40 protein-coding genes (2 of these 40 running past the window's edge) are annotated in these 57,671 nt (G+C 63.7%); 15 read left to right on the top strand and 25 right to left on the bottom strand.

Going from position 1 to position 57,671, the window contains the following annotated elements; genetic code table 11:
- Both scpA and mutA read right to left on the bottom strand, forming a co-directional pair.
- On the bottom strand, nt 1-1,844 hold the 5' portion of the coding sequence (gene scpA, locus AC1Q6C_RS15520) for a methylmalonyl-CoA mutase (protein WP_042449118.1). The gene continues 409 nt to the left of window position 1, outside the view; only the first 1,844 of its 2,253 coding nucleotides appear in the window; its start codon is at nt 1,842-1,844; the stop codon falls past the left edge of the window.
- Nucleotides 1,841-3,736, bottom strand: coding sequence for a methylmalonyl-CoA mutase small subunit (gene mutA, locus AC1Q6C_RS15515; protein WP_050656504.1), 1,896 nt, complete (start codon nt 3,734-3,736; stop codon nt 1,841-1,843). The genes scpA and mutA overlap by 4 nt, the downstream gene beginning before the upstream one ends.
- Before the next feature lie 423 nt (nt 3,737-4,159).
- Here mutA and AC1Q6C_RS15510 point away from each other — a divergent pair, with 423 nt between their 5' ends.
- The 3 genes from AC1Q6C_RS15510 to AC1Q6C_RS15500 are packed head-to-tail and all read left to right on the top strand — an operon-like array spanning nt 4,160 to nt 6,084.
- A complete protein-coding gene (locus AC1Q6C_RS15510) occupies nt 4,160-4,867 on the top strand; it encodes a TVP38/TMEM64 family protein (RefSeq protein WP_058038785.1) in 708 nt (235 codons plus the stop codon).
- Nucleotides 4,868-4,898: 31 nt separating this feature from the next.
- Nucleotides 4,899-5,495 carry a hypothetical protein gene (locus AC1Q6C_RS15505; RefSeq protein WP_151098057.1) on the top strand — a complete coding sequence of 199 codons (597 nt, stop codon included), beginning with the start codon at nt 4,899-4,901 and terminating at the stop codon, nt 5,493-5,495.
- A 55-nt stretch (nt 5,496-5,550) separates the two neighbouring features.
- Entirely contained in the window at nt 5,551-6,084 is a 534-nt protein-coding gene (locus tag AC1Q6C_RS15500; RefSeq protein WP_492666685.1) for a hypothetical protein, read from the top strand.
- Nucleotides 6,085-6,127: 43 nt separating this feature from the next.
- Here AC1Q6C_RS15500 and AC1Q6C_RS15495 read toward each other — a convergent pair whose 3' ends face one another.
- Genes AC1Q6C_RS15495 through AC1Q6C_RS15485 form a run of 3 tightly spaced genes read right to left on the bottom strand, consistent with a single transcriptional unit; the run spans nt 6,128 to nt 8,712 of the window.
- A complete protein-coding gene (locus tag AC1Q6C_RS15495; RefSeq protein ID WP_030536387.1) occupies nt 6,128-7,411 on the bottom strand; it encodes an SPFH domain-containing protein in 1,284 nt (427 codons plus the stop codon).
- Nucleotides 7,411-7,842: an NfeD family protein gene (locus tag AC1Q6C_RS15490; RefSeq protein ID WP_003944877.1), complete on the bottom strand. Its 432-nt coding sequence runs from the start codon at nt 7,840-7,842 to the stop codon at nt 7,411-7,413. Before AC1Q6C_RS15490 ends, AC1Q6C_RS15495 begins: the two co-directional genes overlap by 1 nt.
- 42 nt (nt 7,843-7,884) lie before the next feature.
- Entirely contained in the window at nt 7,885-8,712 is an 828-nt protein-coding gene (locus tag AC1Q6C_RS15485) for a DUF3097 domain-containing protein (RefSeq protein ID WP_065455737.1), read from the bottom strand.
- A gap of 67 nt (nt 8,713-8,779) precedes the next feature.
- On the opposite strand from AC1Q6C_RS15485, the gene AC1Q6C_RS15480 reads away from it, so the two are divergent.
- Nucleotides 8,780-9,571, top strand: coding sequence for an Rv1486c family protein (locus AC1Q6C_RS15480; protein ID WP_058038783.1), 792 nt, complete (start codon nt 8,780-8,782; stop codon nt 9,569-9,571).
- On the opposite strand, the gene AC1Q6C_RS15475 is transcribed toward AC1Q6C_RS15480, so the two are convergent.
- On the bottom strand, nt 9,561-11,354 hold the full coding sequence (locus AC1Q6C_RS15475) for an enoyl-CoA hydratase-related protein (RefSeq protein WP_230359868.1): 1,794 nt from the start codon (nt 11,352-11,354) through the stop codon (nt 9,561-9,563). The genes AC1Q6C_RS15480 and AC1Q6C_RS15475 overlap by 11 nt on opposite strands.
- A 155-nt stretch (nt 11,355-11,509) precedes the next feature.
- Nucleotides 11,510-12,001 (bottom strand): hypothetical protein, encoded by a 492-nt coding sequence (locus AC1Q6C_RS15470; protein WP_230359867.1) that lies wholly within the window; start codon nt 11,999-12,001, stop codon nt 11,510-11,512.
- 77 nt (nt 12,002-12,078) lie between these two features.
- Between AC1Q6C_RS15470 and AC1Q6C_RS15465 the strand changes: the two genes are divergently transcribed.
- Both AC1Q6C_RS15465 and AC1Q6C_RS15460 read left to right on the top strand, forming a co-directional pair.
- Complete coding sequence (locus tag AC1Q6C_RS15465; protein WP_003944783.1) at nt 12,079-12,420, top strand: metallopeptidase family protein; 342 nt, start codon at nt 12,079-12,081, stop codon at nt 12,418-12,420.
- Nucleotides 12,421-12,526: 106 nt separating this feature from the next.
- Nucleotides 12,527-13,135, top strand: a complete 609-nt coding sequence (locus tag AC1Q6C_RS15460) for a transcriptional regulator (protein ID WP_007727873.1) — start codon at nt 12,527-12,529, stop codon at nt 13,133-13,135.
- A gap of 11 nt (nt 13,136-13,146) precedes the next feature.
- Here the strand turns inward: AC1Q6C_RS15460 and AC1Q6C_RS15455 are convergent, their stop codons facing one another.
- The 8 genes from AC1Q6C_RS15455 to AC1Q6C_RS15420 form a co-directional block, all read right to left on the bottom strand.
- The gene (locus tag AC1Q6C_RS15455; RefSeq protein WP_007727874.1) at nt 13,147-14,199 is read right to left on the bottom strand and encodes a ferrochelatase; all 1,053 of its coding nucleotides are present in this window, start codon (nt 14,197-14,199) and stop codon (nt 13,147-13,149) included.
- A gap of 84 nt (nt 14,200-14,283) precedes the next feature.
- Nucleotides 14,284-15,081 (bottom strand): NADH-dependent enoyl-ACP reductase InhA, encoded by a 798-nt coding sequence (inhA, locus tag AC1Q6C_RS15450; protein ID WP_003944803.1) that lies wholly within the window; start codon nt 15,079-15,081, stop codon nt 14,284-14,286.
- A 54-nt stretch (nt 15,082-15,135) separates the two neighbouring features.
- Nucleotides 15,136-15,885, bottom strand: coding sequence for a 3-oxoacyl-ACP reductase FabG1 (gene fabG1 / locus AC1Q6C_RS15445; protein WP_007727875.1), 750 nt, complete (start codon nt 15,883-15,885; stop codon nt 15,136-15,138).
- Between the two features lie 70 nt (nt 15,886-15,955).
- Nucleotides 15,956-16,936, bottom strand: a complete 981-nt coding sequence (locus tag AC1Q6C_RS15440) for a VWA domain-containing protein (protein WP_003944878.1) — start codon at nt 16,934-16,936, stop codon at nt 15,956-15,958.
- Nucleotides 16,933-17,925 (bottom strand): DUF58 domain-containing protein, encoded by a 993-nt coding sequence (locus AC1Q6C_RS15435; protein ID WP_003944991.1) that lies wholly within the window; start codon nt 17,923-17,925, stop codon nt 16,933-16,935. Before AC1Q6C_RS15435 ends, AC1Q6C_RS15440 begins: the two co-directional genes overlap by 4 nt.
- Entirely contained in the window at nt 17,922-19,118 is a 1,197-nt protein-coding gene (locus tag AC1Q6C_RS15430; RefSeq protein ID WP_003944917.1) for an AAA family ATPase, read from the bottom strand. Before AC1Q6C_RS15430 ends, AC1Q6C_RS15435 begins: the two co-directional genes overlap by 4 nt.
- Before the next feature lie 150 nt (nt 19,119-19,268).
- Nucleotides 19,269-20,816, bottom strand: coding sequence for an NlpC/P60 family protein (locus tag AC1Q6C_RS15425; protein ID WP_007727879.1), 1,548 nt, complete (start codon nt 20,814-20,816; stop codon nt 19,269-19,271).
- Between the two features lie 451 nt (nt 20,817-21,267).
- The gene (locus AC1Q6C_RS15420) at nt 21,268-21,858 is read right to left on the bottom strand and encodes an Rv1476 family membrane protein (RefSeq protein ID WP_021332993.1); all 591 of its coding nucleotides are present in this window, start codon (nt 21,856-21,858) and stop codon (nt 21,268-21,270) included.
- A 456-nt stretch (nt 21,859-22,314) separates the two neighbouring features.
- Here AC1Q6C_RS15420 and acnA point away from each other — a divergent pair, with 456 nt between their 5' ends.
- Together acnA and AC1Q6C_RS15410 are read left to right on the top strand one after the other, a co-directional pair.
- Nucleotides 22,315-25,116 carry an aconitate hydratase AcnA gene (acnA, locus tag AC1Q6C_RS15415; RefSeq protein ID WP_007727883.1) on the top strand — a complete coding sequence of 934 codons (2,802 nt, stop codon included), beginning with the start codon at nt 22,315-22,317 and terminating at the stop codon, nt 25,114-25,116.
- A 180-nt stretch (nt 25,117-25,296) separates the two neighbouring features.
- Nucleotides 25,297-25,863 (top strand): TetR/AcrR family transcriptional regulator, encoded by a 567-nt coding sequence (locus AC1Q6C_RS15410; protein ID WP_003944970.1) that lies wholly within the window; start codon nt 25,297-25,299, stop codon nt 25,861-25,863.
- Between the two features lie 60 nt (nt 25,864-25,923).
- Here AC1Q6C_RS15410 and AC1Q6C_RS15405 read toward each other — a convergent pair whose 3' ends face one another.
- Nucleotides 25,924-27,555 (bottom strand): ABC-F family ATP-binding cassette domain-containing protein, encoded by a 1,632-nt coding sequence (locus tag AC1Q6C_RS15405; RefSeq protein WP_003944932.1) that lies wholly within the window; start codon nt 27,553-27,555, stop codon nt 25,924-25,926.
- 129 nt (nt 27,556-27,684) lie between these two features.
- Here AC1Q6C_RS15405 and AC1Q6C_RS15400 point away from each other — a divergent pair, with 129 nt between their 5' ends.
- Nucleotides 27,685-28,470, top strand: a complete 786-nt coding sequence (locus AC1Q6C_RS15400) for an SDR family oxidoreductase (protein ID WP_047270400.1) — start codon at nt 27,685-27,687, stop codon at nt 28,468-28,470.
- A 10-nt stretch (nt 28,471-28,480) separates the two neighbouring features.
- On the top strand, nt 28,481-29,611 hold the full coding sequence (locus tag AC1Q6C_RS15395; RefSeq protein WP_230359865.1) for a lycopene cyclase family protein: 1,131 nt from the start codon (nt 28,481-28,483) through the stop codon (nt 29,609-29,611).
- Nucleotides 29,612-29,625: 14 nt separating this feature from the next.
- Here the strand turns inward: AC1Q6C_RS15395 and AC1Q6C_RS15390 are convergent, their stop codons facing one another.
- Nucleotides 29,626-30,597 (bottom strand): alpha/beta hydrolase, encoded by a 972-nt coding sequence (locus AC1Q6C_RS15390; protein ID WP_230359864.1) that lies wholly within the window; start codon nt 30,595-30,597, stop codon nt 29,626-29,628.
- Between the two features lie 149 nt (nt 30,598-30,746).
- Between AC1Q6C_RS15390 and ku the strand changes: the two genes are divergently transcribed.
- Entirely contained in the window at nt 30,747-31,586 is an 840-nt protein-coding gene (ku, locus tag AC1Q6C_RS15385; RefSeq protein WP_172932851.1) for a non-homologous end joining protein Ku, read from the top strand.
- 1 nt (nt 31,587) lies between these two features.
- Here the strand turns inward: ku and AC1Q6C_RS15380 are convergent, their stop codons facing one another.
- From AC1Q6C_RS15380 to AC1Q6C_RS15345, 8 genes are all read right to left on the bottom strand, one after another.
- Nucleotides 31,588-45,888, bottom strand: coding sequence for an amino acid adenylation domain-containing protein (locus tag AC1Q6C_RS15380; protein WP_492666684.1), 14,301 nt, complete (start codon nt 45,886-45,888; stop codon nt 31,588-31,590).
- A gap of 339 nt (nt 45,889-46,227) precedes the next feature.
- Nucleotides 46,228-46,650 (bottom strand): metal-sulfur cluster assembly factor, encoded by a 423-nt coding sequence (locus AC1Q6C_RS15375; RefSeq protein ID WP_003944963.1) that lies wholly within the window; start codon nt 46,648-46,650, stop codon nt 46,228-46,230.
- Nucleotides 46,647-47,150 carry a Fe-S cluster assembly sulfur transfer protein SufU gene (gene sufU, locus AC1Q6C_RS15370; protein WP_003944894.1) on the bottom strand — a complete coding sequence of 168 codons (504 nt, stop codon included), beginning with the start codon at nt 47,148-47,150 and terminating at the stop codon, nt 46,647-46,649. The genes AC1Q6C_RS15375 and sufU overlap by 4 nt, the downstream gene beginning before the upstream one ends.
- A gap of 3 nt (nt 47,151-47,153) precedes the next feature.
- Nucleotides 47,154-48,419 carry a cysteine desulfurase gene (locus tag AC1Q6C_RS15365; RefSeq protein ID WP_230359862.1) on the bottom strand — a complete coding sequence of 422 codons (1,266 nt, stop codon included), beginning with the start codon at nt 48,417-48,419 and terminating at the stop codon, nt 47,154-47,156.
- Between the two features lie 5 nt (nt 48,420-48,424).
- Entirely contained in the window at nt 48,425-49,231 is an 807-nt protein-coding gene (sufC, locus tag AC1Q6C_RS15360; protein ID WP_003944795.1) for a Fe-S cluster assembly ATPase SufC, read from the bottom strand.
- 61 nt (nt 49,232-49,292) lie between these two features.
- Nucleotides 49,293-50,513, bottom strand: coding sequence for a Fe-S cluster assembly protein SufD (sufD, locus tag AC1Q6C_RS15355; RefSeq protein ID WP_003945011.1), 1,221 nt, complete (start codon nt 50,511-50,513; stop codon nt 49,293-49,295).
- A complete protein-coding gene (gene sufB, locus AC1Q6C_RS15350) occupies nt 50,513-51,973 on the bottom strand; it encodes a Fe-S cluster assembly protein SufB (RefSeq protein WP_003944799.1) in 1,461 nt (486 codons plus the stop codon). The genes sufD and sufB overlap by 1 nt, the downstream gene beginning before the upstream one ends.
- Before the next feature lie 155 nt (nt 51,974-52,128).
- A complete protein-coding gene (locus AC1Q6C_RS15345; protein ID WP_269455348.1) occupies nt 52,129-52,875 on the bottom strand; it encodes a helix-turn-helix transcriptional regulator in 747 nt (248 codons plus the stop codon).
- A gap of 130 nt (nt 52,876-53,005) precedes the next feature.
- Here AC1Q6C_RS15345 and mptB point away from each other — a divergent pair, with 130 nt between their 5' ends.
- The 4 genes in view from mptB to AC1Q6C_RS15325 are tightly spaced (at most 47 nt apart) and all read left to right on the top strand, a layout consistent with a single transcriptional unit that may run on beyond the window.
- Nucleotides 53,006-54,760: a polyprenol phosphomannose-dependent alpha 1,6 mannosyltransferase MptB gene (gene mptB / locus AC1Q6C_RS15340; RefSeq protein WP_003944776.1), complete on the top strand. Its 1,755-nt coding sequence runs from the start codon at nt 53,006-53,008 to the stop codon at nt 54,758-54,760.
- The gene (locus AC1Q6C_RS15335) at nt 54,757-55,698 is read left to right on the top strand and encodes an ABC transporter ATP-binding protein (RefSeq protein ID WP_007727917.1); all 942 of its coding nucleotides are present in this window, start codon (nt 54,757-54,759) and stop codon (nt 55,696-55,698) included. The genes mptB and AC1Q6C_RS15335 overlap by 4 nt, the downstream gene beginning before the upstream one ends.
- A 14-nt stretch (nt 55,699-55,712) precedes the next feature.
- Entirely contained in the window at nt 55,713-56,549 is an 837-nt protein-coding gene (locus AC1Q6C_RS15330) for an ABC transporter permease (RefSeq protein ID WP_371684328.1), read from the top strand.
- Nucleotides 56,550-56,596: 47 nt separating this feature from the next.
- On the top strand, nt 56,597-57,671 hold the 5' portion of the coding sequence (locus AC1Q6C_RS15325) for a hypothetical protein (protein ID WP_230359906.1). The gene runs 320 nt beyond the window's last position; only the first 1,075 of its 1,395 coding nucleotides appear in the window; it begins with the start codon at nt 56,597-56,599; its stop codon lies off the right edge, out of view.

Genomic DNA, 57,671 nt, shown 5'->3' with positions numbered 1-57,671 from the left:
CGTCCCTCGTCATCGGCGAACTTCTCGACCAGTTCCATCGCCTTGCTGATGTTGCTCACCGTTCCTGCCTCGTCGCGGTACACACCACTGATGGTGCGGATCTCGGCCTGGTGGCGTCCGTACACCTTTTCGAGGGCGTCGGAAATCTCGCCGACGGTAGCCATCGCGCGGGCGGCGACGACAGCGAGGGCGAGGAGGTTGTTCTCCATGCCGCCTTCGGTGGATGCGGCAGCGCGAGTGAGGTTCGCCAGTGCGGCCTCGACGGCTTCCGGATCACGTTCCGCGCGAAGGCGAACCAACTTCTCGAGCTGTTCCTTGCGGACCTTGGAGTTCTCGACCTTGAGAACTTCGATGGTGTCGACCTCGTCGGGAACGTACTTGTTGACGCCGACGAGCGGCTGCCGACCGGAGTCGATGCGTGCCTGGGTGCGGGCGGCAGCTTCCTCGATGCGCAGCTTCGGGATGCCTTCGTTGATGGCCTGAGCCATTCCGCCGGCTTCCTCGACCTCTTCGATGTGCTTACGAGCCCGGTTGGCGAGTTCGTTGGTGAGCCACTCGACGTAGTACGAGCCACCCCACGGGTCGATGGGACGCACGGTGCCGGATTCCTGCTGCAGCAGCAACTGGGTGTTACGGGCGATGCGGGCGGAGAAGTCCGTCGGCAATGCGATCGCTTCGTCGAGTGCGTTGGTGTGCAAGGACTGAGTGTGGCCCTGGGTGGCAGCCATGGCTTCGACGCAGGTACGCGGAACGTTGTTGAAGACGTCCTGCGCGGTCAGGGACCAGCCGGAGGTCTGCGAGTGGGTACGCAGCGAGAGAGACTTCGCGCTCTTGGGATCGAACTTGGCGACAAGCTCGGCCCACAGGAGGCGTCCGGCGCGGAGCTTGGCGACCTCCATGAAGAAGTTCATGCCGATGGCCCAGAAGAAGGACAGGCGAGGTGCGAACTTGTCGATGTCCATACCGGCGTCGAGGCCGGCGCGGATGTACTCGACGCCGTCGGCGAGGGTGTACGCCAGTTCCAGATCGGCCGTCGCTCCGGCTTCCTGGATGTGGTAGCCCGAGATCGAGATGGAGTTGTACTTCGGCATTTCCGCGCTGGAGTACGCGAAGATGTCCGAGATGATCCGCATCGAGGGCTTCGGCGGATAGATGTAGGTGTTACGAACCATGAACTCTTTGAGGATGTCGTTCTGGATCGTTCCGGCCAGCTTGTCCGGAGTGACACCTTGCTCGCCTGCCGCAGCGACGTACAGCGCGAGAATCGGCAGCACGGCGCCGTTCATCGTCATCGAGACCGACACCTGCGAGAGGTCGATTCCGTCGAAGAGCTGTCGCATGTCGAGGATGGAATCGATTGCGACACCGGCCATTCCGACGTCACCGGCAACGCGAGGATGATCGGAGTCGTAGCCGCGGTGTGTGGCGAGGTCGAAGGCGACCGAGAGGCCCTTCTGACCGGCCGCGAGGTTACGACGGTAGAACGCATTCGACTCCGCGGCAGTGGAGAATCCGGCGTACTGGCGAATCGTCCACGGCTGGTTCACGTACATGGTCGGGTACGGACCACGCAGGAACGGCGCTGCGCCTGGGAAGCTGTCGAGCGGGTAACCCGACTCGGCGGCGGCCGTGCGGTCCGCACCGGTGTACACCGGCTTGACGTCGATGCCTTCGGGGGTGGACCAGACAACCTGCTCGGCGGCGTAGTTGTTGGCGTTGGCGCCCTCTTCGATGAGCGCCTGGGCCTGCTCGACCGACGGCGGTGTGGGTGCCGGAGACTGCGGGTCCTCGAGTGGGACCTCGGCGAAACTGCCGATCACGTGCTTGACCTCTCGTGTCGTCACTTGGAGCTTCCCGTCTCGATGAAGTCGAGCAGTTCGGTCAGAGCCGACACTGCGTCGATGCGGGCGGTGAGGAATCCGTCCGGGCGAGAATCGCCGGTCGCGTCGGCGACTGCCTTCTCCGGTCCTGCGAGCAGCACCTTGGTGATGCCGGCGGCGCGAAGTTCGGCGACGGCCGCTGCGGCGCTCTCGCCGTAGCGCTTGTCCGTGCCGCACAGCACGGCGACGGTGGCACCGGAAGCCTTGACTGCAGCGGAGATGGCCTCGGCGCCCACCTCGAGCGGGCCGGGGTTGACTGCATCGATACCACCCGAAGCGAGCAGGTTGGACGCAAACGTGGTGCGCACGTTGTGTTCTGCAACCGAGCCCAGCGGCGCGAGAAGCGCAGTGGGACGGGCGCCGCCGGCGGCGAGGAACGCGTCCGAACGGTCACGAAGCGCTTCGAATGCAGCTGCGTAGCGGGCGACGGACTGGCCGGGCTCGACGGCTTCGGCGGACAGCGGCGTTTCGCCGAGGTTCGGGAACTCGTTGACACCGGTGACCGTGGTCTTGCGGTGTGCGATGTCGGAGTCGCGCTTGGCCTTGGTAGCGGCGATGCGACCGGAGACGATTCCCGCTTCGAGTGCCGCCAGATATCCGCCGGCTGCTTCGATTTCCTGGAAGAACTCCCACGCGGTGGCGGCGATCTGCTGTGTCAGGTCCTCGACGTACCAAGACCCGGCCGACGGATCGAGGACACGGCCCAGGTGCGACTCCTCGAGCAGGAGCAGCTGTGTGTTGCGCGCGATGCGCGAGGAGAAGGACTTGCTGACGCCGAGGGTGCCGTCGGCCAGTGCGACGTCGAACGGAAGAACTGTCACTGCATCTGCTCCGCCGACGCCGGCGCCGAATGCGGCGAGGGTCGTGCGCAGCATGTTCACCCAGGGATCACGCTGAGCCATCATCGCGGCGGAGGTGACTGCGTGCTGCGGCGCTCCACCGAAATCGGAAGCTCCGCAGACCTGGGCGATGCGTGCCCATACGAGACGTGCGGCGCGGAACTTCGCGATGGTCTGGAACTGATCGTCGGTTGCCGCGTAGCGGAAAGCCAACTGCGACAACGCAGCACCGATGGTCAGGCCGCTCTGGGCGGTGAGTGCACGGAGGTACTCGAGGCCGGCGGCGATTGCGGCTCCGAGTTCTTCGGCATCCCCGGCACCCGCGTTGTGAAAGGCCGTGCCGTCCACGGTGATCGCGTGCACGGTTTCCGCACGAGCTGCGGCGAGGGCGGCCAACTCGACTGCGCCTGCAAGTTCGACGTCGGCTGCGCCGGAGAACGAACTGGTCAGCGGCGCTGCACCGAGGTGAACTCGGATACTGCTGCGATCGCTGACACCGTCGCCGGCTTCGCCGCGAGCATCGAGGAGAGAGAAGAGTGCTCGGGCTGCATCGTTTGTCGCTGCGCCTGCATCGAGCGTGAGCGGTGCGAGGTCGAGAAGCACGCCCTCGAGCGCAGCGGCGAGGTCGGTGACCGGAACGCCGTCGGCGCCCACCTTCAACCAGAGTGCGCTGACTCCGTTTTCGAGGGCGTCCAGGATGGCGCGATTGGTCTCGGCCGCCGAGGCGGTTCCGAAAGCAGCGGAAACCAACCAACCGGCATTGACATCACGGTGAGCGTCGACGCCACGCACGTACGGAAAAGTGCCCGGCAAGCTCTGCTCGGGACGCTCGTCGCGTGGGCTGTAGAGCGGTGCGACAGTGACACCGTCGTAGGTGACGGTTTCGAGCAGTTTCTGTGGCTCGGGGCCCAGTTCTGCCGCGTCGACTCTGCGGGACTTGGCGAGCACACCGGCTACGGAGCGCTGCCACTCCGCGTACGCCTGCTCGACAGCCTCGGCTTCTGAAGCTAATGACACTGTGTCCGCTCCCTCTCATTTTTTGCGTGAGCGCTTTACCGATAATCGGATTTGTTCGTTAGTTCTGTGATGCTAACCCGCGGTTGAGCCCAGATATCGTGAGGATCACGTCATGTTCTTCACAGGGCTGTTCGTGGCCACTTTCCGACCGGCCGGGCGACGTGCGGATTCGGTCGTTCGTGCACGTGTAACCGGCCCTTACCTAGCGATTGTTCAGCATGTTTGCGGGTTACCCGCGAGTTCGTTTCACTGGCCGGGACTGCAGGTGAAGGCCGCTCCGAAAGCCTAGTGGTTTTCGTCACAGCGCCGTTTCATTGTCGCCTGGAGCACGTCGCTTTGCTGCCCCCGTGGCGATGTTCGACTCGCGATTGCGGGTCGGCAGTCGGCCTGGTTCACCGTTCGCAGGTAGCCTTGTGACCTGTGATGGGACGCCTGCTGGACCGAAGATTGATCGCAATAGTCCTGGTAGTGCTCGCTTTGTTCCTCGCAGCCCTCCTCGCCCCACATCCCACGGTGTCTCAGGTACGCGAGTGGGCGGACTCGGTTGGCCCGGCGTTTCCCCTCGTGTTCTTCCTGGTTCATTCGATAGTCACCGTCGCACCGTTCCCGCGCACCGTCTTCACGCTCAGCGCTGGGGTTCTCTTCGGCTCGGCAACCGGCATCGCCCTTACTGTGGCGGCAACGACTGTGAGCGCCGTTCTGGCCCTCTACCTTGTCCGCGCGATCGGCCGCGACGTCGTGTGGCAACGGATTTCGAGTCCGACGATCCGGCGGGTGGACGAGCGGATCGAAAAGCGGGGGTGGCTGGCCGTCGGGTCTCTGCGCTTGATCGCGTTCGTCCCGTTCTCGGTGGTGAACTACTGCTGCGGCATTTCGTCGATCCGGATCGTGCCCTACATCCTTGCCACCGTCGTCGGCATCTTGCCCGGCACTGTTGGGATTGTCGTTCTGGGCGATGCGCTCTCCGGCGAAGCCGATCCTCGTCTCCTGATTCTGTCCGGGATCTGCATTGCGATCGGCATCGCCGGTCTGGTGTTCGACGCTCGCCGTCAGCCTTCACCGGGCGAAACCATCGTTGACAACGGTCAACCTCAAGAGGTTGATTTGATTGAGTCAACCCAAAACGATTGACTATTGAAAGTCAACTATCTAGCATTGACTAATGTTCGTACTGACAGTGGATCAGCGAGGTAGCCGACGCGATGTCGACCGCGTCGGGGACATCATCGACGACATGGCCGATCGCAGGCTCCTGCGGCCGTTCGAGCGCACAGCGGGCGACGAGATTCAAGCGGTGACCGACGATCCGGCGCCACTCGTCCTCGTCGCACTCGAGCTGATTCGGCGCGAGCACTGGAGTGTCGGGATCGGGATCGGTCCCGTCGAGCAGCCTCTCCCACGGCAGACCCGGGCCGGACGCGGACCGGCATTCGAAGCTGCTCGGATCGCCGTCGAGCGAGCCAAGCGAGCTCCGGCCAGAATTGCCGTCGAACAGGCGCCGGCGGACAGCTCACGCGACGAACTCGCCGCAGATGTCGATGCCGCGTTCACCTTGCTCGGAACGATCGTCACGAGACAGACGAAGGACGGACGCGAAGCCATCGCCCTGATGGACAGCGGACTCACTCAGGTCAGCGCAGCGGCCCACCTCGGAATCACCAAACAGGCCATGTCCAAGCGACTCCTGACAGCCGGGTGGCACGCAGAACTCGCCGGGCGCAGACTCGCAGAACGACTTTTGGTCAGACTCCAGCCCTAGACTGCTCACGCTCGCACCGGTACAAACTCGTCGACACAGCAGGGGGCTCGAATACATGGTCCTTCTGGCGTTGATCGCGCTCGCCGTCGCCGCCGCGGCACCAGCAGTTGCAGCGGCACTGGGACCGCTCAGTCGTGGTCGACTGGAAGTCCCCGAATGGGCGTCGTCCGTGGTGGCTCTTCCGGCGCTGGGTGTTGCCGCACTGGCATCGACCCGAACGACCCCGGTCACCGGTTTCGCTCTCGGGGCGACGCTTGTCCTGTGCGTACTTGCCGCCGCCACGGCCGGTGCACCGTTGGTACTTGCCACCTTCAAGATCGCTCGTCGCCAACCGGACGGGAGCCCGGCACCGGACGCCGGACCTCTTCGCGGCGGACGTGTGATCGGCATCCTCGAACGGCTCGCGGTGGCGGCATCGATTCTCGCAACCTGGCCGGAAGGCATCGCGATCGTCTTGGCAGTCAAGGGGCTCGCGCGGTACCCGGAACTTCGCGAACCTCATGCGTCCGAGCAGTTCATCATGGGAACCTTCGTCAGTGTCCTCTGGGCGATCGCCGTATGCGGAACGGGACGGGCACTCATCACGTAGGTGATGAGTGCCCGTCCCGATCAACGTTCGCTACGAGAGGCGTCTACTGGCGCTGGCCACCCTCGGGCGGCTGCCCCTGGTACGGGTACTTCTGCTGGAAATCTTCACGCTCGGGCGGCAGCGGCAACTGACCCGGCCAAGGATTTTCGCCCTGCTGTGGCAACGCGGGATCTACGAATCCAGGCTGCTCGGGCGCACTCTCACGGCGGTGCCTGACCGCAGCTGCCGGGTCTTCGACCGGTGTGCGTGCAGCAACTTCAGCAGCGCGCACTGCTTCCGCGATAGCCGGATCGGATTTGGTCTCGAACCACTCCGCCACCTCGGCTGAATCGTCCTCAGGATTGGGAAGATTCTCTTCGGCGGCCGGCGGCTCGTACCGGAAAACGCCATCCTGCCCTTGCGCGCCAAGCGTTTTGGCAAATCCCTTCAGCGCGTCACCGAAGTCGCTGGGTACGAGCCACACCTTGTTCGCATCGCCTTGCGCCATCTGCGGCAACGTCTGAAGATACTGGTATGCAAGCAATTCCGGAGTCGGCTTACCGGACTTGATTGCAGCAAAAACCTTCTCGATGGCCTTGGCCTCGCCTTGAGCCTGCAAGTACTTGGCCGCGCGGTCACCTTGAGCGCGAAGGATCTGGGACTGACGCTCACCCTCGGCGTTCAGGATCGAGGCCTGCTTGTTTCCCTCGGCAGAAAGAATCTGGCTCTGCTTGGCACCCTCGGCGGTCTTGATAGCGGATTCGCGGTGACCTTCAGCCGTCAGAATCATCGCGCGCTTCTCGCGGTCCGCCTTCATCTGCTTTTCCATCGACTCCTGGATCGAGGGCGGCGGATCGATGCTCTTGAGCTCGACGCGGGCCACTCGCAGGCCCCAGCGACCAGTCGCCTCGTCGAGGACACCACGAAGCTGACCGTTGATGGAATCACGCGAGGTCAGCGTCTCTTCGAGGGTCATTCCGCCGACGACGTTTCGCAGCGTGGTGGTTGCCAACTGCTCGACGGCAGCGATGTAGTTGCTGATCTCGTACACCGCAGCTTGCGGATTGGTGACCTGGAAGTACACCACCGTGTCGATGGACAGTGTCAGGTTGTCCTGGGTGATCACCGGCTGCGGTGGGAAGGAGACCACCCGCTCACGAAGATCCACCTTGGCGCGCACACGATCGGCGAACGGGATCAAGAACGTGAGCTGCCCGGACACCGTCTTCGAATACCTACCGAGCCGCTCGATCACCGCGGCTTCTGCCTGCGGTACCAGTGCTACCGACTTCGCGACCACCAAGATCACGAATAGCACCAACACACCGAGCACTATGAGTGCTGCCATTAAGGTCCCCTCCAGACGACTGCTGTTGCGCCGTTGATTTCCATCACCGTCACCTTGGTACCCGGCGGGTACACCTCGGTGGTGTCGTACGGCCTGGCAGTCCACACCTCGCCGTCCAACTTGACCTGCCCGGAATGCTCGCCCACTTCTTCCAGAACCAGAGCGTGCTTACCTTCGAGTGCCTGTATTCCGGTCGGGGTCGGCGGCGGACTACCGAAGCGACGCAACATGATCGGTCGCACGCCCAGGACGAGGGCGGCGGAGAACACTCCGAACATGACGGCGTCGACCCACACCGGGAAGTCGGTGACAGCACTGACACCGGCAGTAGCGAGCGCCCCACCGGCGAGCATCAGCAGGAAGAAATCCCCCACCAGCGCTTCGGCCCCGGCGAGCACCAGTGCTCCGATCAGCCAAATAAGTGCAGCCACAACACCATCTAACCAGAATGTGTGACCCAGGCCGCCGCTACGTCAGTTCGGCTCGGTAACGAAATCTACAAGTTGTTCGACTGCACCGATCAAAGGAGCTTCCAGATCGCGGAAGCTCTCGACCGAGTTGTAGACCCGCCGCCAGCCCTCCTGAGGTGTCCCCCAGCCCAGTTCGCGGCAGATTCCCGTCTTCCAATCCTCGCCGCGTGGAATCTTCGGCCAGGAGGCGATTCCGACAGATTTGGGACGAACGGCCTCCCACACGTCGATGTACGGGTGCCCGGTCACCAACACGTCCGGGCCGAGGCCCTGAGTCAGTTGGGTTTCCTTGGAACCGGTGACCAGGTGGTCGACCAGGACCCCGACGCGGCGGCCGGGACCAGGCCCGAATTCGGCAAGCCGCTCCCCCAGATTGTCGAGTCCTTCGAGATGTTCGACGACAACACCTTCGACGCGAAGATCGTGACCCCACACCCGCTCGACGAGGGCAGCATCGTGTACTCCCTCCACCCAGATCCGGCTGGGCAGTGCCGTGCGGGCGCGTAAGCCTTCGACTCGCGTCGAACCCGAAGCCGACCGTGCGGGTTTGGTGGACACGGGCTTGGGGGCCGGGCGTACGAGGGTGACCGGTGAGCCGTCGATGAGGAAGGCCGCCTCGCGCATCGCGAACAACCGCGTTCGGGAACGACCGTCCTCGAGTCGCACGAAATCGCCGTCGTACGTGCGCTCGAAACCGACTACCGCACCGCAGAATCCCGTCGCCGCATCCTCGACGACAAGATCACGCTCGGCCGCCACTTCAGGCGTCACGCGCTTCTGTTTGCGGGTATGACCCGCAAAAATGTCACCGTATCCGTTGCCACCGCTCACGCCGGATCACGCTAGGTCACAACGCCGGGGCCGCGCATGTCGCCACGCCGAACTAAACTTCACGGTCATGAGTTCTCCCAGCGCAACCCTCACCGTGTGGGCAGCGTCATGGCTCGCCGGCGACGCTGCGCCGGACGACGTCATCGACGCCCTTGCCGCGTGGGCACCCATGCACCTGATCGGCGCCGCCGATGCGGAAACCGCGGTCCGCCACGATCTCGAATGGCCGGGAGTCACGGCTTCCGGTGTGCCCACCCTGCTCAGAATCGCGCGCTCGGAGGCTGCCGAGGTCCGCCTGGTCCTTCCTACGGCCGGTGATGTACGTGGTCTGCCCACCGGGACCGAGTTCGCGCGCGCTGCGATCGCAACGGGTGAAGGGTTACAGATCGGCGCCGTCGGCAAGCCGGGAGTCGGACTCGTGCCGTCGAAGGAAGGCCCGGACGTCCTGCGATGGACGGTCTTCTCCATTCCCACTGTGGCGGGCAGCGCCGAATCGATCGGACTCCGCGAAGCCGAATACGAACTGCGCCAAGCTGTTCGGGACGCAGCCGAGGTGCTCGGCGGGCTTCCGACCGTAGCCACCGGAATGCCTGGAAACGACGCTCGTACGCTGGTCGCCGAAGCCCTGCAGGCCCAGGCCGGACACCGCTGGCCGTCGACACTGTCACCTCGGCATTTACAGGTGATCGACACCGCCGACAACGTGGCAGCCATTCTCACCGTGGCTGCGTCGATATCGACCAATCAGGCCCCGAGCGTGTCCACTGCGCAGAGGCGTGACGACCTGCTGCGACGACTGTGGGACGTTGTTCGCACTGCCCGTGTCGCGTCGGCGAACAGCGTGTCGATCAGAGCTTGAGCACGAAGTTCCGGCGTTTCTCGGCAAACCCGTTGCGGTCACCGAACATGTCGATCTTCATCTCTTCGAGCTCACGCTCCTCGTAGGGCTCCACCGGATCACGTTCCAGTCGAAGACGTTTGCGCTCCAGCATCGATTCCAGCCGATCTCCTTCGAGCAAGTCGGTGGCGACCTCGCGCAACCACGCCTCGAACAGATCCGGCCGCCTGGGGCCGATCGCGTCGACAAGTCCGATCTCCAAGGCTCGACGGATGCCGATCGCACTGCACTCGGCCAGCAGACTGCGGGCCTGCTCCTCGCCGACCCGAGCCGGAAGTGTGTACGTGTGCAGTTCCGAGCCGAACAGGCCCATCGTGGCGTAATGAGGATTGAGAACCACACCGTCCCTGGCCACGACTACGTCGGCTCCAAGCGGGAGCATGACCCCGCCGGCACCGGCGTTGCCTGTGAATGCCGCCACCACAACCTGTTCCGTACAGGTGACGATCGCTTTCGCGATCTCGTTGATGGCTTTGATGTTGGCCCACGCTTCTCCGGCTTGATCCGACGCGGCCTCGATGACGTTGAGGTGGATACCGTTGCTGAATCTGTCGTAGTCACTCGTCAGGACAAGGATCTTGGTGTCCTGCGCGATCGCCCAGCGGAGCCTGGAGGCCAGTCGCGCGCATTGCTTCGTACTCATCGCACCGTTGTAGAAGCGGAACGAGATATATCCGATTTCGCCGTCGCGGTGATAGTCGGTCTCGGGGTAACGACTCTCCCAGACCTGTGGAACGAACACGTCCGGACGTACGACCGTTGTCGACGGAAGTTTGACATTGCCGGCGCCGACGAGCCGCGCATGTCCGATCCAAACGGAGCCCGCACCGGTGGCAACACGTATTGCCTGGTGGAAGTACTCGACGATGGTGCCGGGCGCTGCATCGACGTGGGTATCGAGGTGAGCGTCGTAGACGTAGACCCGGTCGAGCCCCAACTGAACGGCGACGCCGGGAAACCCGTCGGCGGCGTTGACGGCGCGGACGATGCTCGACGCGTCTTCCTCCCAGCTGAAAACGCGATCGGCCTGTTTCATGCTCGGCCGCGATCGGGTCGAAGCCACGGGCCGCGCAACTCGGTCCGATGGGATCGGCTGGAAGTCAGGAGTACGGAAATGTTCGACGACCTCTCCAATGCACTCCATCGCCGCGTCGGTGACTTCCTCGTTGTATACCGAGGATTTGGTTGCCCCGTTCCGGAGTTCGAACGTCCGCCACGCCCACACCGGCCCGGCATCGAGTTCCTCAGCGGCCTGCAATGCCGTGACACCCCAGATCGGTTCGCCATCCGTTATCGCCCAGTCCAGCGACGACGGCCCGCGATCTCCGGGCGGGCCGGGATGGATGATGATCGTTGTCCACCGCTGCCAAACAGATTCCGGGACATAGGCTTTCAAGAACGGGCAGATGACGAGGTCAAAATCTCCCGAAGAAGTCGCGGCCAGCACTGCGTCCGCGTCGGCGACGACGGCTGTACGGACTTGGTGTCCCGCCTCGCGAAGAACAAGACCGGCCCGCTGCGAGAGACCGTTGTCGGAGGAGACGAGAAGAAGCACGCTCAACGGTGGCGCGAAGGTCGTACGTGGGCGTGAGCGCCGGAACAGCGCCGCCGTCGCCGCTCGCAGACGGCCCCTGCCCGATACACCTTCACGTAGCTTAGCCGTTGCTACATCGCTGGAAATAGCCACAGAAGTCGTGAGCGCGGCCGATTTGGGCATCGGTCGTACTTCGGGGGTCGAAACCATGAATTCCTGCTCGCATGCTCGGGTATCTGCAGCGCAGACCAGACTCCCCCCCAGAGCAGGACCGACGCACCGATAGATTGATTGAGGTATTTAGGGACTTTATACCTACCGTCGGTTTGTTTCAATAGCTATTTTCAAGCAAACCGTTTGATCGATCAACCCACAGTCTTGTGATTGATCGCGATATGGCGGTCGATGCGAATATGTTCATCCAGCGTCGGGTAGCGCAAACCGGTGTCCTGGCTGTACCCCTGACGGCGCAACCAATCCAGGACGTCGCCCCAGAACCAGATCCCCCCGGCAACCGAGTTGTACGGAATCGGGAAAGGCGTAGCCGCCTGCCGGACCCCTCGCACCCACTGCCCGACAGCTTGCCGCGTCACCCCCGCACGGTCGGCAATGTCCTGACGTGACACCAGATCGGGATGTGTCCGCCGGGGACGCACGCCTGCAGCCACCAACTGGTCCACCACGGTGATAGCCGTTGTCGCCGCTCGCATACCTTCCGAGGTGAGCGTCAGCAGCTGCAGCCCGCGTCGGTCCTCGACCCTTCCGCCCAAGCTCTCTTCGATCGCCTGCTCTTGCGAGACTGTCAGCATCTGAACGATGAATGTGAATTCGTAACGGTGATAGAGGTCTTCGGCCACGCAATGAACATAGCCGTAAGCTGCACTGTTTCCACATGGACACACCCGGGTCCCGCCCCCGCACGCACAATGGGCAGATGATCGACGTGGACGACAGCCAGTTCGAGGACATGGTCAAGCGGGCGCTCGACAGCCTGCCACCGAAATTGGGTGCGGAGATGGCCAATGTCGCAGTGACCGTTCAACTCGAAGGTGGACGACCGGGGCTACTCGGGCTGTATCAGGGCATCCCACTGACCAAGAGAACCACCACGTACGCCGGCGTCCTTCCCGATCGCATCACGATCTACCGCAGGGCCATCTGTGCGATCTGCAGCACCGAAGACGAGGTGATCGAGCAAGTTCGCCGAACCGTGATCCACGAGATCGGCCACCACTTCGGGATCGGAGATCCCCGGTTGCGTGAACTCGGATGGTGACAACCGACTCATCTACAAGTCGGAAATCAGCTAGAGGTTGATAATCGGCGAATTGTCATGTCAGCTGTACCAAGCCCGCAACAATTGAACACTTACAGGAGTTCGCATGGTCAATTTGATCCAGATCGCCCCGAAGAATGCCCCGACGTTCGCGATGAGCCGACAGAAGGCCGCAGAACTGCTGGGCATCTCGGTCGACAGCGTCGCGTTTCTCCTCAAGTCTCGCTATCTCCCGGATCTGGACGCCGGTCGGTTGATCAAGATGGCCAACCAGCCTTGGTTGTACTCGGACGGCGACTTTCCCGTCCTTCAGCAGGGCGCATCCGAACTTGCCCCCAAGAAGATGCTGCCCGCACGTAAGTACATCGGCGAGAGCGCAATTCACTCCGATGCCGAATGCGTGGAGGCCAACCAGGGGCAGTGGGCGGGATTCAACGTCGACCATGTGCTCGGCGCCCGCTTCCTGCCTGTGACGCTGCGCAAGTTTCCGGTGTCGGTGCTGCAGATCCACGACGTCAACGACGACGACGAAGAACGCGTCTCGTTTGTCGCGACCCTCGCCGGGCGAGTCCGCGAACTGGGCGCGCCCGAACTCAACTACATAGATCCGTCACTGAGCCCCGAGGATCGACAGATCGTCGAGACGCTCCTCACCTCGCGCAGCACGTCCACCGTTCCCGGGCCCTGCGGAAAGCTCAAGCATCCGAACACCTGAGCGCCGGACCGTCAGCGGGGACGCTGAACGGCCGCGCAGCAATTGACCGCACACGAGAGACCGTTGGTGGTCGAGCCGAGCAGCGGCTCGACCCCCAGTCGCAGTGGCTGCTCGGCCTCGGCCAGTTCCCGAACGAGCGTGGGCACCAGCTGCGCAAAACGCTGATCGCGGCCGGGCGTTGCTGCCCGAACGAAATCCATCCCGAGTTCGGCTGCCTTGTCCTTGGCCTCGGTGTCCAGGTCCCACACCACTTCGAGGTGATCGGAGACGAAACCGACGGGGCACACGATCACGGCGCGAACATCCTTGGCGGACAACGTATCCAGGTGATCACAGATGTCGGGGTCCAGCCACGGAACCTGCGGCGGGCCTGATCGCGACTGCCACACCAGATCGAAATCCTCGACGCCGACGGCCTCGGCAACCAACTTCGCGGCCTCGGCGACCTGTCGACTGTAGAGGTTTCCGCCCTCTGCCGGCGGCCCTGCATTGCGGTCTGCGGCACTCGGTACCGAATGCGCGGTGAACACCAGGCGCGCAGTATCGCGAGTCGCTTCGGGCAACTCTGCGCGGGCCGCGCGCACACCGTCGGCGAACGCGCCTACGACCAGCGGATGGTCGTAGTACTGGCGAAGTTTTGTCAGCGTCGGTGCGCCGTCACCGACCGCCTCACGGGCACGGGCGATGTCCTCGTGGTACTGCCGACATCCGGAGTAACCACCCCACGCCGACGTGGCGAACACGGCGGCGTTGCGGACACCGTCCTCGCGCATCTTGGCAACGGTGTCTTCGACCATCGGGTGCCAGTTGCGGTTGCCGAAGTACACGGGCAAATCCACGCCGGCTGCTGCCAGCTCACCTTCGACCCGTTCGATCAGGTCTCGGTTGAGCGCGTTGATGGGCGAAACTCCACCGAAATGCATGTAGTGCTCGACAACGGCGTCGAGCCGCTCCGGTGGCACTCCCCTACCGCGCGTGACGTTTTCGAGGAACGGCCGTACGTCTTCGGGTTTTTCGGGACCGCCGAACGACAAAACGAGAAGAGCATCGAACTGCATGTCCATACTTACGGTCATGAGTTCAATCTTGCGCGATGCCGTTCGGCGGGAGTCACCCGGGTACTCACCTGCGTAGTAGAAGGGGTGTTACTAGCCGACCATCGCGTGGAAGCCGCCGTCGACGTAGATGATCGACGCGGTCGTGCCGGGCAACCAATCCGAGAGAACGGTGCAGACCGTTTTGGCGACCGGCTCGCGATCGTCGACGTCCCAGCCGATGGGCGCAGCACCGTCCCAGGCGGTGTTCAGCTTGTCCAACTCCGCGCCCGGACCGGTGCTGTCGCCGGCAATGGCCTTGGCGGCCAGGGTCTTGATCGGGCCGGAGGACACCAGGTTCGAGCGGATGCCGCGGACGCCGACCTCTTTGGCCACGTACCGATTGACGGCCTCGAGGGTTGCCTTGGAGACACCCATCCAGTTGTAGAAGGGCATTGCGCGTGCCGGATCGAAGTCCATACCGACGATGGACGCGTTGTCGTTGAGCACCGGCAGCAAGGCCTTGGCCAGTGCGCTGTACGAGTAGGCGGACACCTCGAGTGCGACCGCCACGTCTTCCCACGGCGCGTCCATGAACGGGCTTCCCAGGCAGGAGCGGGGAGCGAAGCCGATCGAGTGGACGACGCCGTCGATACCCTCGGGAGCCAGCTCGCGCACACGCTCGGCGAGAGAGGCGAGATCCTCCGAGCTCTGGACGTTGAGCGAGATTGCCGGCGGCACGGGCTGCGGCAGGCGCTGGGCGATGCGGTCGATGAGGCGCAGACGATCGAATCCGGTGATCAGTACCTTTGCGCCCTGCTCCTGCGCGACCTTGGCCACGTGGAACGCGATCGACGAATCGGTGATGATGCCGGTGACAAGAATGGTCTTACCCTCGAGCAAGCCGCCCATGAGATGTCCTCCTGATTTCAGACGTACGAGAAAGGTGTGTGTGCGAAAAGCGGGTCAGTGCCCCATGCCGAGTCCACCGTCGACGGGGATGACCGCACCCGAGACGTAGGCCGAATCGTCGGAGGCGAGGAAACTGACAACTGCTGCAACATCTTCCGGCTTTCCGGTCCGCTGCAACGGGATGAACTCGGTGGCCTTGTCCTTGACGTCGTCGCCCAGTGCTGCCGTCATGTCGGTCTCGATGAACCCGGGAGCGACGACGTTGGCGGTGATCGAACGTGAGCCGAGTTCCCTTGTCAGGGAACGAGCGATACCGACGATGCCTGCTTTGGACGCGGCGTAGTTGACCTGGCCGGCTTGTCCTGCCAGACCCACCACAGAGCCGAGGAAGATGAACCGTCCGAAACGCGCGCGCAGCATCGACCGGGTCGCACGTTTCGAGAGGCGGAACGTACCGGTGAGGTTCGCGTCGACGACGCTCGTGAACTGCTCTTCGCTCATTCGCATGATCAGTGTGTCGTCGGTGACGCCGGCATTGGCGACGATGACCTCGACCGGCCCCTGGTGCGCTTCGACCTCTTTGAACGCACGGTCGATCGACTCGGTGTCGGTGACGTCGCACACGACGCCGAACAACCCTTCGGGGACACCGGAACCGCGGTGCGTGACGGCTACCTTGTGGCCGTCTGCGGCGAGCCGCTGAGCGACGGCCAAGCCGATTCCGCGGTTACCGCCGGTGACGAGCACCGAGCGAGGTGTGGTGACGGTCCGTTCGGAAACCACTGTCGTGGGAGGGGTAGACATGGCGATCAACCTATCAATTCTCTGCGGGCCGCGTACCGGCGGTATTTGGACAATTCGGAACTGCTCTCGATCAGGGCAGACGCTGCCTGCGTACCAGGGCAATCGTCAGACCAGCGGTCGCGAACACGACGCCGAGGACCAACCACGGTCGACTCGCGTCTCCTCGTGTCGTCTCGAAACCGATCTGCTCTTCGAGCGTGTCGTACACCTGGCGCAGTTCTTCGAGGCTCGATGCCGTGAAGAAACTTCCGCCGGAAAGGTTGGCGATCTCCTTCAATGACGCGTCGTCGACCGGGACGGGGATTCGGTCTCCTTCGATCTCGACTCGCCCGTATGTCGTTCCGAAGGAAATGGTCGAGATCGGAACGCCCTTGTCCTTGGCCTGACGGGCAGCGGTGAATCCGCCCCGCGGATCGTCCGAGTTTTCGGGAACGGTCTGCTTACCGTCGGACAGCAACACGATGCGCGCCGGTGGCGCCTGATCGCTGCCGCCGAGAACAGCCGACAGCGTGTCGATCGACTGCAACGAGGTGAAGATCGCTTCGCCCGTCGCCGTTCGCTCACTGAGCTTGAGGTTGTCGATGGCGACCTTCGTCGCGTCACGATTCGTGGTGGGCGACACCAGAACCGAAGCCGTTCCGGCAAATGCGACCAACCCGAGGTTGATGCCGGGAGTCAGACCGTCGGCGAACGACTTGGCAGCTTCCTGCGCTGCTGCCAATCGCGTCGGCTCGACGTCGGTGGCCTGCATCGACAGCGACACGTCGATCACGAGGATCACCGTGGCGCGGTTTCGCGGGACCTTCTTGTCTGCCGTCGGACCGGCAAGGGCGACGGTGAAGAACACCAATGCGATGACCATCAGAATCGCCGGAATATGACGCCACCGCCCGGGCCGCGAAGGCGCGACCTTCTCCAACAGTGCGAAGTTCGTGAACCGAAGTGTGTGCTTGGCTCGCTGCTTCTGCACGAGTACGTAACCGACCACCAACGCGGCGATGACAGCGAGGAACAGCAGCCACCACGGCGCGGTGAATTGAGAAAGACTCACGAACGAACGCCCCCAGTTCCGGCGCCGGCACCATAACTGTGTCGGCGTGCCGAGATGAATCTCACGACGTCGGCGATCCAGTCCCGATCGGTGTGCAGGGACATGAGCGGTGCGCCGCAACGACGTAGAGCTTGCCTGACCTCGACGCGGTGCTCGGCGGCGACTCTGGCGAAGTCGGCGCGCAATTGCGGCGTCGTGGTGAATTCTCTGGTCCGGCCGGACTCGGGATCGTGGAGCACCACGTCGCCCACGTCGGGCAGTTCGAGGTCTCGCGGATCGACCACTTCGACACCGAGCACGTCGTGCCGTCCTGAAATGGCGCGCAGCGAGCGTTCCCAGTCGATCGGTCCGAGGAAGTCACTGATGACCACCGCCAGTCCGCGCCGACGCTGTGGGCGTCTGAGCGCTTCGATCGCGCCGACCAGATCACCGCGTACCCCGTCCGGCGCGTGCGGAGTCGTCGCGATCTTGCGGAGCATCGCCTGTGCGTGAATTCGCCCACCGCGGGCCGGAATTCGAGTTGTCTGTGCGCCGGTCGAGATGATGGCGCCGACGCGGTTACCGCCCGAACTGGTCAGGTGAGTGATCGCCGCGGCTGCGGCGACGACCAGGTCGCGCTTCTCGCATCCGGCGGTCCCGAAGTCGAGACTTGCGGACAAGTCGATGACGAGCCACGTCTCGAGCTCACGATCTGCGACCGACTGACGCACGTGTGGGTGCGTCGTCCGTGCGGTGACGGACCAGTCCATCTGCCGCACGTCGTCGCCCGGCTGATACTCGCGGGCATCTCCCGGCTCCGAACCCGGACCGGGAATCAGGCCGAGATGATCGCCGTGCAGCACACCGTCAAGGCGACGGCGAACCGTCAGCTCGAGGGTGCGCAGCGCAGCGGTGAGTTTCGGGTCGCTGAGCTCGCCGGATCGGAACGACGGCGGAGAACCGGTGGATCCGGCGGGTGTCGCCTGGCCACCGTCGCGGCCTTCGGTCACTGCGGGCGACTCATCGTCTCAGCGGTCGCGATCGGCGCGCCGTTGCCCTGCGGATTAGCTGTGCCCTGTGGGTTAGCTGTGCCCGGTGCGTTGAACTGCGGTGCCTGCGGTGCGCCCTGCTGGGGCGGACCGGGAACGGTAGGAACCGGCCGCGCGGCGATCTGCGGCAGTCCGACGGTCTGCAGCACCCGGGCGATGACGGCGTCGGGAGTCACCTCGTCGGCCATGGCGTCGTAGGAAAGAACGAGGCGGTGACGCAACACGTCCGGGATCACCTCGATGACGTCCTGCGGCACTACGTAGTCGCGCCCGCGGACGAGAGCGAGAGCTCGCGACGCGGCGATGATGCCGAGCGTCGCGCGGGGTGAGGCGCCGTACGCGATCCAGCCGGCGACGTCCTCGAGTCCGACCTCACGCGGCGTACGCGTAGCGGCGATGACCCGGACAACGTAATCGACGAGCGCGTGGTGAACGAAGACGTTGCTGGCGACGCGTTGGAGCCTGACCAACTCCTCCGGACCGAGGATCTGGTGCGGCTCCGGAGCCGCGACGCCCATCCGGTAGACGATTTCGCGTTCTTCCTCCACTGTCGGGTAATCGACGAGGATCTTGAACAGGAAGCGGTCGCGCTGCGCTTCGGGGAGCGGATAGACGCCCTCGTTCTCGATGGGGTTCTGCGTCGCCATCACCAGGAACGGATCGGGCATGTGGTACCGCTTGCCACCGATCGAGACGTGGCGTTCTGCCATCACCTCGAGGAGCGCGGACTGCACCTTGGCCGGGGCACGGTTGATCTCGTCGGCCAACACGAAGTTGGCGACGACGGGGCCGAGTTCGGTGTCGAACTCCTCGCGGCCCTGACGGTAGATGCGCGTGCCGATCAGGTCGGTGGGCACCAAGTCCGGGGTGAACTGGACGCGGGAGAACGAACCGCCGACGACCTTCGCGAAAGTCTCGACGGCCAGCGTCTTGGCGACACCGGGTACGCCTTCGAGGAGGACGTGCCCCTTGGCGAGAAGTCCGACGAGAATGCGCTCGACAAGCCGGTCCTGCCCGACGATGACTCGCTTGACCTCGTAAATCGCTCGTTCCAAGGTCTGAACGTCGGCTGCCAGGGAAGGTGCTGCTCCGTCCGCACTTCCACTCGCCTTGCTTACGTCGACCGTTCCGACCGAATCTTCACGTGAGGTCACCAAGAATCCATCGCTTTCACCTAGAAAAGTACCGACAGTAACGTGTTCCCCGTCAACTATTCCAGGTAGTTGCGCTCGATGCCGTAACACCACGTCGGGAACTTGATACTTCCCTGACAATGCGGGTGTCAGCGGCATTTCCTCTGACGGTCAGGACACAAGACGGACGGCGTACGGCGTCATTCCGCCCCACCGAACCGGTGAGACCATGACACTCGAACCGGATTGTGGTGCCTCGAGCATCTGACCGTTACCGAGGTAGAGCGCCACGTGTTGGCTGGCGTTGGGGCCGTAGAAGATCATGTCGCCGCGCTTCATCTCCGAAGACGGAACCTGCGTGCCCGCGGTGTACTGATAGCCGGTGTAGTGCGGCAGCGAGATCCCGATGCCGGCAAAGGCATAAATCATCAAGCCGGAGCAGTCGAACCCGACCTTGTTGAAGTCGCCGTAACTGTCAGCGACGCCGCCGTCACGGATGCCTCGCGTCGGACCGTTCTCGTCGCCGCCGCCCCAGGCATACTGCACGCCTAGCTGAGACATTCCGCGGTCGATGACGGATTCGATTGCAGCGCTTCCGGTGACGGAAGGCTTCGGAGTGGTGGGTTTCGGCGTCGTCGGCTTCGGGGTGGTGGGCTTGGGCGTCGTGACCGTTTCCTCGTCGGTGCCGGTCTCTTCGTCCGTGCCTGTTTCCTCGTCGGTCCCTGTTTCTTCGTCAGTCCAGGTGTCGTCGTCGTCCGGGATGACGGTCGGAGTCGGGTCTTCGACCGCGGTGTGCGGACGCTGGGCCGCTGCCAGTGCGGCAGCTCGATCCTTGGCTGCCTGGTCGGCTGCGGCACGGGCGGCGGCCTGAGCGGCCGCTTCCTTGGCAGCGGCTTCGAGAGCCTTCTGATGAGCTTCCTCGGCACGGCGCTGTTCGTCCCAGGTCGCGTATGCCTGGCGTTGACCCTGCAAGCCGGCGACGGCGTTGCGGGCGGCGTCGAGCTGAGCCTGGGCAGAGTTGCGCTCGGCTTCGATCGCGGCCTTCTTGGCTACCTGCTGATCGAGAGCGTTGCGCGCGATCTGAATCGCTTGCTCCGCCAGATCCTTCAGCTGCGCGGCGACCTCGGCGGCGGCATCGGCCTGCTGCTTGGCCTGGCGGGTCGCGGAATCCTTGTTCGCCTGCTCGGTACGTGCTCGCTGGAGACCGTCGAGCACTGCACTCTGCGTATTGGCGAGAAGCTTGAGGACCTGGGCGCGGTCGAGAACGTCGCCAGGACCCTTGGCGTCGAGGAACGACGAGATCGACGCAGTATTGGTGCCCTTGACGTAGCTCGAGCGTGCGTACTTGTCGAAGTCCGTCTGAGCGACCTCGATCTGCGTCGACGCGTCCTTCAGAGCTTGTTTCGTGACTCCGACGGCCTGCGCTGCGGAGTCTGCGGCGCCGCGAGCGTTCTGCAGATCCACGAGAGTCTTGTTGACGTCTTCACGCTTGATCGCAACTTCGTTGTCGAGTGCTGACAACTGTTCGTTTGCCGATGCGACTTGATTGATGAGCGCGCTGACGGTGCCGACGCTCGACGAGACCTGCGAATCTGCCGCGGCGATATCCGAGTCACTCGGATTCGGCGGCGGTGGCGGTACGGCCGAGGACATGGCCGGCGTCCCGACGATCAGGGATCCGACGACGCCGAATCCGATGACCAGTTGCGCCAGGCGCATCGATTTACGGGAAGGACCACGACGGGACTCGCCGCCACGTGTTACTTGCCTCACAAATAACTCTCCCTCGCGTGTAACGCCACGGCCCGCTGGGTCGCCGATCCGTGCGGGGAGGGAATGCGCAGACCAAGCACCGGTCGCCCACAGCCCGAGAGCTGCTCGTCGACCTGGACGTGCCGTACGAACGCCACCGTCGACACCTCGAGAACGAGGCAACCGACAAGTACGCGTCGAACAACATCAGCCTGTCTGCGACACTTCTTCCCCAAAAAGTGCCAGTTGTACCGTACGACACTCAAGCGTTCTTTGGAAACTTTAGCCACAAATAACACAAACGGTATTTGAGCTGGTCGAATGGCATGCAGGCACCAAAAAGGGCAGGTACTCACCGCAAACAGCAGTGAGTACCTGTTTTCGACGAGTTACTGAAAATCTCGCAAAAGGACCAAGGTCAGACGGAATCGGCCCGGTGGTCGGATGGTGCTGGTGTTTCCGAAGTCGAGGCGATATGTCTGGTTTGCGCGTTTTCTGGCTCTCGCCGCCACTTGACGGCAAAGGTAATTCCGGCAATAACCGCCACCACTGCGATGACAAGGACCGTGTAAAGCGTCCACGGCGGACCTGGCGCCACGATCTCGTGCGAGAAGCGGTCCGCGGTCACGCTTGCGCTTTCGCCGAAAGATCGGTCCTGTGCAGTTTCGAGCTGCACTCGACTGATCGAATCGCTGTAGCTACCCATCCAGTCAGGGCTCAGAACGAGAACCGTTCCGCCTTCTGTTTTGCCGACCGTCGTGGCCAGGTCTCGAAGATCGGACGGCCGGCCCGGATTTGCGTCGACTACTACGACGCTCAAGTCGACACCACGTTCACGAGCGTCGGTCACCACCGCGGTCAGCCCCGCAACATCATCCGCGGGGGCGGAGACGCCGTCCGTCGAAATGTCCGCGAGCACGTCGTCGAGATCGACGTCCGACGGAACAGCGACGTGCAACGGGGACTTCACGTGCACAGGCGCAAAAGCGTGATTTGTAGGAGCAGACATCTCTCATCCGGGTGCTGTTCGGATTCCGTCCACCGCTGAGATGCGGGGAGTTCTTCCGAGGTCGTTTTTCGGCGGCCGACCCGCGACGGGCCTGCATGCACCCTACTTCAGGTCGACTGCCACCAGGCGTCACACACAACCGCCGCGCGTGCCGCCCGAGCGGTAGCTGTGGGTGCGGTCACCCAGCCAAGCCTGCGTTGCGCAGGCCCGCAGTCTGCATGAAGATTGTTTCGGTCAACTTGCCCTGAATTCTCACAGGACAAGCGTACTGTTAGACTTGGACCAAGAGGTACCACCGGTCAGGACAGGTTCTACTGCAGCTCCGATGTTCGGACAGTTCTCACGCGAACTGTGCGATTGGCGTGAGCTACGGAGGATCTTCCCGGCCGAAGTACCTCGCTTCAGCTGCCGACACAGCCCCGTCGGTAGCGACCCTCATAGACGAGTGGAGCAGACGTGAGCACCAGTATCGATTCATTCGGAGCCAAGGGAACCCTCGAGGTCGGTGAGAACTCTTACGAGATCTTCCGCCTCTCGGCCGTCCCCGGCACCGAGAAATTGCCCTATTCCTTGAAGGTTCTCGCCGAGAACCTTCTCCGCACCGAAGACGGCGCCAACATCACCGCGGATCACATCCGCGCAATCGCAAGCTGGGATCCCTCAGCCGAGCCGAGCATCGAAATCCAGTTCACGCCTGCCCGCGTGATCATGCAGGACTTCACCGGCGTTCCTTGCATCGTCGACCTCGCCACCATGCGTGAGGCCGTCACCACCCTCGGCGGCGACCCGAACAAGGTCAACCCGCTCTCCCCCGCCGACATGGTCATCGACCACTCGGTCATCCTCGACGTCTTCGGCCAGGCCGACGCACTCGAGCGCAACGTCGACCTCGAATACGAGCGCAACGGCGAGCGTTACCAGTTCCTCCGTTGGGGCCAGGGCGCATTCGACGACTTCAAGGTCGTCCCCCCGGGAATGGGCATCGTTCACCAGGTCAACATCGAGTACCTGGCACCCACCGTCATGTCGCGTAACGGACAGGCATACCCCGACACCTGTGTCGGCACCGACTCGCACACCACGATGGTCAACGGCCTTGGCGTGCTCGGCTGGGGCGTCGGCGGCATCGAGGCCGAGGCAGCAATGCTCGGCCAGCCCGTCTCCATGCTGATCCCCCGCGTCGTCGGCTTCAAGCTCTCCGGTGAGATCAAGCCCGGCGTCACCGCAACCGACGTCGTGCTCACCGCCACCGAGATGCTCCGTAAGCACGGCGTCGTCGGCAAGTTCGTCGAGTTCTACGGCAACGGTGTTGCCGAGGTTCCGCTCGCGAACCGCGCGACGCTGGGCAACATGAGCCCCGAATTCGGTTCCACCGCAGCGATCTTCCCGATCGACGCCGAGACCATCGAATACCTGCGCCTCACCGGCCGCAGCGACGAGCAGCTCGCTCTCGTCGAGGCGTACGCCAAGGAACAGGGCCTGTGGCACAACCCCGACAAGGAACCCGTCTTCTCGGAGTACATCGAGCTGGATCTGGGAACCGTTGTTCCCTCGATCGCCGGCCCGAAGCGCCCGCAGGACCGAATCCTGTTGTCGGAGTCCAAGACTGCGTTCCGCAAGGACATCCACAACTACGTGGAAGAGAACCACCCGACCGAGCACACCCAGCTCGACGAGGCCGTCGAAGAGTCCTTCCCGGCTTCCGATCCCGCGGTTCTGTCGTTTGCCGACGACGGAGCGGTCGACGTTCTCTCTGCTGCCAACGGTGCAGAAGGCCGTCCGAGCAAGCCGGTCGTCGTCAAGTCCGACGCCGGTGAGTTCGTTCTCGACCACGGCGCCGTCGTCGTTGCAGGTATCACCTCCTGCACCAACACGTCCAACCCGTCGGTCATGCTCGGCGCTGCACTGCTCGCACGCAACGCCGTCGAAAAGGGCCTCGCCACCAAGCCGTGGGTCAAGACCAACATGGCTCCCGGTTCGCAGGTCGTCACCGACTACTACGAGAAGGCCGGCCTGTGGCCGTACCTCGAGAAGCTCGGTTACTACCTCGGTGGTTACGGCTGCACCACGTGCATCGGTAACACCGGACCGCTGCCCGAGGCAGTCTCGAAGGCGATCAACGACAACGACCTCTCGGTCACCGCGGTGCTCTCGGGTAACCGTAACTTCGAGGGACGTATCTCCCCCGACGTCAAGATGAACTACCTGGCTTCCCCGCCGCTCGTGATTGCCTACGGCCTCGCCGGAACCATGGACTTCGACTTCGAGACCGATTCGCTCGGTAACGACACCGACGGAAACCCCGTCTACCTCAAGGACATCTGGCCGTCCACGCAGGAAATCGAAGAGACCATCAAGTCCTCGATCGACCAGGACATGTTCCGCAAGTCGTACGCAACCATCTTTGCGGGCGACAGCCGCTGGCAGAACCTCGAAACCCCGAAGGGTGACACCTTCGAGTGGGACGAGAACTCCACCTACGTGCGGAAGCCACCTTACTTCGACGGCATGACGATGGATCCGGCTCCGGTCAAGGACATCAAGGGCGCTCGCGTCCTCGCACTGCTCGGCGACTCGGTCACCACCGACCACATCAGCCCGGCAGGTCCGATCAAGGTCGGCACCCCCGCTGCGCAGTACCTCGACTCCCATGGCGTCGAGCGTGCGGATTACAACTCGCTCGGCTCGCGTCGCGGTAACCACGAGGTCATGATTCGCGGAACGTTCGCGAACATCCGTCTGCGCAACCAGCTCCTCGACGACGTCTCGGGTGGTTACACCCGCGACTTCACGCAGGAAGGCGCACCGCAGGCATTCATCTACGACGCGTCGCAGAACTACCAGGCAGCCGGCATCCCGCTGGTCGTCCTGGGCGGCAAGGAGTACGGCTCCGGATCCTCGCGTGACTGGGCAGCCAAGGGCACGAGCCTGCTCGGCGTCAAGGCCGTCATCACCGAGTCGTTCGAGCGCATCCACCGCTCCAACCTGATCGGCATGGGCGTTGTCCCGCTGCAGTTCCCGGTCGGCGAGTCCGCAGGTTCGCTCAAGCTCGACGGCACCGAGACCTTCGACATCGAAGGTGTCGAGAAGCTCAACGAGGGCGTCACCCCGAAGACCATGAAGGTCACGGCGACGCGCGAGAACGGCGAGAAGGTCGTGTTCGACGCAGTCGTACGCATCGATACCCCCGGCGAAGCGGATTACTACCGCAACGGTGGCATCCTGCAGTACGTGCTTCGCAACATGATCCGGGGCTAGTAGGCACTACGTGCCTGTGAGCACTTTCGGCCCCTGACGGGTCACGAAGCGCTCACGACCACTTTCGCCGGAAGGCGAACCAGGTTTCATCGGTGGTCGTGAGCGCTTTGTGCACTGAGTCGACATTCAGCGCCTACGGCCGAAAGTGCTCACAGGCAACCCGACAAAGGAGGGATGCCCGTGCCCAAGGTCAGTGAAGACCATCTCGCGGCACGGCGCAGTCAGATCCTTGACGGCGCCCGCCGCTGCTTTGCGGAATACGGCTACGACGGCGCCACAGTTCGCCGTCTCGAAGAAGTCACCGGTTTGTCCCGCGGAGCGATCTTCCATCACTTCAAGGACAAGGACGGCCTGTTCCTCGCTCTCGCAAGCGAGGATGCGAGCCGGATGGCAGATGTCGTCGCCGAAGAGGGCCTCGTCCAGGTCATGCGGGACATGCTCGCGCAGCCCGACCAATTCGATTGGCTGGGAACGCGACTGGAGATAGCGCGTCGACTGCGCAACGACGCCGATTTCCGCGAGAAGTGGTCACAGCGCTCCGTAGAACTGACGGAAGCGACCAGTGCGCGTCTCGCCAGACAGAAATCGGCAGGCAGACTCCGTGACGACGTCCCCACCGAAATTCTGATCGGATACCTGGATCTGGTGATGGACGGCCTGGTCGCGAGAATCGCCTCCGGCCACGGCGTCGACAACCTGTCAGCGGTTCTCGATCTGGTCGAGGAATCGGTGCGGCGGAGAGATTGAGGGGCTTCGCCCCTGTGCGCCTTTTTGGTAGTTCCCACTACCAAAAAGGCGCACAGGGGGTTAGGCGAGCTGGATCAGCTCGAGGTACTCCTGCGACCAGTGGTCCTCGTTGCCGTCGGGCAGGAGGATGACTCGCTCGGGGTTGAGGGCCTCGGCAGCGCCCGGATCGTGGGTGACCAGGACGACGGCACCGGTGTAGCTGCGGAGCGCGTCGAGCACCTGCTCGCGTGAGATCGGGTCCAGGTTGTTGGTGGGCTCGTCGAGAAGCAGAACGTTGGCAGCGGACGACACCAGTCCGGCCAGAGCCAGACGCGTCTTTTCACCACCCGAGAGCGTTCCGGCCGGCTGTTCGAGCTGTGGGCCGGTGAACATGAAGGCGCCGAGCAGAGAACGCAGTTCCTGCTCCCCTGTGTCCGGCGCGGCGTGGCGGATGTTCTCCCACACGGACGCGTCGTCGTCGAGGGTGTCGTGCTCCTGAGCGAAGTAGCCGACCTTGAGTCCGTGACCGGCGATCAGCTCACCCGCGTCCGCCTTCTCCGCGCCCGCGAGGATGCGGAGCAGCGTGGTCTTACCTGCACCGTTGAGTCCGAGGATAACCACACGAGACCCACGATCGATCGCGAGATCGACACCGGTGAAGATCTCGAGCGAGCCGTACACCTTGGTGAGGTTCTTGCCCATCAGCGGAGTCTTGCCACAAGCGGCGGGTTCGGGGAAACGAATCCGCGCAACCTTGTCCGAGACACGTTCGGCATCGAGGTTCGCCATCAACTTGTCGGCTCGCTTGGCCATGTTCTGAGCCGCGACGGCCTTGGTTGCCTTTGCGCCCATCTTCGCGGCCTGAATCCGCAGCGCACCGGCCTTCTTCTCGGCATTGGCGCGCTCACGGCGACGACGCTGCTCGTCCGTGGCACGAGCGTCGAGGTACTTCTTCCAGTTCATGTTGTAGACGTCGGCCTCACCGCGGACGGCATCGAGGAACCACACGCGGTTGACGACGTCGTTGAGCAGGTCGACGTCGTGGCTGATGACCACCAGTCCACCCTCGTGGTTCTGGAGGAAGCCACGCAGCCAGGTGATGGAGTCGGCGTCGAGGTGGTTGGTGGGCTCGTCGAGCAGCAGAGTCGTGTCCGAGCGGGCACCGCTGCCGTCGGAGGCGGCGAAGAGGATGCGCGCCAATTCGACGCGACGACGCTGACCGCCGGACAGCGTGCTGAGCGGCTGCCCGAGAATGCGGTCTTCGAGACCGAGGCTGCTGGTGATGCGTGCAGCTTCACTCTCGGCTTCGTATCCGCCGAGGGCCGAGAACCGATCCTCGAGCTGACCGTACTTCTTGACCGCGCGGTCCTGCGATTCCTGATCGAGCACCTCGCCCATCAGAATCTGCTGCTTCTCCATCTCGCGGAGCATCGTGTCGAGGCCACGTGCGGAGAGAACCCGGTCCTTGGCGAGGACGCTCAGGTCGCCCTCTTTGGGGTCCTGCGGGAGGTATCCGAGTTCACCGGTACGTACGACGCTTCCCGCATATGCCTCACCTTCGCCGGCGAGGATGCGCAGTGTGGTCGTCTTTCCGGCTCCGTTACGTCCGACGAGTCCGATCCGGTCGCCCGGCTGGATGCGCAACGAAGGCCCGGGAGCCGTGAGAAGGGTGCGGACACCGGCACGAACTTCGAGGTCAGTGGCGGTAATCAAGCAAACTCCTCAGGAAAAACGACGAATACGGGTAAACAATGCCTGACTACAGACACAAGAACTATCGATTTTACCGTGACCTGACGGTCGTTCCGACCAGCAGCGTGTGAGTCCGCTAACGTTCGGGACATGACTAGCGAAAACAGCACTCGTCCTCGCGACCTCGAAGGCCGTGCCGCCATCGTCACCGGCGCAAGTCGCGGAATCGGCAAAGCTGTCGCCGCCGAACTCCTCGCTCGCGGTGCCGACGTCTTGATCACAGCCCGCAAGCCGGAGCCCCTCGAGGCCGCCGCATCCGAGCTGTCCGCTCTGGGGCACGGCGGAAAGGTCGTCGCATTCGCGGGCAACGCAGCCGATGCCGAAGCCCGCTCCGGTGCCGTCGACCGCGCCGTGTCCGAATTCGGTTCACTCGACATTCTGGTCAACAACACCGGAATCAACCCCGTCTTCGGTTCGCTCATGGAAGCGGACCTCGACGCCGTGCGCAAGATCTTCGACGTGAATGTGGTTGCCGCCCTCGGTTACGTCCAACAAGCACATCGGGCATGGATGGGCGAACACGGTGGAGCCGTCGTGAACCTGGCAAGTGTGGCCGGGATCCGGTCGACGGGCGTCATCGCGGCGTACGGCGCGTCGAAGGCTGCGCTCATCCGCCTGACGGAAGAACTGGCCTGGCAACTGGGACCGAAGATTCGTGTCAACGCCGTAGCTCCCGGGATCGTCAAGACGCAGTTCGCGGCAGCCCTGGTCGCTGCCGGCGAGGACAAGGCGTCGGCGGGCTACCCGATGAAGCGGCTCGGCACCCCCGAGGACGTTGCCGGTCTGGTCGGCTTCCTCGTCTCCGACGCGGCGGCGTGGATCACGGGCGAAACGGTCCGGGTCGACGGCGGTCTGCTCGCAACGGGATCGATGTAGTGCGCCGGTCGTGAGCACAGACAACTCTTCCGCCGACGTGGTGATCGTCGGTGGCGGCCCGGCCGGGCGGGCACTCGCCACCCGCTGTATCGCCCGGCAACTCACCGTCGTCGTTGTCGATCCGCATCCCCATCGGGTGTGGACGCCGACCTATTCGGCGTGGGCTGACGAGCTGCCGTCGTGGCTGCCCGTCGATGTGATCGCAAGCCGGATCCAACGCCCGAGCGTGTGGACCCGCAGACAGAAAACGCTTGATCGCACATATTGCGTATTGAATACATCATTACTGCAATCATTTCTCTCGGGCACATCCGTACAGTTCAGAGCCGTGCGTGCTCAAACACTGTCACCCACCGCCGTCCTGTGCGTGGACGGATCGCAGCTGAGGGGATCCGTCGTCATCGACGCCAGAGGCACCGATCTGACGGTGACAACCGCCCAGCAGACCGCCTTCGGAGTGATCGTCGACCGCGCTCTGGCCGATCCGATTCTGGGTGGTGGCGAAGCCTGGTTCATGGACTGGCGAACAGACAACGGCGCCTCCGACGCCGACACTCCGTCGTTTCTCTATGCGGTCCCACTCGATGACGAGCGAGTTCTCCTCGAGGAGACCTGCCTCGTCGGCCGGCCGGCGTTGGGGCTCCGCGAACTCGAAGCGCGTCTGCGCACCCGGCTTCGCAATCGGGGCTGCGAAGTCCCCGACGACGCACCGGTCGAGCGGGTCCGTTTTGCAGTCGAAGGCCCGAAGGAGTCGTTCCCCGACGGTGTACTCCGTTTCGGCGGGCGAGGCGGTCTGATGCATCCGGGAACCGGATACAGCGTTGCCTCGTCACTCGCCGAGGCAGACGCTGTCGCCAAAGCAATCGCCGGCGGTGGAGATCCCAACGCGGCGCTCTGGCCGCGGTCGGCCAAGGCGGTGTCTGCCCTTCGCCGCGTTGGCCTGAACGCACTTCTCACCCTCGGCTCGAGAGAGGTCGCGACATTCTTCGACACGTTCTTCGATCTACCGGTCGAGGCTCAGCGGTCCTACCTGTCCGATCGGCGGGACGCGTCCGCGACGGCGAAGGTGATGGCAACCCTGTTCCGATCGTCACCGTGGCACGTCCGAAAGACGTTGATGCGCGCGCCGTTTCTGAGGTGAGCACTCCGGACCGACTACTGCGCTCCTATCGAGCCGGCGATCATCGGCCAGGAATTGTGTAGGTCGTCCTGCCAGTAGCCCCACGAGTGGGTTCCGGTCGGCTTGAAGTCGAAGGTCGCGGGGATGCCCAGTGCGTTCAGTCGGTCCGCCAAGCCGTGCGTGCACCCGTTGACCGCGGATTCGATGATGCCGCCGACGACGATCTGATTAAGGAGGGCTCCGGGATTTCCGTTCACATCGGGTGCCTGAAGGTTGTCGTGCGGACCTGGCAGCCCGGATCCGGTGGAAACGTACAGTGCGGTCCCCCGCAACTTCTCCGCGTTCACAACCGGATCGTTCTCGCGCCATCCCGGACCGTCGAACGGTCCCCACATGTTTGTCGGATCAGCGCCACCCCGCGCGCCGACCACCAACCGCACATAGTCCTGACCCGGCTGGGTGGAAGTCTCCGCGCACCCGCTGTAGGCCCCGACACTCCGATAAAGCCCTGGTGCCGAGATCGCGAGATTGAGTACCGACGTCGCCGTCATCGAAATCGCCGCGATGGAGTTGACCCCGTTGGTACCGAACTGCGCATCGATGACGGGCGGCAGTTCGCGAGTGAGGAACGTCTGCCACTTGTTGCGCCCGAGTACGGGATCGTCTTTTTGCCAGTCGGTGTAGTAGCTGAACGCTCCTTCCAGCGGCGTCACGACGTTGACGTTCTTGTCGGCGAAGAAGTCCAGGACATCGGTCCGTCCTTCCCACGTTGCACTGTCCTCGCCACCACCGGCGCCGTTGAGCAGATACAACGTAGGCCGTGGGGCGCTCGTGTCGGCGGGGAGGACCACCTCGAGTGGAATGTCGCGGCCCATCGCATCGGAGTGGACGCTGATGGTTACGGTGCGTGCCGGATCTGCGTTCGCGGGCAAAGGCGCAAACAGCAGTGGAACCAGTGAAATCGCCAGCGCCGCGGTGACGCGTCGACGGTAGGTTCGGATTCTCATCGGAGCGTCTCCCCAGGTGTGCGAGTCGGGTTCTCGAAGCGGATACCCGCTCGATACGCCCCGAACCGACCCATCCACACGCAACGGTTCGGGATCAACCGTGATCGTTTGCCTCGCGCAAACGGCCGGCGGCGACCATCATGGGAGGCATGCGCTCGATTTGGAAAGGCTCGATAGCCTTCGGTCTGGTCAACGTCCCGGTCAAGGTGTACTCGGCGACCGAGGACCACGACATCCGATTTCACCAGGTCCATGCAAAAGACGGTGGCCGCATCAAGTACAACCGTGTGTGTTCCGAGTGCGGAAACACGGTTCAGTTCGCGGACATCGACAAGGCGTACGACTCGGAAGACGGATCGCGCGTCATCTTGAGCGACGAGGACTTCAACAAACTCCCGGCTGCGGAGAAGCACGAGATTCCGGTGCTGGAATTCGTGCCGAACGATCAGATCGATCCGATCTTGTTCGAGAAGAGTTACTTCCTCGAGCCCGATTCGGCGTCGCCGAAGGCGTACGTCCTGCTTTCGACTGTGCTCACCGAGAGTGATCGAACGGCACTGGTGCATTTCACGCTGCGACAGAAGACGCGCCTGGCCGCGATGCGCGCTCGCGATGGTGTTCTGGTGATCCAGACCTTGCTGTGGCCCGACGAAGTTCGTGCAGCAGAGTTCCCTTCCCTCGACGACGTGGAGAAGCCGAAGGCGAAGGAACTGAAGATGGCGCAGACGCTCGTCGAGAGCATGGCGGGCGATTTCGATCCGACCGAGTTCACCGACGACTATCAGCTCCAACTGAGGCAGTTGCTCGACGAGATGATCGAGAACGGCGGCAAGAAGGTCATCCCGGCCGCCGAGGTCGACCAAGAGGGCACCGACGCAGAGGTGGTGGACCTGGTTGCCGCACTGCAGCGCAGTGTGGACGAAGCGAAGTCGAACGCCTCCAAGGCCGGCTCGTCGAAGTCGACTACACCGAGGAAGAAACGAGCCTGAGTCAGCCGCGCACGTCTTGGATCTCGATCAGAGCGTCCAACTCTGCGTCGACGTCCGGGGCCGCGTGACGACCCGTTCCGACCGCAAGGTTGATCACGGGTCCGATCGCCTCCAGACCTGCCTCGGTGAACATTTCGGCGTGTGACGTGGGCACCGGACGGTCGATGATCACCCCGGAGACGAACGGTCGCCACGCCGACGCGGTTCGCAGCGGGTCGAAGGTGTCGGCGTGTGCCGAGAAGAACAGCAGATCGCCCACGAACTTGCCCGGGCGGTATCGGTGAGCCAGTTCGGCGCCTGCGGAGTATTCCTCGAACAGTCGCTCGATCCGATCGCTCGAGACCAAGGGGTGATCGCCGATGGCTTCGCGCAAGAGCGCTTCGGCGTCCTCGGGTGTCAGATCACGCTCGCCGGTGTCCGGGACCGAGATCCCCAACCCGCCGATCAGTTCGGCGAGAGAAGGCTGCGCGCCCGCCATCGTCGGGTCTTCGAGAACGAAGCTGTCGAGCAGAATCAGGTCGGCGACGCTCTCACCCGCGGCTTGCAACTGCACCGCCGCCGCGTGAGCGATCAATCCGCCGATCGACCACCCCAGCAGGTGATACGGACCGTGCGGCTGAACTCCTCGAATTTCCTCGACGTACCGCGCCGCGAAGTCCTCGATCAGCTCCGCCCGAAATTCGGAGTCCGTCAGGACCGGCGACTGCAGGCCGTAGAGCGGCCGGCTGGAGTCGACGTAGCGATCGAGCGCTCCGTAGCACCAGGCCAATCCGATGGCCGGATGGATGCAGAACAGTGGCTCGGCGCGGCCTTCCGGACGTAGTGGCAGGACTACCGCAAGTGCGGAGGTATCCGCGTCACTTGTCACAACTGTTGCCTCGAGTTCGAAGAGTCTGCGCGCCAATGCCTCCGGAGTCGGGTCGGAGAATATCCACGCGACGGGGACGGTCATGCTGGTGCGTTCTTTGATGGCAGCGACCAAACGCGTTGCCATGAGTGAGTTGCCGCCGAGTTCGAAGAAACTCGAATCGGCGTACGTGTCTACGTCGGCCAGATCGAGTACCTCTGCGAAAGCAGCGCAGATCGCGATCTCGTCGCTGCCTTCCGGACTGCGTCCACTCGGCGACTCCCAGTTGGGAGCAGGCAGAGCGCTGCGATCGAGCTTGCCCGCCGGTGTGGTCGGGACTGCGCCGATCACGACAACAGCGGACGGGATCATGTGCGCAGGCAGCGATATACCTGCGTGACGGCGCAGCGCGGCGGCGTCGAAGTCCGCATGTGCCGGGACGACGTACGCGACGATCCGAGCGTCGACGCCCTCCCCGACGACGACGCTGACAGCCGAATGCACGGATGCTTCCGCTGCCAGCACCGCGTCGATTTCTCCGAGTTCGATTCGGAACCCTCGGATCTTGACCTGGTGGTCTGCGCGTCCGAGGTAGATCAGTGCCCCTGAGCGATCTTCGCGCACAAGATCCCCTGTGCGGTACATCCGAGCGCCTTCGGGTCCATGCGGGTCGGCGACGAAGCGCGCGGCTGTGAGTGCGGGGTTGCCGAGGTACCCGCGGGCGAGACCGTCGCCGCTGACGTAGAGCTCACCGACGACCTGGCCGGGAACCGAGTGCAGTCGGGAATCGAGAATCATCGCGTCCACGCCGCGGATCGGACCGCCGATCGTCACGGGCTCCCCCGCGACCAGCGAATCACTGATGGTGACTGCGACGGTGGCCTCGGTCGGGCCGTACGCGTTGAACATTCGGCGCCCCGGTGCCCACCGAGATACGAGGTCGGCGGAACAGGCGTCGCCGCCGACGACGACGGCTTCGAGATGGTCGAGCCCGGCGGGATCGACAGTCGCCAAGGCGGCTGGAGTCACGAAAGCATGGGTGATCGTCTGCTCGTCGAGCAGTTCGTGCAATTCGACACCGCCGAGAACTGTCGGAGGCGCTATCACCATCGTTGCGCCGGCGCCGAAAGCCAGAAGGAGCTCGAGAACCGACGCGTCGAAGCTCGTCGAGGCGAAGCTCAGAGCGCGAGAGTGCGCGGTGACGCCGAAACGCTCCCGCTGTTCGTCGGCAAACGCTGCCAGTCCCGCGTGAGTGACCAACACGCCCTTGGGTTTTCCTGTCGAGCCCGAGGTGTAGATCAAGTAGGCCGGGTTGTCGAACTCGAGTGGCGCGTCCGGCAGTGTCTCGGAATGGACTGCCTCGATTTCGGTGGTGAATTCGATCGCATCCAACTCGATCCACGATGTGACGCCCGGAAGGTCGGCCGCATACTCGCCCCTGGTGATACCGAGTACCGCTCCACTGTCGGTGAGCATGTGCTCGATCCGCTCGGCGGGGTACGCCGGATCCACGGGAAGAAACACTCCGCCGGCTTTCGCTACGGCCCAGAGCGCGATCACATAGTCGGCCGACCTCGGAAGCGCCAGTGCCACCATCATTTCCGGCGCTATTCCGCGAGCGATCAACGCAAACGCCATAGCGTCGGAGCGTCGGTCGAGTTCGCCGTACGTGAGCGTGACGGATGTGGCGACGTCGACGATTGCCGGAGCGTGCGGATCGGCAGCGCCGCGAAGCAGCAACTCCGGCAAGGTCAAAGCATCGCCGGCCGGACGTCCGGGCAACGCACGCAGGCGACGTCCCGCAAGATCCACGTCACCGACGACGGCGGAGGGCTGGGCAGTCAGTGTCTCGACGATCGTTTCCAGCATCACTGCAAACGACTCCGCCGTATCGGTGTCGAAGAGATCCTTCGCGTAGGTGAGGGAGGCCTCGTAGCCGCCGCCTTCCTCCGCGGTCTGTTCGACAACGGTGAACTGCAGGTCGTACTTGGCGATGTCCGGTGTGATCTCGTGGGCACGAACGGCAAGTCCAGGCAGGTCCCACGTCGTCGGGTGGGCGCCGTGGAACGAGATCATCGTCTGGAACACCGGATGACGGTCGGTGCTCCGGGTCGGCGCCACCACGTCCACGACCTGCTCGAACGGAATGTCCGCGTGGGCGAAGGCGTCGAGATCGACGGAGCGGACAGTACGCAGAACGTCGACGAACGTCGACCCGGGATCGACCGTCGTGCGCAGTCCGACCGTGCCCACGAACATTCCCACGAGGTCGTCGAGAACTCGGTGTCCTCGCCCGGCGACCGGAGATCCGATCACGATGTCGGTGCTTCGACTCAGCCTGGACAGCAGGACGGCATAGGCAGCGTGCAGCACCATGAACGGCGTCGCCGCATTGGCTCCGGCAACCGCCTCGACCGCGATCCGGGTGTGCGCCGGAAGCGAGACCGCGGTGTGGGCACCGCTCAACGACTGGGTGAGCGGGCGCGCTCGATCGCTCGGAAGGTCGATCAATTCAGGTGCGCCCCGCAACGTCTCCCGCCAATACGACGCCTGTGCCCCGAGCACGCTCGCGGATTCGTTCACCGCGCCCAGCGCTTCCCGCTGCCAGATGGCGAAGTCCGCGTAATGCACCTCGAGCGCGGTGAACTCGGGAGCGTGTCCCGAACTTCTCGCGACGTAGGCGGTGAGCACGTCCTTCATCAACGGCGCGATCGACCATCCGTCCGCCGCGATGTGGTGGATCACGATGACAAGTGTGTGGTGCTGCGGCGTCGATTCGAGCAGGAGCGCGCGAACGGGAGCTTGGGTCGTGATGTCGAATCCGCGCGACGCGAATTCTCTGGCTAGCTCTGCCGGTTCACGGGTGTCCGCATTTCCGTACTCGAGCGAGGTGAATGCATCCTGGATCACCTGGTGTGGACCGGAGTCGGAGTCGGGGAACACCGTGCGCAGGATTTCGTGCCTTTCGATCACGTCGAGGACCGCAGCTTCGAGGGCCGGCACGTCGAGTGCACCGTCGAGGGAGATCGCAGCAGGGACGTTGTACGCGGGTGAGCCGGGATCCATCTGGTTGAGGAACCAGATGCGTGCTTGCGCGTAGGACAGCGGAATTCGCTCGGGGCGGTCTACGGCGGTGATCGGTGGAAGCGCCTTCGCCCCGGCGGATGTGTCGAGCGCGGTGGCAAGTTCCCGAATTTCGGGGTGCTCGAACAGCATTCGGACAGGCACCTGCCTGCCCAACGACTCGCCGAGTCGCTGGACAAGTCTGGTGGCGAGCAGTGAGTTGCCACCGAGTTCGAAGAAACTGTCCGACGCACCGATCTGTTCGATACCCAGCAGTTCCGCCACGACGCCGGCAACCTGGAGTTCGGTCGCGGTCGTCAGCGGCTCGACACTTCGCTCGGACGAACGCAGTGTCGGCGCCGGCAGCGCCGATCGGTCGAGCTTCCCGACGGGGGTCAGCGGTACGTGATCGATCGGGGTGATCGCCGACGGCACCATGAAGGCGGGCAGTGAGCGGCGCGCATGGCTCAGCAACTCGTCCATCTCGACCGCATCGGCACCGAGCACTACGTACGACGCCAACATCGTCTCACCGGAAGCTGCGTCGACGCCCACGGTGACCGCGAACTCGACGCCGGGGTAAGTGCTGAGGACGGAGTCGATCTCGCCCAGTTCGATGCGGAATCCGCGCACTTTCACCTGGTGATCGGAGCGTCCGACGTATTCGATCGTCCCGAGCGGCGTCCACCGAACCAAGTCACCGGTCCGGTACATGCGGGTGCCGGCCGGGCCGAACGGCGCTGCCACGAATCGCGTCGCCGTCAAGGCGGGTTGGTCGAGGTAGCCGCGGGCAAGTCCCAGGCCGGCGATGTAGAGCTCACCGGTGACCCCGACAGGTACCGGCTGAGCCGAGCCGTCGAGAATTACCGCGGACACGCCGCGGACGGGCCCGCCGATGGTCACGGTCTCCCCCACGCTCAAGGCATCACTGATGCAGACCATGACGGTGGTTTCCGTCGGCCCGTAGCCGTTGAACAATCGGCGACCCGGTGCCCACTTACGGACCAGTTCGGGTGGGCATGCCTCGCCACCGACAACGATCGACTGCAAGACGTCCAGCCCGGTGGGATCGACCGAGGCCAGCGCTGCCGGTGTGATGAACGCGTGGGTCACCTGGTGATCGGTGACCAATTCGGCGAGGTCCTGGCCGCCGTAGACGTCGGGAGAGGCGATCACCATCGTCGCGCCTTCACCGACTGCGAGCAGCAGTTCGAGGATGGATGCGTCGAAGCTCGGTGAGGAGAAGTGCAGCGTCCGCGACTGCGCCGAGATGCCGTAATGCGCCGTCTGCTCGGCCGCCAACGCGCTCAGGCCACGATGAGTGATGCTGACGCCCTTGGGCTTTCCCGTCGATCCGGAGGTGTAGATGATGTAGGCGAGGTTGTCGATTCGGATCGGCGCGGCCGGAACCGGCTGCCCGACACCGTCGCCGTGGATGTCGTCCATTGTCATCCACGGAACCGGGCGGGGCAGTGATTCGATCACCGCTTCCGTCGTCACTCCGCGAGTGGCTCCGGAGTCGGTGAGCATGTGCAGAATGCGATCGGCGGGGTATCGCGGATCGACCGGAACAAACGCGGCGCCGGTCAAGGAAACGCCCCACAAGGCGACGATCGAGTCGATCGAGCGCGGAATCGCGATCGCCACAATGTCTTCGGCACCGATCCCTTCCGTGGTCAGACGGCGGGCAAGCGCCGATGCACGGGCGAAGAGATCTCGGTAGAGCACGGTGGTGTCACCGGATCGAAGGGCCACCGAATCGCCTGAACGGGTGGCGGTCCGCGTCAATATTTCGGCCAAGGTGCGCGAACTGGTCCACGCCGGACCTCGTACCGGCATCAGCGACGCCCGCTCGAGGGTGCTGAGGAAATCTAGGTCGTCGATCGCGGCGTCCGGATCTGCGGCGACGGCGCGGGCCACCGACTGCACACGCGCGGCGATCGTTTCCGCGGTGGCAATGTCGAAGAGCGCCTCGGCGAACCTGAGCGACCCGGTGATCTCGGTCTTCTCGGAATCGCCTGCCAGCAGGGTGAACTCGAGGTCGAACTTCGCGACGGACGGTTCGAGTGCTTGCGCTTCGAGATGCGCGTCGTGGACCGTGACCTGCGGCGAGACCACATTCTGGTGGTACGACAGCATGACCTGAAACAGGGGGTGTCGCGTAGTCGACCGGTCGAGATCGAGGGCGTCGACCAGCACCTCGAAGGGCAGCTCGGGGTGCGCAAAGGCGGCAAGGTCGCGCTCACGGACGACCTCGAGCAGGGAGGTGAACGGCGCTCGGTGATCGACCGGCGTGCGAAGCGGTACCGAATTGACGAACATCCCGATCAGGGAATCCAGCTCGGGTCGCCCGCGGCCTGCCACCGGGGTGCCGACCACCACGTCGTCGGTTGCACCGAGACGCGCGAGAACAACCGCCAGGATCGCGTGTACGACCATGAACTGCGTCGAGCCACTGCGCCTCGCCAAGGCGGCGAGACGCTCCCCGGTCGCCGCGTCGATGACGATCGGCACCGATCCGACGGCGGTCGTGGAGACAGATCCGCGTGGGCGATCGACCGGTAGCAGTACCTCGTCCGGGGCACCAGCCATGGCAGTGGTCCAGAAGGTCAGTTCGCGGGCAACCAGAGACTCCTGGTCGCCGACCTGTCCGAGCGAGTCTTGCTGCCACACCGCGTAGTCGGCGTACTGCACGTCGAGCGGTGTGAAAACCGGGGCGTCTCCAACGACGCGTGCGGAGTACGCCGCGACGAAATCTGTCGCAAAGGGAGTCAGGGACCAGCCGTCGAAGGCGATGTGGTGGATGACGACGACCAGTACGTGAGCGCCGGCGTCCTCGCGCACCAGCATGGCCCGAATCGGCAGATCCGAACCGAGATCGAACCCACGCGCCGCGAACTCCGTCGTCGCCGCGTCCACACCTTCGGATCCGCAGTAGCGCTCGACGGAGAACTGCACGTCGGAGAGCGCTCGGATGACCTGGCTCGGGCCGTCGGCGCTGTCGACGTAGATCGTTCGAAGCACCTCATGGCGTGCAATGACGTCCGCAAGCGCCTCCTCGAGTGCATCGCCGTGGATGTCTCCGGTGATGCGGATCGCGAACGGAATGTTGTAGACCGCGGACTGGGGGTCGAAGCGATTGACGAACCACAGGCGCTGTTGCGCGGCGGAGAGCGGTAGGCGGTCCGGCCGAGCGCCGGCGCTCAGGGCAGGTCGATCGTCTGATTCTTCGGCGCTCGCCGCCAGACGTGCAGCGAGCGCTTCGACGGTCGGCGCTTCGAAGATCGAGCGAACGTCCACCGTGAGTCCCGTCGCTGCGCTCAACCGCGCGGACACCTGCGTCGCGACGAGCGAGTTGCCCCCGAGATCGAAGAAGCTGTCTCCGGCCCGGACCTCGGGCACGTCGAGCAGTGAAGCGAACACGTCGGCAACGGTTCGTTCGAGTCCGGCCTCGGGTTCACGGCCCGTTCCGAGGATTTCGCGCGGTATCGGCGTCGGCAACGCTCTGCGATCGAGTTTGCCGACCGGAGTCAACGGAATGGCGTCGATCGGGGTGATCGACGACGGAATCATGTACCGCGGCAGCGTGTCGGCGAGTCCCACGAACAGCGACTCGATATCAGCGTCGCCGCTCAGCAACACGTACGACGCCAGAGTGGTACCCGCGGCGGATTCGACGGGAATCGTCGTGGCGAACTGGACGAGAGGGGAATCCATCAGAGCAGCGTCGATCTCGCCGAGTTCGATGCGGAACCCGCGGATCTTGAGCTGATGATCGCTGCGGCCCACGTAGCGAAGGGTCAGGTCCTTGGTCCAGCGGACCAGGTCACCGGTTCGGTACATCCGGGCACCGGGCGTCGAGTACGGATGCGCGACAAACCGATCCGACGTCAGCGCGGGACGAAGGTGGTAACCACGTGCAAGGCCCGGCCCACCGATGTACAGCTCGCCGACGCCGCCGATCGGGACCGGTTGCAGCCGAGAGTCGAGCACCACGGCGTCGATTCCGCGGATGGGACCGCCGATGGTGATCGGCTCCCCCGGTGAGAGTGGGTCACTGATGGCAACCATGACAGTGGTTTCGGTCGGACCGTATCCGTTGTGCAGTCTGCGCCCGTTGCCCCAGCTCGAGACCAATTCCGGCGTGCACACGTCGCCGCCGACGACTACGCATTCCAGTGCCGTCACGCCCGCCGGATCGACGGTCGCCAGCGCAGCCGGAGTGATGAAGGCATGAGTGACCTCGTGACTTCGGAGGAACTCGCTCAACGCCTCCCCTCCGTAGATGTCGGGAGGGGCGATCACCATCGTCGCGCCGGTCGAACCGGCGAGCAGTAGCTCGAGTACGGCGCCGTCGAAGCTCGGTGACGCAAAATGCAGAGTTCGCGACCCGGCGGTGATCCGGTACCGATCCTGTTGTTCGCGAGCAAGATTGGCCAAACCCGCGTGAGTGACGACGGTGCCCTTCGGCACTCCGGTCGAGCCGGACGTGTAGATGACGTACGCGGCCGACGCCGCAGTGGTCGACGCTGTTCTGTCAGCGTCGTCGATGGCAGCGTCGGAGTAGGCGGCACATTCTGCAACCCTGTCCGCGTCGCCGAGGTCGATCCAGACTGCGACGTTCCCACCGGCTGCCGGACCGGCCGCAACCTCGGCGGACCGAATTCCGATCCGCACACCCGAATCCGCGAGCATGTGCGCAACTCGATCTGCGGGATAACGGGGATCGACCGGGACGAAAACGCCACCGGCTTTGGTGACCGACCAGACTGCGAGCACGGAGTCGACCGATCGGGCAACTGCCAGTGCGACCGGTGTCTCGGGGCCGACGCCCAGGTCCATGAGGTATCGAGCGATCCGATTCGATCGACGCTCCAGCTCCCCGTACGAGAGTGAGCGCTCGGAGTCTTCGAGGGCGATCGCGTCGGGATACTTCCTCGCGGTGTCTCCGAGGATCTGCGCCAGCGTCGATTCGCCCACCGAAGCCACACCGCGTCGCGGCAATATCGCGGCACTCTCCCGCGATCCGAGTACACGAAGGTCACCAACCGGTGCAGTCGGTTCCGACACTGCCGATTCCACGAGGGTCACGAAGTTTCGCGCCAACGCTTCGACGGTCGCGCTGTCGAACAGGTCGGTGGAATAGGTGAACGTGGCATCGATCCCAGCTGCAGCTCCGGCCTCGTGACGTTCGGTGACGGTGAGCTCGAGGTCGAACTTGGTCAGCCCCGTCTCGACTGCCCGCGCCGTCATCGACACCCCGGCCAGTTCGGCAGTGTGGGTGGTGGCTATCCGCGAGGTGATGGCCGCTTGAAAGACCGGGTGGTGCGCAGGCGAGCGGTCCAGTTCGAGCGCGTCCACGACGACGTCGAAAGGCACGTCCGCATTGTCGAAGGCATCCACGTCGACGGCCCTGACCTGCGACAGGTGTGCGGCGAACGTTGCGTCCCGATCGACGACGGTCCGCAAGGCCAGAGTGTTGACGAACATGCCGACGAGCAGATCGAGAGATCTGTCCCCTCGTCCGGCCACCGGTGTTCCGATGACGATGTCGTCCGTGCCGCTGTACCTGGCCAGAAGCAGGGCGAAGCACGCGTGCAGGGCGATGAACGGCGTGGCGTCGTGATCGGCGGCAAGTACAACGAGCTTCTGATGCGTGGAAGCGCCGATTCTGATGTCGACTCCGGCTCCGCGCATGGTCGGGTCGAGTGCGCGCGGACGGTCCGTCGGCAGGTGGAGCTGCTCGGGCGCTCCCGCCAGCTGCTGCTTCCAGAACGCGATCTGTGAGTGGGCAAGTGAATCGGTGGATGACGCGTCGCCGAGGTGTTCTCGGTGCCAGAGCGTGTAGTCGGCGTACTGCACCGGAAGGGGTGCCCACTGCGGGCTGTTGCCGCCGACGCGGGCGGCGTAGGCGCCGGTCAGATCAGCAGCCAACGGCGCGAGCGACCAACCGTCGGCCACCATGTGGTGCAGAACCACTACGAGGACAGCTTCCTCGTCATCGCCTTCCTTCTCGGCGGCGACAGTGATCATCAGGTAGCGCACCGGACGTTCGCGGACCAGATCGAAACCGGCCGAAGAGAATTCGAAGATCACTCTCTCGAGGCTTCCGCGTTCCACGTCGATCGACTCGAGCCCTGCGATCCCCTCGCCCAGGCCCAGAACCTTCTGCGTCGCGTTGTCCCCGATCTGAGGAAACACGGTGCGTAGTGACTCGTGACGTGTCACGACGTCCACGATCGCGGCACTGAGTGCGTCGGGATCGACGGCGCCGCGCAACGACACCGCCAGTGGAATGTTGTACGCACCTGATTCCGGTGCCACGCGGTTCAGGAACCACAGTCGCTGCTGCGCGGGAGCGAGAGGCAGTACCGCCGGCCGGGCCACGACCTGAATACCGTCGGCGTCCGGGGTCTGTGCCGCACGCTCGATCGTCGCCGCGATCCCGGACACCGTGGGATGGTCGAAGAGTGCACGCAGCGGCATTTTAACCCCGGTGGCTTCGGTCAAGCGCGCTACCGCCGTCGTCGCTACCAGCGAGTTTCCGCCCAGATGGAAGAAATTATCGTCGAGTCCGAGCGGTCCACTACTCAGGATGTCAGCCAGAACCGCCGCAACCTTGCCCTCGGTCGGGGTCGTCGGGGGTCGGAAGACCTTGGTGGAGGCCAGGATAGGCGAAGGCAGCGCACGCCGGTCCAGTTTTCCGTTGGTGGTCAACGGAATCGAATCGAGGACCATGAAGGCATCGGGAACCATGTAGGTCGGGAGGGCTTCGGCGGCGTGAGCTCGGAGGGCTTCGGCGTCCACGACGTCGGAAGCGGTCACATAGGTCACGAGAGCGCCGCCCGCCGGCGTCGGAGCCACGACGGTCACGGCATCGTCGATTCCCGGCGCGCTGAGGATGACGGAGTCGATTTCGCCGAGTTCGATCCGGAATCCGCGGATCTTGACCTGCGCGTCGCCGCGTCCGAGGTACTCGAGTTGTCCGGGCGCAATCCATCGTGCGCGGTCGCCGGACCGGTACAACCGTCGTCCGCCGGCATTGAACGGATCGGCGACGAACCGGCCCGCGGTGAGGTCTGGACGGCCCAGATAGCCACGGGCGAGTTGACCGCCCGCGACATAGATCTCCCCCGCGATCCCCACCGGGACCGGGGAGAGATGCTCGTCGAGCAGGTACACACGAAGTCCGTCGATCGCGTCACCGATCCGGCTGCCGGTCAGCGCACTCGCGCTCGCCCGGTCGAGTTCGAGATGGGTGACGTGCACCGTCGTCTCGGTGATGCCGTACATGTTGACGAGTGCAGGCGCGGATTCCGTGTGACTTTCGTACCCCGGGTGATTGTCGTACCAGCGCCCGAGTCGACGCAGGTCCAAGGCTTCGCCACCGAAGATCACGTACCGGAGCCGGGTCTCCGAATCGGCTCGAAGGTCGGCTTCGATGTACTGGTAGAAGGCCGAGGGCGTCTGATTGAGCACGGTGACGCCTTCTGCGGCGACCAGCGCCCGGAAGGCGTCAGGGTCGCGTGATACCTCGTGATCGACCAGGACCAGCGTTCCGCCGTGGAGCAGCGCGCCCCACAGTTCCCACACCGAGAAGTCGAAGGCGAACGAGTGGAACATCGTCCACACGTCGTTGCCGTCGAATCCGAATTCGACGTGCGTGTTCTCGAACAATCGCACCACGGTGGCGTGGGTGACGGAGACGCCCTTGGGTCGGCCCGTCGACCCCGAGGTGTAGATCACGTACGCCAGATTGTCGGCTCCGTGTCCGCGCGGGCGCTCATCGGTTTCCAGACTCTCACCGGAGTACTCGTCGGACTCGACCCCGACGACCACCACGTCAGAGTTCGGGAAGGCGGAGTTCGGGAAAGTGGAGTTCGGGAAAGTGGAATCGGAGATGACGCACACCGGTTGCGCATCCTCGACCACATACGCCAAACGCTCGGCGGGGTGCGCACCATCGAGTGGGAGGTATCCGCCGCCGGCCTTCACTACCGCGACAGCGGCAACGATCATGTCCACGGATTTCGGCAGCATGATTCCGACCAACGACTCGGATCGCACGCCATGATCGACGAGCTTGCGCGCCAACTGATTCGATCGTCGATCGAGTTCGCGGTACGACACGCGCTCGCTACCTGCGACAACGGCGATCGCTTCCGGGGTCGCCCGAATGCGGTCGGAAAGGATCTGGGAGAGCGTTCGGACCGGGGTAATCGGCAGAACGGGCGGCACCAGCGCCTGGCGCGCGTCCGGGCGCAGTAGATCCACTGAGCCGAGCGCCGAGTGCGGAGCACCGACCATCGCGGTCAAGATTCGTAGATAACGGTCGGCGAGGTCCTCGGCTTGCTCCTTCGTGCCGAGCCAATCCAGAACACCGGAGATCGGCTGATCGAAATCGGCATGCTCACCAGTCGGAATCGCCAGGGAGACAAACAGTTCCGGCACGGTGGCCAGATCCGATCCGATAGGCGCACCGACCATGAGCCCCGGAAATCTCGGGTGAGCATCCAGCGGCTCCTCGAAGCAGACCATCGCCCGGAACAACGGGCCCGTCTCGACCCAGCGGCCGTCACCGAGTGCGGCGGTCACCGAAGACAGAAGAATGTCTGCGTGTTCGAGAGCTTCGATTGCGACGGTGTCCACCGCACCGACCAGGTCGGTGAGCGTCATGGTGTTCGACACCGTCGAGCGAAGCACCAACTGGTTGGCGAACATCGAGACGAAATCGTCCGGATTGGAGGCGCCGTACCCTCGGACCGAGACGCCGATCGACACCTCGTCGGCCGAACCGACGCGGCGCAGCAGTCCGGCCATCGCAGACTGGAACAGCACGAACAGACTCGTGTTCATCGTCGTCGCCATCGTCTCGAGGCTCCGGCAGAGGCCTGCCTCGATCTCGAGGGGCGTGGACGTTCGACCGGTTCCGGCGACGACCGGCAAACCCAGCTCCTCGGCGGGGTTCGACAAGGTCGCAGACCAGTACTCGACGTTGCGGGCGTGTTGGACTTCGGCGATCCATTTCCCCGCGGCGTCGGGGTCGATGTCCATCAATCGAGTTCCCGATTCTGCGGCGCAGAATAATTCGAGGAATTCGAGGAAACGCCGGTGGTGACGCGAGATGTCCTCGTTGGTGTACAGGTCTGGGTTCGCGGCGAAGTCGATCTGGATCTCTTCGGCTGCGGAAGTCTGATAGACGTTGACGGAGAGGTCTTCGATCGGCCCGGTCGAGATCACGTTCAGTTCGCCGTGCGCGTCCCCGAGAGTGATTCCGGAATGGAACAGCATGAGGTTGATCAACGGCCCGTGGAAGCCTCGTCCGTCGGCGATGCTGTGATCACCGTCGTTGAGGTCGCGTCGTAGGTCCTCGTGGCGGTACTTCTGATGACGCAGTGCGCCGGTGAGTTCGATCTTCACCTCGTGCAGCAGGTCCCCGACCGCGAAATGCGGATCGACGCTCGCACGTATCGGGACGACGTTCGACATCATTCCGCCGGACCTGCGAGCAGCTTTTGTCGTCCGCCCCGAGACCGGCAGGCTGAGGACCACGTCGCGGGTCCCGGTGGCCCGGGCGAGGTAAGCCGCCAGTGCACCGATCACCACTGACGACGTCGTCACGTCGTGGGCGGCGGCCAGCCGTTCGAGGGAGCTCCGCAGTTCCGTAGGTACCGTGGCCGACCGTAGGCGTGACCATGCCTGCGACGGAGCAGTCGAGGACGCGAGCGAGGTTCCGCCCGGCTTGTCGGCCATCTTGGTGTTCCAGTAGTCGCGATCGCGTTCCCACCGGGTTGAGCCCAGATAGTCGGCCTCTGCCTTCACCAACGATTGGAGGGGGGCAGTTACCGCTGGGGGAACTGGCAGATCCCGCACCGCGGCGGTGTAGATCTCGGCTGTGCGGTTCATCATCGACATCGCGCCGAAACCGTCGAGCGCCACATGATGAATACGGCTGTACCAGTAGTAATGGTCGTCGCGAAGCACCAGGACTGCCAGCCTGACCAGACGATCGGTGAACGGATCGATGGCGGTGGTGTGCTCTCTGCGCATCCATTCCTGCGCTGCAGATTCCGGATCCGATTCGGCGCGAAGATCGACCACGTCGAGGGAGTCGTCCATGTCGAGATCGAGCCACTGACGCGCAACCCCGTCCACCTCGACCAGGCGCAGATATCCGGAGCCGATCTCACGACCGGTCTGTTTGCTGGCAGCGGTCAGCAGCTCGATGTCGAGTGGGCCGTCCACGTCCACGTACTGAGCGATGCTGACGGGAATCTCGGGTCGAAGCTGTTGTGCGACAAGCAGGGAAAGTTGCGCGGCAGAAAGAGGGAAGGTGAGTTCGTCGTCCGGACGAGCTGCGGAAACGATTCCTCGGTCGGGACTGCCATCCACACGAATCTCCCTCTTACAACTTGATCATGATGCAAACAGGTTTATGCGTCCGCTGGACGCTTCGAACTGATCGGGGCACTTCGAAAATGAGACGAATACTTTGGAAAGCTCGGGTGGAAACTGGCAAATCGCCCGCCGGAGATCACATCGTGACAATCAGCTGCGATGTTACCGATCAGTCAGCTTCCAGCAAATATTCATCAAACAACCATTTGGGACTATTGTCCTGAATATCATGGCTAAAACGGCCCTATATAACAAACCGAAGCGCCGGTACCCGACGAACGGGCACCGACGCTCCGGTGAAATGTATTCAGTTGATCGTGCCGAGGTTGCTTGTCAGACCGTGAAGCCGAGTGCGCGCAGTTGCTCGCGTCCGTCTTCGGTGATCTTGTCCGGTCCCCACGGCGGCAACCACACCCAGTTGATCTTCATGTCGGTACACAGATCGCTACGCACAAGTGCGCCGCGCGCCTGGTCCTCGATCACGTCGGTCAACGGGCACGCCGCCGACGTCAAAGTCATGTCGATCGTGACGACACCGTCGTCTTCGAAGAGTCCGTAGACCAAGCCGAGATCGACGACGTTGATTCCCAGTTCGGGATCGACGACGTCGCGCATCGCTTCTTCGAGTTCGTCGAGTCGCTCAGGCGACGGGACAGTGCCACTGCCCTGTGCGCCACCGAATTCCGCAGTGGAATCGGGATTCGGATTCACCGGAGCGCCGACCTCGGCGTCCTGCACTGGTTGTGTCTCGGTCATGATCCCTGTCCTTCAGTCGTGTCGACCAATTCACTGCTGCTGTCCGCCGTCGTCACAGCACTGCCGTCGACAATCTGGACTACAGCATCCTTGAATGCCATCCATCCGAGCAAGGCGCACTTCACGCGTGCCGGATACTTCGAGACTCCGACGAACGCGATACCGTCGCCGAGAACGTCCTCGTCCCCCTCGACGGTGCCCCGACTGCTCACCATCTCGTTGAACGCCGTCACCGTCTTCAGTGCGTCGGTGACCTGCATCCCGATGACGAGGTCGTTGAGCACCGACGTCGACGCCTGGCTGATCGAACAACCCTGACCGTCGTACGAGACGTCGGAGACCGTTCCGTCCTCGGAGATCTGGACGCGCAACGTCACCTCGTCGCCACACGTCGGGTTGACGTGGTGCACCTCGGCGCCGAACGGCTCACGGAGTCCGCGGCCGTGCGGATGTTTGTAGTGATCGAGGATCACTTCCTGATACATCTGCTCCATGCGCATGATTCAGTTCAACTCCCCTGCGACACCGAAAAATTCCTGCGCACGCTTGATCGCGGCAACGAGAACATCGATTTCCGCGGTGGTGTTGTAGAGCGCAAACGACGCACGGGCCGTCGCAGCGACACCGAACTTACGATGCAGCGGCCACGCACAATGGTGTCCGACGCGAATCGCGACGCCCTCGTCGTCGAGGATCTGTCCGAGGTCGTGGGCGTGAATACCGTCCACGACAAAGGAAATCGCTCCGCCGCGGTTCTCGGACGTCTGCGGTCCGATGATGCGCAGACCTTCGATCGCCGACAACTTTTCGAGAGCAGCCTCCACCAACACGTGCTCGTGCGCGGCGACGGCGTCCATCCCGAAGGTGTTCAGGTAATCCACGGCAGCGCCCAACCCGACCACCTGTGAGGTCATCGGTACGCCGGCTTCGAAACGCTGAGGCGGTGGCGCGTAAGTGCTGACCTCCATGGTGACCGTCTCGATCATCGAGCCACCGGTGATGAACGGAGGCATTGCTGCCAGCAGTTCACGACGGCCGTAGAGAACTCCGACCCCCGAAGGGCCGAGCATCTTGTGACCGGAGAACGCCGCGTAGTCCACTCCCAGTTCGTGGAAGTCGACCGCCATGTGAGGCACCGACTGGCACGCGTCGAGCACGACGAGCGCACCGACGGCGCGTGCTCGTCGCACCAATTCCTCGACGGGCGCGATCGCGCCGGTCACGTTGGACTGGTGGGTGAACGAAACGACCTTCACCGCGTCCGTCAGCTCCAGCGAATCGAGATCGATCCGGCCGTCGTCGGTGACGCCGTACCACTTGAGCGTCGCACCGGTTCGGCGCGCAAGTTCCTGCCAGGGAACGAGGTTGGCGTGGTGTTCGAGTTCGGTGATGACGATTTCGTCGCCAGGACCGACGTGGCGGTCGAAGCGATCGTCACCGAGAACGTAGGTCACCAGATTGAGACCCTCGGTGGCGTTCTTGGTGAACACCAACTCGTCCGATTCCGCACCCACGAAGGAAGCGATGGTGGCGCGAGCATTCTCGTACGCGTCAGTCGCCTCTTCTGCGAGCTGATGAGCACCCCGGTGTACTGCCGCGTTACACGTGGTCAGGAAGTCCCGTTCGGCATCGAGAACCTGGACCGGACGCTGTGAGGTAGCGCCGGAATCCAAGTACACCAAAGGTTTTCCGTCGCGCACGGTTCGCGCCAGGATCGGGAAGTCGGCCCGAACCGCTGTGACGTCGAGCTCGCGCACCGAGGTGGTCATCGTGATTACGCTCCCTGGGTAGCTGCGGTGTCCGCGGTGAAACGAACGTAGCCGTTGGTCTCGAGCTCGTCGGCCAGCTCCGGTCCACCGGACTCGACGATGCGGCCACCGACGAACACGTGAACGAAGTCGGGGTTGATGTAGCGCAGAATGCGCGTGTAGTGCGTGATCAGCAGAACGCCGCCGTTCTCGCGCTCCTTGTAGCGGTTGACGCCTTCGGAGACGGTGCGCAGAGCGTCGACGTCGAGGCCGGAGTCGGTCTCGTCGAGGATCGCGATCTTCGGCTTGAGCATGCCCAACTGCAGGATCTCGTGGCGCTTCTTCTCGCCACCGGAGAAACCTTCGTTGACCGAGCGCTCGATGAACGAGGGATCGATCTCGAGCTCGCTGAGGGCTTCCTTGACTTCCTTGACCCAGTGGCGCAGCTTGGGAGCCTCGCCTCGCACGGCCGTAGCGGCGGTGCGCAGGAAGTTGGACATGGAAACGCCGGGAACCTCGACGGGGTACTGCATGGCCAGGAAGAGCCCGGCACGCGCACGCTCGTCGACGCTCATTGCGAGGACGTCTTCACCGTTGAGGGTGATGGAGCCGGACGTGACCTGGTACTTGGGGTGACCGGCGATGGCGTACGACAGAGTCGACTTGCCGGAGCCGTTGGGGCCCATGATCGCGTGGGTCTCCCCCGAGCGGACCGTGAGGTCGACGCCCTTGAGGATCTGGATGGGCTCGGCGTTGGCATCGGAGTTGGCGACCTCGACGTGCAGGTCACGAACCTCGAGGACCGAGGTGGTGGTGTTGTCACTGGTAGACATGAAATTCCTTCAAGATGAGGCGGGCGAGCGTAGCGACGGGGTGGTGTCGCCGGCGGGGCGGTCAGGAGCCGACGGCTGCGAGTTCGGCTTCGACTGCGGCTTCGAGGCGATCGCGCACCTCGGGAACAGCGATCTTGTTGATGATTTCGTGGAAGAACCCACGTACGACCAGACGACGAGCCTGATCCTCCGGGATACCACGAGCACGCAGGTAGAACAGCTGCTCGTCGTCGAAACGTCCCGTTGCACTTGCGTGGCCGGCCCCGACGATCTCACCGGTTTCGATTTCGAGGTTCGGAACCGAGTCGGCGCGGGCGCCGTCGGTCAGCACCAGGTTGCGGTTGAGCTCGAACGTGTCGGTGCCCTCCGCTGCGGCGCGGATGAGAACGTCGCCGATCCACACGGTGTGCGCGTCGGGCTTGCCGGATCCGGGATCTCCCTGAAGCGCACCCTTGTAGACCACGTTGGACTTGCAGTTGGGCTGCGAATGGTCCACCAGCAGACGCTGTTCCAGATGCTGGCCGGCGTCGGCGAAGTACAGGCCGAGCAGTTCGGCGTCGCCGCCCGGTCCGTCGTACTTGACGGTGGCGGACAGGCGCACCAGGTCGCCGCCCAGGCTGATCGAGGTGTATCGAAGCACTGCGTCGCGGTTCAGGCGAGCGTGGTGTGACGTCACATGAACTGCGTCGTCCGCCCAGTCCTGGATGGCCACCACGGTCAGCTGCGAACTGTCACCGAGAACGAATTCGATGTTCTCCGCGAAGGTTCCGCTGCCGCGCTGGTCGATCACGAACGTCGCCTTGGCGAACTGCGCCAGACGAATCTGGGTGTGTCCGTAGGCGACGTTGTCGACTCCGGGGCCGGTCATGGTGACCACAACGGGCTTCTCGACCTCGACCTCGGCACCAACCGAGATGACCGTTGCCGTCTCGAAGCTCGAATACGCCTGCGCTGCAATGCGATCAGCGGGAACGCCGGCTTTGCCCAGACGTGCGTCGTCACGGCCGACGGTCTCGACGGTGATGTCGCTTCCGCCGTCGACCTCGACGGTGACCTGTCCGTTGGCGACGGCGCTGCCGTCGTGCAATCCCCGGAGGCGACGCAGCGGGGTGAACCGCCAGATCTCGTCACGTCCGCCGGGAACCTCGAAAGCATTGACGTCGAACGAGGAGAACTGCTCACCCTTGTTCGTGATGGGTGAGCCGGTGGCTGCACCCTTTACAGGAGCGGTCGGGTTCTCCCCGGCAACAGCTCCGATGACTCCGGTCTCTGGCGTGGTCACTAACCCACAGCCCCTTCCATCTGAAGTTCGATAAGGCGGTTGAGCTCGAGCGCGTACTCCATCGGGAGTTCCTTCGCGATGGGCTCGACGAATCCACGCACGATGGTGGCCATCGCCTCGTCCTCGGTCAGTCCGCGGCTCATCAGGTAGAAGAGCTGATCGTCACTGACCTTCGAAACGGTGGCCTCGTGACCCATGGTGACGTCGTCCTCGCGGATGTCGACGTACGGGTAGGTGTCGCTTCGGCTGATCTGGTCGACCAGCAGAGCGTCACACTTGACGGTCGACTTGGAGCCGTGGGCACCCTTGTTGACCTGCACCAGACCGCGGTACGACGCACGTCCACCACCACGGGCGACAGACTTGCTGATGATGGTCGAGGACGTGTGCGGCGCGAGGTGGAGCATCTTGGCGCCGGTGTCCTGGTGCTGGCCCTCGCCGGAGAACGCAACGGAGAGAACCTCACCGCGGGCGTACTCGCCCATCAGCCACACGGCCGGGTACTTCATGGTGACCTTGGAGCCGATGTTGCCGTCGACCCACTCCATGGATCCGCCGGCCTCGACCTTGGTGCGCTTGGTCACCAGGTTGTAGACGTTGTTGGACCAGTTCTGGATGGTCGTGTAGCGGCAGTGGCCACCCTTCTTCACGATGATCTCGACGACGGCCGAGTGCAGTGAATCGGACTTGTAGATCGGCGCGGTGCAACCCTCGACATAGTGCACGGAGGCATCTTCGTCGACGATGATCAGGGTGCGCTCGAACTGACCCATGTTCTCGGTGTTGATGCGGAAGTACGCCTGCAACGGGATGTCCACGTGGACTCCCGGCGGAACGTAGATGAACGAGCCACCGGACCACACGGCGGTGTTCAGCGCGGAGAACTTGTTGTCGCCGGCCGGGATGACCGATCCGAAGTACTCCTTGAACAGCTCCGGGTGCTGCTTGAGACCGGTGTCCGTGTCGAGGAAGATGACGCCCTGCTCCTCGAGGTCCTCACGGATCGAGTGGTAGACGACCTCGGACTCGTACTGAGCTGCGACGCCGGCAACGAGGCGCTGCTTCTCCGCCTCGGGGATGCCGAGCTTGTCGTACGTGTTCTTGATGTCCTCGGGCAGGTCTTCCCACGACTCGGCCTGCTTCTCGCTGGACCGGACGAAGTACTTGATGTTGTCGAAGTGAATACCTTCGAGGTCGCTGCCCCAGTTCGGCATCGGCTTCTTGTCGAAGGTGCGCAGCGCCTTGAGGCGGATGTCGAGCATCCACTCGGGCTCGCTCTTCTTGGCGGAGATGTCCCGCACGACAGCCTCGGACAACCCGCGCTGCGCGCTGGCTCCGGCTTCGTCGGAATCGGACCAGCCGTAGCCGTAATGACCGAGGGACGCGATGGTCTCTTCCTGCGTGAGCGGCTCGGTGCCTGCTGCCGCAGTGGTAGTCGCCTGGTCTGATGTGACGGTCATGCGAGCTCCTTCCGGAGTCTTGTTTCTTGACGGCTGCTCGGGTTCAGCGAGGGCTGGTCGCTGTGGTCGAGCAGTTCTGACTTTGAAGAACTAGCTGAAAAATCTCTATTCGAACGCTGCACGGTGGCAACGCTCTGTAGAACAATCTGGTCCGGTCATCTACTCCCGGTGGACACGAGGGGCACGTGCGTCGTGCAGGCGCAGTCACCGTTTGCGATGGTCGCCAGACGCTGAACATGAGTCCCGAGCAATTGCCGGAATGCTTGCTGCTCTGCCTCGCACAGTTCCGGAAACTCTTCTGCCACATGGGAAACCGGGCAATGGTGTTGGCAGATCTGCACGCCGTTGCCGACCGGCCGGGTCGACGCTGCGAACCCCACCGCATTGAAGGCTTCGGCGATTGCGTCCGCTGTCGCCTCGACGTTGTCGACATCTGTCGGATCAGCCGGTTCGACGTCTCCGACGATCGCCTGGACCCGACGCTTGGCGAACTCCTCGATTGCCGCGTCTCCGCCGATTTCACGGAGTTGCCGCATCGCGGCTCCCGCCAGATCGTCGTAGGTGTGGCCGAGGCGGCCGCGACCGGTCGCGGTGATCTGGAACTGCTTGGCGGGACGACCTCGTCCACGCTGACGCAGCGACGACGCCGAAGCGGTACGGGCTTCGCCCGACTCGATCAACGCATCCAAGTGACGTCGGACACCTGCGGCACTCAAACCGAGGCGCGTGCCGATTTCGGAGGCGGTAATGGGGCCTTCTTCGAGTAGCAGCTTGACCACTGCCGCCCGCGTCTGACCTTCGACGCTCACTGTCACCGGATTTGCGGCAGCACTCGGCGAGGCCGCTACAGTGGGCTGACCTGCAACTTCCTTGCTTCGTGGGTCTGACGCATTTCTTTTCACAACACAAGTGTGACGGAATTCTTTTCGCAGGTCTACTAAGGGCAACCTGCATTACATTCGGGAATATCCGGACAACGTACGTTGTTTGTGCTTGTCTGTCCGGCTGGATGGAGCCGCTACGCTGCCTGGTGTGCCGCAGACCCCCGAGAAGACGACGACCGCCCGATCGGCGCGCGCGATCCTGCTGGAAAAACCCAAGGCACTCGCGCTTTCCACAATCGGCGTTCGACCTTTCGGATCCGCTCCCCGGCAGAGTATGGCCGCGGTGCTGCACGGCGACGAGGACGAGCGCCCGGGCCTGAACGCGAAGGAAACCGCACAACTGCGAGGGATTCGCCGATTCGGCGCAACCGGCGCGGTCTTGATGGCAGTCGGAGCGCTCGGCGCCGGCGCACAACCCGTCCTGCAGAATCCGACCGCAGGACTTCGAGTCCTCAGCCTTCCCGGACGTATGCCGACGGTCTCACTCACCATGACGATGACCGGAACCGTGCTCGTCGTTCTGGCCTGGCTGATGATGGGCCGATTTGCAGTCGGGGACATACGCAGCCGTTCCGGCGCACCGCGGCGCATGACCCGTTCCCAGTTGGACCGCACACTCCTGCTGTGGATCCTGCCGCTCTCGGTCGCACCGCCGATGTTCAGCCGCGACGTCTACTCGTATCTGGCTCAAAGCGAAATCGCGGCCCGTGGACTCGATCCGTACGCCATCGGCCCCAAGGCGGCACTGGGCGTCGACCACGTTCTCACCCGCACGGTTCCGACGATCTGGCGCGACACCCCGGCTCCGTACGGTCCGTTCTTCCTGTGGCTGGGACGCGGGATCAGCTCACTGACCGGCGACAACATCGTGGCCGGAATCTTCTTGCACCGCTTGCTCGCATTGGCCGGCGTCGCGCTCATCGTGTGGGCGATACCGCGACTGGCCAAGCGATGCGGTGTCTCTGCCGTCAGTTCGCTCTGGCTCGGTGCCGCGAACCCGCTGTTGCTCTTCCACTTGGTGGCCGGCATCCACAACGAAGCGCTCATGCTCGGGTTGATGCTCGCCGGAATCGAGATCGCTCTTCGCGCAGTCGAAGGGTCCGGGCCCATCCGTGGGCGAGCGCTGTTCTATCTCGTTGCGGGATCAGGTTTGATCGCATTGTCGTCGACCGTCAAAATTCCGTCCTTGCTTGCACTGGGATTTGTCGGCATGGCCTTGGCCCGGCGTTGGGGTGGAACCTGGAAAGCCCTGGCGGGAGCCGCGATTCTCCTGGGCATCGTTGCCGCTGTCGTCACGTTTGTCATCAGCGTGGCCAGTGGGCTCGGTATGGGTTGGATCAACACCCTCGACACCGCCACGGCAGTCCGGAGTTGGATGTCCATCCCGACGCTCCTGGGCGTCGGCACGGGATTGGCAGGCGTACTGCTCGGACTCGGCGATCACACGACGGCGATCCTCACGATCACGCGGCCCATCGCAACTCTCGTCGCCATGCTCGTCACCGCACGGATGATGATCTCGGTCTACATGGGCCGCATCCATCCGGTCGGCGGACTCGGCATCGCGCTCGGCGCGATCGTTCTCCTGTTCCCCGTCGTTCAGCCGTGGTACCTGCTGTGGGCGATCCTTCCGTTGGCGGCGTGGGCCACCGCGCCGATTTTCCGCATCCCTGCCGTCGTCTTCACCTCGATCGTCAGCGTCATGTTGATGTCCAACGGCGCCGAATACCTTCCGTTCATGATCGTGCAGGCCGTCATCGCGACCATCCTCACCGCCGGAACGCTCATCGTCTTCACCCGCAATTCACTCCCCTGGCGTAGCGACAAGCCAGTAGCGGAGATCACGAAAGGCGGACCGGTAGACGAAGACAACTCGGCGGGGGCTTACGCTGATTCCCCGTGACCTCGAGAGCCTCCAGATCGTCGACGCCGGCGGTACAGATCCAGGGTGTCGTCAAGTCCTTCGACGGTGTTCGAGCCGTCGACGGTATCGATCTCACTGTCGAGACGGCCCAGGTCGTTGCCCTGCTCGGCCCCAACGGAGCCGGCAAGACAACCACCGTCGAGATGTGCGAAGGGTTTGTCACCCCCGATGCCGGCACGGTTCGAGTGCTCGGTCTCGACCCCATCGCCGACTCCGGTGAAGTCCGCTCGCGAATCGGCGTCATGCTGCAGGGCGGCGGCGCGTACCCCGGGTCCAAGGCCGGGGAAATGCTCGACCTCGTGGCCGCATACTCGGCCGACCCGCTCGATCCCGCCTGGCTCCTTTCCAAACTCGGCCTCACCGATGCGCGCAAGACCCCGTACCGCCGCCTCTCCGGAGGCCAGCAGCAACGACTGTCCCTGGCGTGCGCGCTGGTCGGGCGTCCCGAGTTGGTATTTCTGGACGAACCCACCGCCGGCCTCGACGCTCAGGCGCGCCTGCTCGTGTGGGAACTCATCGATGCTCTGCGACGCGACGGCGTGAGCGTCCTGCTCACCACACACCTCATGGACGAGGCCGAAGCGCTCGCCGACGAACTGGTCATCATCGACCACGGCAAGATCGTCGCGTCGGGAACGCCGGCGGAGGTCACCAGCAAGGGCGCCGAAGGACAACTCCGTCTGACGACGGTTCCCGGTTTGAGCCTCGATTCGCTGGCCGGTTCACTCGCCGGGTTCCGCATCGAGGAATCCAACCCCGGCACCTATGTCGTCGAAGGTGCAATCGATCCGGCAACCGTGGCGACTGTCGCAACGTGGTGTGCCGATCAGGACGTGCTGATCAACGACATTCGCGTCGATCAACGGAGTCTGGAAGACGTCTTCCTCGAATTGACGGGCCGGGAACTGAGGGGATGACGGAGATCAAGGTGATGAACGAAACAGCGTCGAACGGCCAGAGCAGTCCCATCAGCGTTGCCAGAGACCGACGGCTCGCCGAGAACCGCTTCGAGCCAGGCACCTTCTCGCCGGATCCCCGCCCCAATTCGGCGGCCAAGATGCTGGCGGCGCAGACCAAACTGGAGCTGACTCTTCTGCTCCGCAACGGTGAGCAATTGCTGCTCACCATGTTCATCCCGATCACCCTGCTCATCGGACTGTGTCTACTTCCGATCGGCGATTTGGGCGATTCTCGGGTCGATACCGTGCTCCCTGGTGTCATGATGGTTGCCGTGATGTCGACGGCGTTCACCGGACAGGCCATCGCCGTCGGATTCGACCGCCGATACGGCGCGCTCAAGCGACTCGGTGCAACGCCGCTACCGCGGTGGGGAATCATCGCAGGCAAGAGCGCTGCCGTCATCATCGTCGTGGCTCTGCAGTCACTCTTGCTCGGCGCTATCGGTTTGGCGTTGGGATGGCGTCCGTCGTTCGTCGAACTTGTACTAGGTGCAGTGGTCATTGCCATCGGTACTGTCACATTTGCAGCGCTTGGCCTACTGCTCGGCGGTACTTTGCGAGCAGAGATCGTTCTCGCGCTCGCCAACATCCTGTGGTTCATCATGGTGGGCATCGGCAGTGTGGTCTTCGCCAGCGGCGAACTTCCGACCGCCGTCCACACGCTGGTCCGCATTGTTCCGTCCGGCGCTCTCGCACACGCACTCGAAGCGGCCCTCGACACCTCGATGGACTGGTTTTCGATTCTCGTACTACTCATCTGGGCCGCAGTGGCCGGAGTCTGCGCAGCAAGGTGGTTCAAGTTCACGTGAGTACACGACGGACAGCTCAGATCGTCGGCTGTGTGGCCGCAACAGTCATGTTGTGTGCCGGACCCGCAACGGCGACCCCTTCGGTGTCCGGTCCACTCGCACCTGCAAATCCGTACCTCGGTCCCGTCGGTACTTCCACCATGCACGGTGACGCGGGCTCGTCCGACGTCACTCCGCTGCCCGGTCCAGGAACCGGCCCCCACGAGGTGACTGCTTTCCCGATGATGGCCGCCTGCCCGACGGTCCTCCAGGGTTCCGACGGCATGGTCGTCTCGCTCTGCACGACGATGATCGGCCAGATCCCGACCATCCATTTGATCGATCCGAAGGCCGACGCCACGCCGTTGGGTAGATCCGTAGCACAACTGCCGCTCGCGAAGGGCAGTCTGCTCGGCGGCGTCTACGCCTATCTCGACAACGAGAACCGTCTCGTCGCCGTCGACGGAAACCGTCAACTGGTCCGCATTTCCCATGCACAGAATCCGGACGGCAGTTGGCGGCTGGAACTCGCGGATGTCATCGATCTCAGTGGTGCGGTTGCCGCCGACGACAACGTCACCGGCCTCGCTCCGGACTGGGACGGCAATGTCTGGTTCGCCACCGGGCACGGCACCGTCGGGTATGTCGGCGCGGATCGAATCGCGCACAGCATTGCGCTCCCCGAAGGTGAACAGGTGCAGAACAGCATCTCCACCTCCCCGACGGGCACTGCTGTCGCAACGACCCACGCGCTCTACCAACTGAAGCGAAATGGCGACGAGGTCGTCATCGACTGGCGTCAGCCGTACGACCGCGGGCCGGCCCGTAATCCGGGTCAGCTCAGCTGGGGAACCGGATCGACGCCGACATACTTCGGCCCGTCGACGGGCAGCGATTTCTTGACCATCGTCGACAACGCCCACCCGACAGTGAGCTTGCATGTCTATCGCGCTGACACGGGCGCCGAGGTGTGCACGCAGCCGGTGTTGTCCGCTGCCAGCCAGGACGGCTCACCGAGCGGCAGCGAGAACTCCCCCGTCGGCATCGGTCATTCCGTCTACGTCGCCGGCACTTACGGATACCCGTACCCCACGACTCCTGAAGGTGCCGGTCCAGCGGTCCCCGCCACGGCACCCTTCAACG

The sequence above is a fragment of the Rhodococcus sp. MT28 genome (assembly GCF_058792695.1).
This window is presented reverse-complemented; position numbering and strand designations above follow the sequence as displayed.

Excerpts from the sequence above, each read along its gene's own strand:
- AC1Q6C_RS15510 (WP_058038785.1), top strand. The coding sequence starts at position 4,160 with ATGGGACGCCTGCTGGACCGAAGATTGATCGCAATAGTCCTGGTAGTG.
- AC1Q6C_RS15495 (WP_030536387.1), bottom strand. The coding sequence starts at position 7,411 with ATGGCAGCACTCATAGTGCTCGGTGTGTTGGTGCTATTCGTGATCTTG.
- AC1Q6C_RS15500 (WP_492666685.1), top strand. The coding sequence starts at position 5,551 with ATGGTCCTTCTGGCGTTGATCGCGCTCGCCGTCGCCGCCGCGGCACCA.
- sufC (WP_003944795.1), bottom strand. The coding sequence starts at position 49,231 with ATGTCTACCAGTGACAACACCACCACCTCGGTCCTCGAGGTTCGTGAC.
- AC1Q6C_RS15475 (WP_230359868.1), bottom strand. The coding sequence starts at position 11,354 with ATGGTTTCGACCCCCGAAGTACGACCGATGCCCAAATCGGCCGCGCTC.
- AC1Q6C_RS15390 (WP_230359864.1), bottom strand. The coding sequence starts at position 30,597 with ATGAGAATCCGAACCTACCGTCGACGCGTCACCGCGGCGCTGGCGATT.
- sufB (WP_003944799.1), bottom strand. The coding sequence starts at position 51,973 with ATGACCGTCACATCAGACCAGGCGACTACCACTGCGGCAGCAGGCACC.
- AC1Q6C_RS15425 (WP_007727879.1), bottom strand. The coding sequence starts at position 20,816 with ATGCGCCTGGCGCAACTGGTCATCGGATTCGGCGTCGTCGGATCCCTG.
- ku (WP_172932851.1), top strand. The coding sequence starts at position 30,747 with ATGCGCTCGATTTGGAAAGGCTCGATAGCCTTCGGTCTGGTCAACGTC.
- AC1Q6C_RS15365 (WP_230359862.1), bottom strand. The coding sequence starts at position 48,419 with ATGACCACCTCGGTGCGCGAGCTCGACGTCACAGCGGTTCGGGCCGAC.
- AC1Q6C_RS15460 (WP_007727873.1), top strand. The coding sequence starts at position 12,527 with ATGGTCAATTTGATCCAGATCGCCCCGAAGAATGCCCCGACGTTCGCG.
- AC1Q6C_RS15480 (WP_058038783.1), top strand. The coding sequence starts at position 8,780 with ATGAGTTCTCCCAGCGCAACCCTCACCGTGTGGGCAGCGTCATGGCTC.
- AC1Q6C_RS15455 (WP_007727874.1), bottom strand. The coding sequence starts at position 14,199 with ATGGACATGCAGTTCGATGCTCTTCTCGTTTTGTCGTTCGGCGGTCCC.
- sufU (WP_003944894.1), bottom strand. The coding sequence starts at position 47,150 with ATGCGCATGGAGCAGATGTATCAGGAAGTGATCCTCGATCACTACAAA.
- AC1Q6C_RS15465 (WP_003944783.1), top strand. The coding sequence starts at position 12,079 with ATGATCGACGTGGACGACAGCCAGTTCGAGGACATGGTCAAGCGGGCG.
- fabG1 (WP_007727875.1), bottom strand. The coding sequence starts at position 15,885 with ATGTCTACCCCTCCCACGACAGTGGTTTCCGAACGGACCGTCACCACA.
- inhA (WP_003944803.1), bottom strand. The coding sequence starts at position 15,081 with ATGGGCGGCTTGCTCGAGGGTAAGACCATTCTTGTCACCGGCATCATC.
- AC1Q6C_RS15420 (WP_021332993.1), bottom strand. The coding sequence starts at position 21,858 with ATGTCTGCTCCTACAAATCACGCTTTTGCGCCTGTGCACGTGAAGTCC.
- AC1Q6C_RS15375 (WP_003944963.1), bottom strand. The coding sequence starts at position 46,650 with ATGACCGAGACACAACCAGTGCAGGACGCCGAGGTCGGCGCTCCGGTG.
- AC1Q6C_RS15330 (WP_371684328.1), top strand. The coding sequence starts at position 55,713 with ATGAACGAAACAGCGTCGAACGGCCAGAGCAGTCCCATCAGCGTTGCC.
- AC1Q6C_RS15505 (WP_151098057.1), top strand. The coding sequence starts at position 4,899 with ATGTTCGTACTGACAGTGGATCAGCGAGGTAGCCGACGCGATGTCGAC.
- AC1Q6C_RS15400 (WP_047270400.1), top strand. The coding sequence starts at position 27,685 with ATGACTAGCGAAAACAGCACTCGTCCTCGCGACCTCGAAGGCCGTGCC.